Source organism: Paenibacillus campinasensis (genome assembly GCF_002272015.1).
GTDB classification, from domain to species: domain Bacteria; phylum Bacillota; class Bacilli; order Paenibacillales; family Paenibacillaceae; genus Paenibacillus_AQ; species Paenibacillus_AQ campinasensis.
Genome location: NZ_NPBY01000001.1, coordinates 1 through 57,671, shown reverse-complemented (window position 1 = coordinate 57,671; position 57,671 = coordinate 1). Strand labels below are relative to the sequence as shown.

The following is a 57,671-nucleotide window of genomic DNA, read 5'->3' as shown; positions in this document are numbered from 1 at the left end:
TCAAAGGGGTTATCCGCGTTCCGTACACAGATGGTACGGACGGGATAACCCCTTATCTTATATAACGGAACTAACGAACGGTATTCCATGAATAAGTGCGTGAACCTTATTATCGTGGCACTGCGGTAATGCCCTTGGAAGAAGCGCCTGCAATGGCGGTCAGCTCACTCATCTCGTCATGCTCGTGAGCCTCGTCGGCAATGGCGGCGACGGCGGAGGATGGCCTCTTTTTGCTGGCGTAGCGCTCAATCAATACTTCAACCGGCATATACAGCATTTTGGGCTCCATCGCCTGGGTCCCATCCTTCAGGCGCGATTTGCCTTTGGGATGAATGACGCTAAGCAGCAGCTTCAGATAGATTCGAGTCGAGCTGGCGAACCAGCCTGACGGCAGATCCAGAATTTGAAACCCGAATTGCTCCGGCCCCCGGGAAATCATGGTCACACCGTACAATCCTTTGGATCCTTGAAGCTCCGGCCGCTCCAGCACCATATCTGCAAGTGTCGGCAGATCCTTCTGAACTGCACGGATCATCTGAATCGCCAGCTGCATCTCCGATCTCGAACGACTGCCAAGCTCAAACAGCTTTTTGTTGTCAAAATGCAACTCAACAATCTTGTCACCCTTCTCAATCCGGCTGCCATCCTCCAGCGTAACCGGCTGCCCCCGATAAGGGCGAACACGGAAGTGCAGCATCGGGTCGGACGGGGTTACAGTCCGAAGTGTGAACAGGGCATGGAACGCTTTCTCCCACAGGAGCCACGCTGATACCAGCATTCTTTTGGCCGGAGACAGCTTCTTGGCCTTAGCCTTGCCTTCCTTCTCCAACATACGGTCGATACGAATGCTTCTCATCCCCTTCTCCTTCGCCACCTTAAGCACACGTTCCAGCGCAATCAGCATCTGCTCGGGAGCATCCGGGTTAGCCCCCATCGTCGTCCCGCAATCATGCAGCAGCATGACCTCTCCATCACGCAGCTTGCTTAGCATCCGCTGCGTCAGCCGGTCAGCGCCGATCTTGCTGCGCCAGTCGTAGAACATGGATGACCATAGAATAATTCTGCAGCCTGTATTCTTAGCGAAATCAAACAGATTTACGATCCCCCAGGGAGGTCTGTAATAAGTTGTTCGCTCTCCGGTGATCGAGAATATAATATCATCGGTCCGCTGGACTTGCCGGCGAACAGTCACGGGTCTCATCAACCAATTGCTCTTATGAACATAATTATGAATACCGATCAGATGACCTTCCTCATGAATGCGTCGAACGACTTCAGGATGCTGCTCCGCATGGGAACCAACCACAAAAAAGGTAGCCTTCATATCGTAACGCCGCAGCAGATCAAGCAGCTTGGGCGTATAATGAGGATCAGGTCCATCATCAAACGTTAAAGCGAACTCGTTCTCCCCGGACCCCCTGCGGAATACTCGGAAGCCAAAAATCCGGGTTAATATACCGGGAATAAATGCATAAAACGATGAAAGGTAAAATAGCCAAAGCAGTATTGTCTGCATACAAACTCCCCGCTTTTATCTCTATATTTCTGTAACATACTATCATATTTTATCACAGCCCATAAAGAAATAGGCTTTTTTTTAGAAAATCGTGTACAATGATATCATTGATCATTTCTAAAAAAAGGAGCCGATGCCAGACCATGCTTCCCTTATACAAAAAATACTGGAGAACCGCATTTGACATCGCTTTAGTTGTACTAACGGTATACCTGATTATGTTTATTTTTAGTAAACTTTACCAAATTGCGGCGCCTGTATTTCTGTCTTTTCTGGTATTTTTGATTATAGAGCCACTTGCGAAATTTCTGCATCGCCGCGGTTTGCCAAAACCGATTGCTGCAGCCATATCCGTCCTGCTCTTTCTAATGATTATAGCCGGGCTGCTGCTCGGAGCAGGCGCGCTCATTATTTCTCAAATTACACATTTAAACGATAATCTTCCGGCATACACCCGCACGCTGCAAACCCATTTCCAGGAGTGGCTGCTTGTGCTTCAATCCAGGCTGGATGCATTGCCGCCGGATTTGACCGACCGTTTGAACAGCTTCTTCCAGAACATCACGAATTTCGGTGCCAACGTCGCAAAGTCTTTCTTTCTATTTATGGTTGGTTTCATGGGTTCATTCTCCAGTTTTATCGCCAATTTCGGGATCGCGATGATTCTCGCCTTCTTCCTTAGCATTGAAATTACAAGCTGGAGAAAAATTGCCACCGACAAGACACCGAAAACGATCAAAATCGCTTTTCAGTTTCTGAAGGACCACGTATTCAAAGCGATTGGCGCTTACCTGAAGGCCCAACTGAAACTGGTCAGCATTACCTTTGTCATTGTATATGTCGGTCTGCTTATCCTTGGAACCTCAAATGCGCTTTCTGTCGCCCTGTTCAGTGCCGTTTTTGATATTTTGCCACTGCTCGGCGTACCGGTTATTTTTATTCCGTGGATCATTTATCTGTTTATTGTCGGCAATAGCGGCCTTGCGATCGGTCTGATTGTGCTGCTTGCAGTCGTCATGGTTTCCCGTCAGCTGCTCGAACCGAAAATTGCAGGAAATTCCATCGGCATCTCATCTGCGTTCCTTATGCTGTCTTTCATGATTATCTCCTTGTCTATCTTCGGCGTGGCAGGTCTTATCTTGGCCCCGATTCTGCTAATTTTGCTTAAAGAGTTGCTTCAGCAAGGATATTTGCAAAAGTGGATTCATCTGCCCAGCGAAGAGTTTGATGTATCTCCATTCGATATGACTCAACGTGCCGATCCTGAGCCGGAAACAGAAAAGTCCGGAGAAGCCAACAAATCAATCACCTGACCGAACAGCTGCGTAGCCTGATGACTGCTGTCAGGCGAGCGATCTTCCACAAGCACGGCCACCGCATACCGTGGCTGTTCGACAGGGCCGTACCCGATAAACCATTGGTTATTCCGGGCGCGGCCCTTTACTTTAACTTGCGCGGTACCCGATTTTCCTGCCCATCTGGCCTTGTGGTTTAACAGTGATTTTCCTGTCCCCTCACGCACTACATCCTCCATCCACTTACGCAGTATAGCGGATGTTTCCCGGGAAATATTTCCGTTGCCGCCCAGCTTCCCCATAACCACGGGTTTCGCTTCATACAATAGCTGACCATTGGCATAGGTCAGCTTGTCCATCAAACGGGGTCTATGGACCTCGCCTCCATGAAGCAGCGTAACGACCATATTGGCAGCCTGAAGCGGGCTAATCGCCGTATCACGCTGTCCGATGGCCGTTTGTACCCGCTCACCGGCATCTGATCTGTCCGCTGATTTGTCGAATATTGTCCCTTGCTCCTCATGGTCCAGCGGCTTCAACACGCTTAAACCAAGCAGATCTTTAGCTTGCCAGCCCACGGTTTGTCCAAGTCCAAGCGAATTCGCTGCCGCTTCAAGCTGTTCATGCGTCAGCCGTTCGGCCAGTGTGGCGAACACAACATTACATGAATGCGCAAACCCTTCTTCAGCCGTAATCGTCCCATGGCCGCCTTCCTTCCAGCAGGACAGACCGTATTTTCCGTATTCACCGCTGCAATGAAATTTCTCCCGGGGCTTGACGACGCCATGCTCCAGCGCAGCCGCTGCGGTGACCAGCTTAAAGATTGAACCCGGCACCGCAGCCTTAACCGCCCGATTCTCCCATTCCCCCGCTTCCGGATGGATGTCTTCGGGATTATAGAAAGGCCTGGATACCATGGCCAAAATGTCAGCATTGCGGGCATCCAGCACAACAACTGCCCCTTTGCCCATGTTGGCCTTTTCGGTTAAATCCTCAATCGCCTGCTGCATCCCTGCATCGATGGTGCTCTGTACACGCAGAGGATAATAGGGATTACTCGAAGCCTTCACCATCGGTTCCATATCCTGAATAACATGGTTGCCGCCGTTCACCGGGAAATATACAATGGTCGGTTCATCACCGCGTATAATCGGGTCCAGCGCTTTCTCCAGCCCGCTGTTTCCCTTGATCTCGGGATCATCTTTATAGAACAGGTTCTCCTTGCGCTGCCCCGACACATAGCCAAGCCACTGCATGCCGGAAAGCCCGGCAGGATAGCGCTGCTGATAAGGGAGCACTTGAATATATTCCAGCTCCAGCTCATGAATCCGTGCGATCTGTTCACTAGACAAAGCGGTGGGCACAGGCGACGATTGGGCATGCCATAGAATCGGTTCATGACTCTTATGCCATTGGTCAGTCAGCGCATCATAATCGGTATTCAAAATATCGGACAACTGCCGCAGCTTGGGCTGAGCCTCGCTCCACTCTGCCTTATTCATCGGGAACAGAACGGCCGTCCATATCAGATGCCCTGTTAGCGGCTGCCCATAGCGATCCGTAAAATGACCTCGGCCGGAATCCAGCACCACGCCCCGTTCCCTCTGGTACAAGGACGCCTCAATCATCGTATGATTGCTCCCCGGCATACGCTGATGTTTCATGACAAGCTGCACCCAGGCCAGCCTTCCGGCAAGTATGAGAATGAATAAGGTCAGAATCAGCCAGCCGTAGACGACCCGCTGCTTGCGGTCAAGCTTCATCCAACATCCCTCCGCTTGTAAGATTTCTTTTTCAGTATTGCCCGTAGCAGCGCCCCGCAACCTGCCATTCTGAAAGGAGCCTTCCCCGATCAACCCAATAAATGCGAAAAACGCCCTTCCCGCATGGGGGCATGAAGCCCCATGTTGAAAGGACGTTTCGTAGGATGACTAACCTTAACATATCCCGGACCCGCGTTTAGGCGAGTCTTTCTCTCTAGACTTAAACCGTGAAGCGAGACAGCGTTTCTTTCAGCTCTTTCGATACGTTCTCCAGCTTGCTCGACAGGTTCACAAGCTGATTGCTGATGTTCTGCTGCTCGTTCGAGAGCGAAGCCACCTCTTCGGACGTCGCCGAAGACTCCTCAGCCACCGCACTCACATTGCTCATCGCTTCAGACAATACATTCTGAGAATCGTTCAGTTCACCAATGGAGCTTGTAGCGGAATCCAGCCGCTCGATGAACTCGCCCATCTGCTGTCTTACCGACAGGAAGATATCGCTGGTTTCCTTCACCGCATCCATCTGTGCTTTAAAGAGCGGGTTCGCATCCAGCAGCACTTGAACCGTTTCATTCATCTCTGTCATGATGCGGTCTGTAATCTGGCTAACCATGTCAATCGACTGTCTGGACTGCTCTGCCAGCTGACGAATTTCATCGGCAACCACCATGAACCCGCGGCCGGCAGCGCCAGCTCGAGCTGCTTCAATCGTAGCATTAAGCGACAGAATATTCGTTTGCTTCGTAATGTTCTGCATCACATCGAGCACCTTCACAACCGAAGATGTCGTTTCTTTCAGTTCATCAACCTTGCGCATCATCGAACGTGTCATATCTTCCGTCTGATGCGTTTTATCAAGCAGGTCGTTAAGATGCTTCGTACCGAGCTCACTGGAGCTTTCAACATGACGAGCCGATTTGCCCATCTCTTCATTGGCGTTAACAACGACTTTCATCTGCTGGGAAATATGGTTGGTCAGATCGCTGCCGCGCTCTGCTTCCACAGCAAGACTGCTTGCGCCGTTGGCAATCTCTTCGGTGGCCACCGCAATTTCTTTAGCGGAAATAGCTGTTTTCTTGGAGGCGTCGCTAAGCTCAGCCGCCGTACTCAGAACATCCTGCGCCGTATTGTTCGTTTGCTGCACCAGCTTGGTGATCTGCTCCATCATATCGTTAAAGCTGGCCGATAGCTGGCCGATTTCATCCTGGCCTTTGTGATCCGTACGAACGTTCAGGTTTCCTTTGGCCCCTTCCTTCATCAGAAGGTTCAGTTTGCCAAGCGGACGGGCAATCATACGTACCATCCATATGCCGATCAGAATCGCAACCACAACGTCTACCGCAGCTACAATCCAAGTAATGAAAAGGATCGAGGTGGCATCCTTAGTCAGTTCCCTTTCCTGTACAACCCCTACCAGCTTCCAATCGTTCGTGGCGAGCTTGTTGTACACGGCAAGGACCGAACGGTGCTCTTCGTCTCTTGTCGTCAGATTGTCCGTTCTGCTATCCTCAGGAAGCTCTTGCAGGAAGCTCAGATTCGTCTCTGTTCCGTTCAAGCCGATGACAGAGCTTGATACGACCGTTCCCTCCGGACTTACCAGCTGCAGCTGCCCCTGGTCACCAAGGTTGATGCCCGCGAGCTGCTCATTCAGCACACTGACGTCCAGATCAATCATAACGACATACGTGCTGTTCAGATCATTCATGGAGCCGAGTGCACGCGCTACGGTGAAATAAGGCGCTCCGCTGTTCGCCTTTGTCGGAACCCAAGTCAGTTTCTGTGTTCCTTCCTTCAGTTCGATGAACCAAGGCTCTTCGTATACCGACTTAGCATCCGCAGATACCTGCCCTGCCGAGATCATAATTTCCTGATCGGTCGGGATCAGATACATGGCTCTAATGACCGAATCCGACGTAATTTGGTTGGACAGCCTGTCACGAATGCTCCGTTCAACCGTAAATTTGTCGTAATCGCTCAAATTGTCATGCTTGAAAGAATAAAGCAGTTTTTGCAGATCGTTGTCGTAAAAAATTTGCCGCCCCATATTTTCGTACTTATCCAGAATAATATCGATTTTCTCCGACGTCTGGATAATCATCTGCTGGTTGGCGTTGGCTGCGTTCTTCACAATCGTGTTCCGCGCCTGATTATAGGAGAGCCATCCCAAAATCACCACAAATGCTACGATTGCTGTGAAAAACACGAGGAACAAACGAATTCCTACCGACTTAGCCGGGTTAAAGGATGTCTTACCAAACGCGGTAACCGCCGATGATGCAACCGATTTCACGTTATGTATTCCCTTGGATGACCAAGAACTGAAGAGGCCCTTTCCTTCCTTCGGCTTCTTGTCCTTCTTCTCCCTGTTCTTCTTGTCCTTCAGCTTGTCTTGTTTCGGTTTCTTTTCCTGCTGTTCTACATCTGACATTTGCTGTTCACCTGCCACATTCTTTTTATGATATGGTTAGTTGACGTGACACAACTCCCCTTTACTATTTTATTTCGTCAGGTAGGGGCGTTTTTCTTTGGCTTTTCGCAAAAAAATTAATACAACATCCCTATTTTTTTGAATAAAAAAAGAATCCGGGGGGCGTCGGGCGACCCGGATTCATGTCAAACCTAGTTAATATGACCTAGAACCAGTCCATTACGGACCGACTATCCTTTCCGTTTGCGCATCATATCAAAGTTCTTCAAAGGCTGCTCCACCTTCATCCGAACGAGCTGAAGCGGATGACGCGCCGCGTCAAGCGGAGCCCCGCTCTCATCTTCAAGCGAGCCTACCTTCTGTTTAAAGAAGGTGCCTTCCGGACCAAAGAATTCGATTTCGTCTCCCGGCTTGAAATGATTGCGCTGCTGGATGATCGCGGTTCCGGTGCTATCGTCATATTCCATCACCAGTCCTGCAAAATCATACGGCACCGCTTTCTCCTCCGGCTCATAAATATGATCTTCATGGTCCGGGGTATCATAGAAAAATCCGGTGTTCAGCGGACGGTTTGCCGCCTTGTTGATCTCCTCCACCCATTCCGGCTTCAGAACATAGCCTTCCGGATCTGCCATATACGAATCAATCGCCTGGCGGTACACATTGACGACCGTGGCAACATAATGAATCGACTTCATCCGTCCTTCAATTTTGAAACTGTCGATGCCTGCCTCGATCAGATCGGGGATATGTTCAAGCATGCACAGATCCTTCGAACCCATCGTAAACGGATTGTCTTCCGGCTGAAACAGCGGAATTTGGGTTAGGCCCGGCTTGAACGGCGACAGCGCCGGTGGAGCCTGCTCCATCATACTCTCTTCGGACACCCAGCTCTCCTCGCTTCTGCCGTCCTCGAACAGATCGTATTTCCAGCGGCACGATTGGCAGCAGCCGCCACGATTGGAGTCCCGATCGGTAAAATGGTTCGAGAGCACGCAGCGCCCGGAGAAGGAAGAGCACATCGCTCCATGAATGAAAGCCTCGATTTCGATATCGACATGTTCTTTAATCGCCGCAATCTCTTCCAGACTCGTCTCCCGCCCGAGTACGACCCTAGGCAGTCCTTCGTCCTTCCAGAACTTTACCGCTTGCCAGTTCAGCGTGGATTGCTGTGTGCTCAGATGAACCTCAAGCTTCGGAGCGGCACGTTTAGCCACTTCGATGATCGCCGGGTCTGCCGCAATAATCGCAGCAATGCCGACTTCCTCCAGCTTCTTCAAATACGCCTCAATGCCCTCGATATCTTCATTATGGGCATAGATATTGGTTGCTACAAACACCTTCGCCCCGTAACGGTTGGCAAACTCGACGCCTTCTCTCATCTCTTCAAAACTGAAATTGTCCGCATTCGAGCGGAGACCATACTTCTGGCCGCCGATATATACAGCGTCTGCACCGTAGTGCACCGCAAACTTCAACTTCTCCAGGTTGCCGGCAGGCGCAAGCAGCTCCGGTTTAGCCAACCGGTAACGTTTGCCTTTATATTGTGGCTTCGCCATAACTTCCATGCTGTCCACTCCTTAATAAACTTGTTCCTTATAGAAAAAGCCAAACGACAGTTCACGCTCAGGGTCCTGAATGGCGCGAATTTCGTCCATCCACGCCTCCTGAAAGGCGTATGCATTCGGATCGGCCGCATACAGGTCTATCGCATTCCGGTAAATGCGAAGCACCTTCTCGTTGTAGGAGAGCGGCTTGAGCAGCGTCTCTACCTTGAAACTGTCGATACCTGCTGACATCAGCAGATGCAAATCCTCGAGAATGCAGATATCTTCAGAGCTCATAATATGAGTTCCGTTCACATCCTCATAGATCGGATACTTCTCTTCCTGTCTTTCGGCCTCGATCAGAAACAGGCCTCTTTCTTTCCCCAGATTCTCCTCGTCACCTACGGGTCTGCCTTGATGCGCCATGTAGCTCTGGACCAGGCGGCGCTTGGAGTGATAGATATTGGTCATGCCATGAATCTGAACCTGCGCCTCCACTTGCAGCTGCGGCTTCATCTCCGTAATTTCATCCATGTTCAGTTCACGGGCAAGAATGACTCGCGATGCTCCCTTGCTGCCCCAATAGTTGGCTGTCGAATAATTCGTGGCCGTCATCTCGGCATTCCAGTGCAGCTTGATCTGCGGCGCGATCGTCTTCACGGACGTCAGCACCGACGGATCGTTGAACTCTACCCCATCCACGCCGATCGCGCCTAGCGTCTTCACATAATCCGGCAGATCGGCAAGCAGATCATTGGTCATCAGATTGTTCATGCATACATAAATTTTTCGGCCGCTGGCATGGGCCAGCTCCGTAACTTCTCGGATATGATCCGGATTCATGCTGCCGGGAAGTCTCATCCCGAACCGGTCTTCACCGACGACAAGGGCATCTGCGCCTGCTTCGAAATAAACGTTCGCTTCAGCGACAGAACCAGCCGCCGCCAACAGCTCTGGTTTTCTAATCATGAGCGTTTCCTCCTACACCTATTGTGCCGTCTTGTTGCTGATTTCGATGTTTTTCAAATGTTCCTGATAGGTTTTAGCGAATAAGTGCTCCTGCGTCCCATCCTTCTTGGTCACATAAAATAAATACTCGGACTTCTCCGGCATCAATGCGGCCTTGATCGACTCCAGGCTCGGGCTTGCAATCGGCCCAGGCGGAAGCCCCTTGTTGCGATACGTATTATAAGGGCTCTGAACCTCAAGGTCGGCATACAGCAGCCGCTCCTTCGGTTTGTCAAGCAAATACTGAACCGTCGCGTCGATCTCGAGCCTCATATCCTGCTCCAATCGATTATAGATGATGCCAGCCACAAGCGGGCGCTCGTGATCGACCACAACTTCCCTTTCCACCAGGGAGGCGATGGTCATCAGCTCATGCAGCGTGACACCCCGCTCCTTCAGCATATCCTCCCAGCCCGGGATTTCCGCCAGACGCTTGTCCATTTCCGCCAGCATCGTCTTGATGACCGTCTCGGCAGAGGCATTCTTCTTCGGAATCTCGTAGGTTGCGGGGAACAGATAACCTTCCAGCACATGCGTCAGATCCTCGTTATCCGGAATTTCTTCGATGATCGGCACGTCCCAGCCCGCCCGTTGATCGGCCAGCTGAAGAAATTGTTCCTTGTCCACATCCCCGTCGCGTGCAATCGTCTCTGCCATCTGCTTCACCGTGTAGCCTTCCGGTATCGTAAAGCGGATCATCTCCTCCGGCTTGACCTCGCCATTGTTCATCATCGACAAGAGCTGCTCGAAGCTGGTGCCCGGTAAAGCTTCATAAGTGCCGGCCATCAGATTTCTGCCTTCGTCCTTCAGCCTCAGATAACCTTTCAGCAATAATGCATTCTTAATAAGTCCCTTTTCCTCTAATAGATCGGCAATCGCCGCCGTGCCCATCCCCGGACTCACCGTAAACTCAACCGGCGTATCCGAAGCTGGAACAGGCTGAAGACCGTTCCATATATAAAAGGCGCCTCCGCCGCCAATGAGCAGCAGCACCAGAATGACAATACCCAGCTTTTTCAATATTCTCATCCCTTCACAACCAAAAAGGGCGAAGAACTCCGCCCTTTCCAGACTTTCATTTGAAATTATGGGCCTTTCAGCCGATTCTTGCCCTAGTCCTCGTCACCTTCGGGGAATGTCAGCTCATCATAGAGCTCGGACACGTTCTCCCATTCCTCATCATCATCGACGGTGGCAAGCTTCAGGCTGCCGTCAGACTCCTTCACAATACGAAGCACCTCATACTCTTCAGCGCTGCGGTCCGGCTGAACCAATATCGCATAGCCTTGACCGTCCACCTCGAACTCGGCAGCAATATCATAGACTTCAATACGGCCATCCTCATCCTCAAGCTCAACGCTCTCGCCGAATGTTTCTCTCAGCACCTGAGTCCATACGATGTTCTCCACTGAAAAATCTGCCACTTCTTTAGTCGCCTCCGTTCAACTCTTCAACCAGGGTGTTGAAAGTCTCTTCGACAACCGCCCATTCCTCGTCGTCTTCGATCATGTACAGCTTGAGATCGTCCCCATCCTCTTCATAGCGGAACGCATACACCTCATCGGTCTCCTCGTCGGCAGCTTCCCTCGGCACAACCATCAGGTACCTGGCATCCGAGCCGTCCACCTCAAACTTCATGATGACTTCGAACTCTTCCTCGTTGCCCTCGTCATCAGGAATATAAATAATTTCCGGTTCCTCTTCCATGCCAATAAATTCATTCGCCATGTGATATCACCCTCACCTTTACCTTTTAGAATCTAAGTAGTTTTGCAAAATCAAGCTTGCGGCCATTTTATCCACGACCTGTTTGCGCTTCTTACGGCTGACATCGGCTTCAAGCAATGTCCTTTCAGCAGATACAGTTGACAGCCGTTCATCCCAAAGGTGAACGGGTAAACACAGGGCTTCACGAAGCGTGCTCGCGAATTCCATACAGATTTCACCCCGGGGACCAATCGTGCCGTTCATATTTTTAGGCAGACCGACCACGATTTCGCTGACCTCGTGTTCCTTAACGAGCTTAGCGATTCTGTCCAGCTCGCCGCTGTCCTTGCGCCGCTCCAGCACTTCGAGCCCTTGGGCCGTCCAGCCGAACGCATCGCTCAGGGCAACGCCGATTCTGCGATCCCCGTAATCCAAACCCATAACCCTCATGCATGCACTCCTAACGATGATTGGCTAGATAGAACCGGACCAGCTCTTCAATCAATTCATCTCGTTCTTTCTTCCGGATCAAACTTCTGGCGTTGTTGTGCCGAGGTATATACGCAGGGTCCCCGGACAGTAGATACCCGACAATCTGATTGATCGGGTTGTACTCCTTCTCGACCAGCGAATCGTATACCGAGAGGAGTATGTCCTGGGCAGAAGCCTCCTTCTCATCACCTTTTACATTGAACTTGACTGTCTTATCCATGGAGTCCATGTGTGACACCTCGCTTCTTCAAAGAACATGTTAACCATGCTTCGCCCGAATGGATGTAACCAGCTTTGATCTTTCCTTCTATCATAACATAATCCTTCCTCAGTAAGGAAATCCAACCCAAATTTTTAGAGACTTCTCCAAAAAATTCAGGATCGCTTACAGAGGAAGCGCCGCTTGAAACTATACACCCGCAGTGACAAGTTCCTCCGCACGCTTCAGTGCATCCGCAAGCTTCGAGGCATCTTTCCCTCCGGCCTGAGCCATGTCAGGACGTCCGCCGCCACCGCCGCCGCATACAGAAGCAACCTCTTTAACCAGCTTCCCGGCATGGTAGCCTTTCTTCACAAGCTCCTGCGGCACCGCGACTACAAAGTTGACCTTCTCTCCTGCCTTGGCGCCAAGAACCAGAATAACATCCGGCAGCTTGGTCTTCAGCTCGTCTGCAATGGTGCGCAGGGCGTCCATACCGCCTGCCGAAACTTCAGCCGCCAGTAAGGAAGTATCTCCCACTTGCTTCACTTTATCCGTCAATTGTCCAGCTTCAATCGCGCCGAGCTTCGCCTGCAGCGATTCGTTCTCACGCGCCAGCTCCTTCACCTGCTGATGCAGACCTTCAATCCGTTTAGGCACATCGGTCACGCTGCTCTTGAGCAGCCCGGCCGACTGCTTGAGAAGATCAAGCTGCTCCTCCGTATATTCGTAAGCATAACGGCCGGTGACAGCTTCAATACGGCGCACGCCGGAGCCGATGCCGCTCTCGCCGAGCAATTTGAAGATGCCAATCTGGGCCGTATTGTCCACATGGCAGCCGCCGCACAGCTCGATGCTGTAATCACCGACCTGGACGACGCGCACGATGTCGCCGTATTTCTCACCGAACAGCGCCATCGCGCCCATCGCTTTCGCTTCGTCGATCGGCTTGTTGTCAATGACGACCGGCGTCGCCTTCCAGATCTGTTCATTCACACGGCGCTCAATGTCCGCCAGCTCCTCTGGCGTAATGCTGCCGAAGTGAGAGAAGTCGAAGCGCAGTCGCTGCGGCTCCACAAGCGATCCCGCCTGGTTGACATGGTCGCCGAGCACTTCTTTCAGCGCTTTGTGCAGCAGATGTGTCGCCGTGTGGTTCTTCACAACGTCCTGGCGCTGCGAACGGTCAACCTGGGCTTGTACCGTTTCATTGACCTTCAGCTCCCCGGATTCCACCGTAACGACATGGACATGCTGTCCATGCGGAGCCTTGAACAGCTCCTCGACGCGAGCCCGGGCCGAGCCGCTTTCGATCATCCCCTGGTCGCTTACCTGGCCGCCGCTTTCAGCGTAGAACGGTGTCGCATCCAGAATGACCTGTCCCGTCTCGCCTTCGCTGAGGCTGTCCACGAACTGGTCGCCGGCAACGATCGCCAGCACCTTCGCTTGATGGACCATGTCGCTGTACCCAACGAAAGCACTCTTCTCCGTGTAATCCGACAGCACGCCGCCCTGAATGTTCATGCTGCCAGTCTCATGCCGGGCAGAACGGGCACGCTCGCGCTGCTCCTGCATCGCCGCATCGAAGCCTTCGCGGTCCACGGTCAGCCCGTTCTCGGCCGCATAGTCCTCAGTCAGGTCAAACGGGAAGCCGTACGTATCATACAGCTTGAACGCATCGCTGCCGCTGATGACCGTTTTGCCCTGCTTCTTCACCTCGGCCGTAATATCGGCCAGAATATTCAAGCCGTCGGACAACGTCTTGTGAAACTGTTCTTCCTCTGTCCGGACCACTTTTTCGATGTAATCCCGCTTTTCAATAACCTCTTTGTAGTACACGCCCATGATATCCCCGACGATTTCGGTCAGCGAATACATGAACGGTTTATCCAGACCCAGCACCTTTCCGTAGCGAACAGCGCGGCGCAGCAAGCGGCGGATTACATATCCGCGGCCTTCATTGGAAGGAAGCACGCCATCTCCGACAGCGAAGACCACGGTACGGATATGGTCAGCAATCACTTTCAGCGCCACATCGTACTCTTCCTTCTCCTTATACTGTACCCCGGCAAGCTTCGCTGTTGCCTGAATGATCGGCTGGAACAGGTCTGTGTCGAAGTTGGAGTCCACATTTTGCAGAACGGAAGCGAAACGCTCCAGGCCTGCGCCGGTATCGATGTTTTTGTTCGGAAGCGGCGTGTAGCTGCCGTCCTTGTTATGATTGAACTGGGAGAATACGAGATTCCACACCTCAAGGTAGCGCTCGTTCTCCCCGCCAGGGAACAACTCCGATTCCGGTGCGCCCTTGCCGTATTCTTCACCGCGATCGTAGAAGATTTCGGAGCAAGGACCGCAAGGGCCTTCCCCGATATCCCAGAAGTTGTCCTCCAGCTTGATGATGCGATCTTCTGGAAGCCCTACTTTCTCCTTCCACAGTCTGAAGGCTTCTTCATCCTCCGGATACACCGTCACCGACAGGCGATCCGGATCAAAGCCGATCCATTTCTTGTCTGTCAGGAACTCCCACGACCATACAATCGCTTCTTCTTTAAAATAATCACCGATCGAGAAATTCCCCAGCATTTCGAAAAAGGTGTGGTGGCGGCGGGTTTTGCCGACATTCTCGATATCGTTGGTGCGAATGCACTTCTGGGAGTTGGCGATTCTCGGATTATCCGGCTTTACACGCCCGTCAAAATAAGGCTTAAGCGGCGCCATCCCTGCATTAATCCACAGCAGAGACGGATCGTTGTGCGGAACAAGGGAAGCACTTGGTTCAATGTTGTGACCTTTTGAAGCAAAGAATTCCAGCCATTTGGAACGAATCTCACTAGCTTTCATCATCTAATCCTCCAGTTCATAATGTATCGCTTCGGCAATATCGCCGAAAGCGCAAAAACGCCCCTGAATAAATCAGGGACGAATATTCTCGCGGTACCACCCTGGTTATCGGCCGCTGTTCCAGGACATGCCCCCCCGCACGGAAGGGCTGCCTGGCGAACGCAGACGATCGCCTTATTGCTGCTGATAACGGGGGCTCCCGGTGAATTTGACTCACACTCGAAAATTAGCGTTTCGGTCTGGGACACTTTCAGGTTCTCGCAGCCAGACGGTCATTTACGTCAGGAACCTGTTCTCTGGGCAAGGCACACCAGCCTACTTGATTCTCTCATCGTTTTCATCCATATGCGATTTCCTATCGCGGTTAACTTCCATACTTATAACAACTTATAAGATGATTTTGCATTTTTAAGTATATCGACGCCTCTTCTATCTGTCAATGGACCGCCGCACCCCAGCCAACCTGTCAGGCTGACTTTCTCCGTACATAATAGGCAAACACGTGCTGAAGCAGCACCTTGAGCGCCGCCAGCACTGGCACGGCCAGGATGAGGCCGATCGTTCCGGCAAGCTGCCCGCCAACGAGAAGCGCAAAGATGATCAGAATCGGATGCAGATGCAGCTTGCGCCCAACCACCTGCGGGGAGATGACATTGCTCTCCAGCGTTTGACAGATCATGTTGACGATCGCCACCATCAGCACCATTCTCCACGAGATCGTAGACGCCATAATCAAGGCCGGAGCCGCCCCGAGAAACGGGCCGAGATACGGAATGATGTTGAAGATCGCCACAATGCTGGCGAGCAGCAGCGCATACGGCATCCCAATAAGCATGTAGCCGATGTAGGCGAGAATTCCGATGATCAGGCACACCAGAAATTGTCCGCGAATGTAATTGCCAAGCGCCGTATCGATCTCCTTGAGCAGCGTCACAATCGCCCGGCGGTGTCCCCGCGGCAGATAGGCGACCACGGTGCGCTGGAACACGTCGAAATCTTTCAATATATAAAAAATCAAAAACGGAATAATCATCACATTAAACAACACGCTGATCGTATCCCCGATATTGTTAAGAAAGGTCGATATCCCTTGTGCCAGCCTGTTCTCCATCTGAAAAAACCAGCTGTTGACCCCTGTCCGCACCCCCGGCGGAATCAAACGGCTATCCAGGTTCGTCATCAGAGTCTGCGCGTTCATCGAAATTTCAGGCAAATGCTCGCTCAGCTCCTCCAGCTGGCGAATCAGCATCGGGATCATATTGATCAGCACAACGGCCAGCAGCGTCAGAAACACGGCATAAATGAGCAGGACGGCGATGCTGCGCGGCACTTTGCGCTCCGACAGCATGCAGACGATCGGATTCAGCACATAGGATATAATCATGGCGACCGCGAACGGGGCGAGAATCGCCTTCAGGAACCGGTATATGTCCATAAACATCGGCCGCAATAGCCAGACAAAATATAAAGATATCAATCCGATCAGCAGCCAGATCATGAAGCGGAACCACTTGCTCCCCGTCAGCTGTTCCACAGGGCCATCTCTCCTTTTTTCCAGACTTCCCCTGTAGTATGTGTTCAAGACCTCAGAATTAATCGGTCCCGCCCGTCCGCACCATCACAAAAAGGGCCTCCGCAAGCCAAGCAGCTTGATCAGAGACCCTTGAAAGCAAGTAAAACTCGCTATGTAGCGCCCTCGCCCGCGATCAGGAGGACGCGTGAATATGAGGAAACTCCTGAACCTCATCGCCGAAGAACAGATCATCCAGCGAGCTGAGCGTTCCATCCTCTTCTACCTGATAAACAGACATTTTCTCACCGTTTACCGTCAATTCAATAAAGCAGCCCCAGCAATAAAATTGGTGGGAACCGATCTTTCCAATATCCTTGGAATTGCAGTTTGGACACTTCATCCTACTTCACCCTATCCGTTCACAAAATTAATGGCTTTTTCCAGTCGCTGTTCACTCATCGGCGGCACCATCACCGCATGTTCACCGATTACCATGTCCATGGTGCAAGGCAGCCATTTCCGGCCTTCAATAAGATCCGATACAAAACCGTCGGAAATTTCCAATCCTAATATTGTATTGCCCTTTTCCTGCTCAAAATAAACATCGCATATGCGCCCGAGCAGTACGCCGTCCTCTGTCAGGACCTGCATCTCCTTCAGCCTTCGCTTCCCGACATGGTACGTATAAGGGATGTGGCCTGTCCCAAGCTTCTGGACCGCCTCCCGGCTGCGGATCATGACAGCATCTTCACCGTAAGCCGTAATATCCTCCCATGCGATGAATTTCACATAAGAAGAGAACAGCGCCTTGCCTTCCAGCTCCAAACCGGTTATCAGCCATTTACCATCTAGTATAAAATCGTGGATTCTGCCAACTTCCTTGCCGCTCTCCACGTCGAATACAGCCAGTCCTATCATTTCTTGAAGCTTCATATAACGCTCGGACACCTCCTCATCCTATCGTAATTTGGATCTCAAACGCCAGGCGGCTTTATGATCAAAGCCATCACCAGCTGGTCAAAACCTCGTTTGATATCCTCGGATGAAATGGATACATTCATGCCCCCTTCCAAGTCCACGGAGAAATCCTAACCTTTATTTACGCAGCCGATTAAGGATGGTTCCAATTTTTTGGGCAGTATACTCCATTTCTTGAGTAGTATTACCCAAACCGAAACTAAATCGAACCGCCGAACGCAAAACATCATCCGGAAGTTTCATCGCTTGCAGTACATGGGAGATTTCCAGAGATCCTGAAGTGCAGGCCGAGCCGCTGGCTGCGGCAATGCCCTCCATATCGAGGTTCATCAGCATCGTCTCTGTTCCCACGTCGGGAAAGCTGATGTTTAATATATGAGGAAGGTAATGATCAGGGTGTCCGTTAATGACAAAAGCTTCTTCGCCGACCTCCCGGCGCAGCGCTGCAATCAGCGAGCTTCGAAGCTCCTCCAGTCCGGCACGCTTGGCTTCCGCCTGCGATACCGTCAGTTCCACGGCAGCGGCAAAGCCGGCAATGCCCGCCATATTCTCTGTACCCGCGCGGCGCTTCTTCTCCTGAAGCCCTCCGAACAGCCGGGCTTTAAGACCGATTCCGCTCCGTACGACAAGTGCGCCGATGCCCTGCGGGCCGTTAATCTTATGGGAAGAGAAGCTCCACAGGTCAACCGGAAGCTCATGGCAGACGATGGGCACCGCACCCAAAGCTTGGACCGCATCGGTATGGAACAAAATGCCGCGGCTTCGGCATAACTCCCCGATCTCGCGGATCGGCTGAATGGTGCCAACCTCGTTGTTGCCATACATGATAGTCACCAGCACGGTGTTGTCCTGCATAGCCGCTTCCACATCCTCAACCGCCACGCGTCCGTAGGCGTCCACAGGGACATAGGTCACTTGACAGCCTTGGCTCTCCAGCTCCTCGCAGGTATGCAGAACCGCATGATGCTCAATCGCAGAGGTAATGATATGCTTGCCCTTCAGGCCAAGCGATTCCACTACCCCGAATATCGCCAGATTATCGCTTTCGGTTCCACCGGAGGTGAACACAAGCTCTTCCGGCAGGCAACCGAGTCTGGCGGCAATGCTGTCGCGGGCGCCATTCACTATTTTTTTGGCCGAACGGCCGTACTGATGGACGCTGGATGCATTGCCGTACTGTGTGGTTAGTATATGGATCATGCGCTCCGCAACTTCAGGATGAACCGGCGTCGAAGCGGCATGATCCAGATAAATTGAACTCATGACAACCACCCTTATATATAGAACATGTAATTATCCGAAGCCGATTGCTCGTGATAATTAATCAGGTTGTCCAAGGTGGTGGAATCAAGCACCTCAGCGATGCTGTCCCGGATGCGCAGCCACAGGTCCCGCTTGGCCGGATCGTCTTCCTCCGTGAAATCCACCGGCGAGATCGGACCTTCCAGAACGCGAATCACGTCTCCGGCCGTAATGGATTCCGGTTCGCGCGACAGGATGTATCCGCCGTATGCTCCGCGAATGCTCTTGACCAGCCCGGCATTGCGCAGCGGCGCAATCAGCTGCTCCAAATAATGCTCGGATAGCTGATTCTTCTCGGCGATGCTCTTCAGCGAAGTCGGACCCTCACCGAATTTGGCCGCCAGCTCCATCATGATGGTTAAACCGTATCTTCCTTTAGTTGATATCTTCAAAGGTGACACCTCACTTCAAATTTATAACCGTGCCTTATCGTTTGGTTGTTGTTGTACATTAAGCGGGTATTAGCCGAAATCTGACCCTGATGCCGATGCTTGGACCGTTAACCCCAAGTTTTCTCCTTATTCCGATCATTACCCTCAGCTTATGGTAACATATCTAGGGTGCAAATGGGTAATCTTCCGTCGGAAATTACATAAATTGTTCACCGTGGGTGGACAATACGAGACATGTCTAAGCTTGCAAAAGTGTGTTAAAATACGTCCATGGGCACAATTTCATACGAAAATGGTGATGACGATGTCAAAAGACAAACAAAACACGCGTATCGTTGTCGGCATGTCCGGGGGCGTCGATTCCTCCGTAACCGCTCTGCTCCTGAAGCAGCAAGGTTATGAAGTCATCGGCATCTTCATGAAGAACTGGGATGACACTGATGAATTCGGTCATTGTACCGCTGAAGCGGATGCCGAAGATGTCCGCCGGGTATGCGAACAGCTTGATATACCGTACTACACTGTCAATTTTGAAAAGGAATACTACGATAAAGTATTTTCCTATTTTCTTGATGAATATAAGGCCGGACGAACGCCAAATCCCGATGTCATGTGCAACCGGGAGATCAAGTTCGGAGAGTTTCTGAACAAAGCGCTTGATCTGGGTGCTGACTATGTCGCGACCGGCCACTATGCGCGGGTCATTGAGGAGGACGGTCAATATCGCCTTCTCCGGGGCGTGGACAGCAACAAGGACCAAACCTACTTCCTCAATGCGCTGAATCAGGACCAGCTCTCCAAGGCGATGTTCCCGATCGGGCATCTGCCGAAGCCGGAGGTGCGCAGACTGGCCGAAGAGGCGGGCCTGTACACGGCCAAGAAGAAGGACAGCACCGGCGTCTGCTTCATCGGCGAACGGGATTTCAAGGAATTTCTTAGCCACTACCTGCCTGCCCAATCGGGTGATATGGTTGATATCGTATCCGGCGAGATTAAGGGCCGCCATGACGGGCTGATGTATTATACGCTCGGACAGCGCCAAGGTCTTGGCATCGGGGGATCAGGCACGGGAGAGCCTTGGTTTGTAGCCGACAAGGATTTGGAGAAGAACATTCTCTATGTCGTGCAGGGGGATCACCCCAGCCTGTATTCCACAGGTCTGACCGCCTCCGGGATCAGCTGGATAGCCGGGGGAGACGCCATGCCCAAAGACGTCTTCACCTGCACCGCCAAATTCCGTTACCGCCAGCCCGATCAGGAGGTCACCGTCACCCGCCTGGAAGACGGCAACGTCCATGTCGCTTTTGCCAAACCGCAGAAGGCCATTACGCCAGGTCAAGCGGTCGTGTTCTATCAAGGTGACGAATGTCTCGGCGGCGGAACGATTGAATCTGCTGATAAAGTCCCTTATTAACAGGCTCATACGATACAGAAAGACACGCATTGCAGCAGGCATTGAAGCTTGCGCAATGCGTGTCTTTTGTCGTCCCGTTTCATCCTTAACGCTACAATTCAATCTCCACCACCCGTCCCTGCCGGACACTCTCGCGCACATCAACCAAACGCTGATTGCGGCTGCCCCGGAAGGGAAGGGACACATCCTTCTCTGCGGCGATGAATTTTCCATCCACAATAACGTCGCACAGCAGCGCCAGCTGCTTCAGCTCCGGACGCTTCACCAACGCTTCGAACGTAAAGCCGGTGTATGCCCACACATTTTTGTCCGGACAGCGCGCTTTAAACTTGATCAGGAATTCCGCGCACTCCTCGGCAGAGAAGAACGGATCGCCTCCGCACAGCGTAATACCGTCCAGCAGGGAGTTGGTCTTCACGTCGCCGATGATTCGCCCGGCCATTTCCTCCGTAAACCGCTCCCCAGCCTGAAAATCCCAGGACGCCGGATTAAAGCATCCGGGGCAGGCATGCTTGCAGCCGCTGATGAACAGCACCGCCCGCAGCCCTGCGCCCTCATTGATGCTTTCCGGAATATAGCCGCAGATGTTCACAGATGCTTCACCCGGTCCCGGACCTCGGCCTGCTTGGCCGAATTGAAGCGCTCGGTATAATTGCCGGTCAAATACCCGGTCACCCGGCGCAGCCGCTGGAAGTGCACCTCCTGCTCGCCTGCGCCGCATCCTGGGCACGCCGAACCGATAATGCCTTCATAATGGCAGGAAGGACAGCGGTCGAGCGGATGATTGACGGAGAAGTAACCGATATCTTCCTCGAGGGCAAACTGCACGATACGCTTGAAAGCGGCGGTGTTCATTCTCGCATTCCCGTCCAGCTCCACGTAGGAGATGGCCCCGGCGTTGCACAGCTTGTGGAACGGCGCCTCCAGCTTGATTTTCTCAAAGGCCGAAAGCTTGTAATACACCGGAACGTGAAAGGAATTTGTATAGTACTCCTTGTCTGTCACGCCGGGAATGCTCCCGTACTCCGCCTGATCGACCGCCGTGAATTTACCGGACAGACCCTCAGCAGGGGTAGCGAAGAGCGAGATATTCAGATTGTACTTGTCGCTCATCTCATCGCAGAAGCGGCGCATGCGGGAAATCATCTCGAGACCAAGGCGATGGCTGCCTTCGTCCTCCCCGTGGTGCTTGCCTGTCAGCGCCTTGAGGCATTCGGCCAGTCCGATAAAACCAAGCGCAAGCGTGCCATGCTTGATCAGCTCGCGAACCTGATCGTCAGGACCCAGCGAGTCTCCGCCTTCCCATACCCCTTCGCGCATCATGAAATCCGATGCTTTGGCCGGCTGCTTCGCCTGAATCTCAAACCGGTGGACAAGACCTTCCACCGCGATGTTCATATAGCGATCCAATTGACGGAAGAAGCCTTCCAGATCCGGTTCAGTTCGTTTGCCAAATACGATGCCGGATTCCATCCCGAGGCGAACCAGATTAATCGTATTGAAGGACAGGTTGCCTTTGCCGCTGAGCCGGTTGCGTCCGAACCGGTCGGAAATGGTGCGGGTCCTGCAGCCCATCGTGGCAATGATCGTATCCGGATCATCCGGCTGATAATACGGCAGGTTGAAGGAAGCATCCACATTGACAAAATTCGGATACAGCCTCCGGCTGGAGCATTCCACCGCCTTCAGGAACAGATCATAATTCGGCTCCCCTTCGGCCTGGTTCACACCCTGCTTGCACTGGAAAATATGCTGCGGGAATATCGGCGTCTCGCCTCGGCCCAAGCCATCGATCGTTGCATCCAGCAGCGCGCGGGTCACCAGCCTTCCCTCGGTGGAGGTGCACATGCCATAGTTCAGCGAGGTGAACGGAATTTGACCGCCGGCCCGGCTGCTCATCGTGTTCAGATTGTGTATCAGCGACTCCGCTGCCTGCTTCGTCTCATGGACGGTTTCCTCATAGGCATAGGCATAGGTTCGCGGATACGCGGCCTTCAGGGACATATTGTCTATGTAAAGCTCACCATCCTCGAGCAGATGGGCCAGGCTGCCGTCTGCAGACCCTTCATGAGCTTTCCCGCTCGTCTCCCCGAGATAGAGCAGCCCTTTGCGGAAATGTCTGCGAAATGATTTTCCGACATATGGGGCCAGATCCCAGTCGATTTTATTGGCCGAAACCCCGCCAAACTGACTGTTCTGCTGGGACTGAAAAATAATGGCCACAAGCGCCATCGCGGTCATGATGCTCTGCGGCGGGCGCACCGATCCGTTGCCGGTATTAAAGCCTTTAGCCAGCAGACGGTCAAACGGGATAAAGATGCAGTTGGTCGTTCCGAGCGCATATTGATCCAGATCATGCACATACACATAGCCGTCCTTCACCGCCTTGTACAGCTCCGAAGGAAGAACAAAGCGGTTGGCGATCCATTTGGCGTATTCGGAGCCGATGCGGCTCATCTTTCCACTGAAGGATTCCCCGTTCAAATTGGCATTCTCCCGAAGCAGATCAGGATTCGCTGCACCGATCACATCACTGCTGATTTTGTACAGCTCCCCTCTTCTGATCCGCTCCAGATCGCGGGCATCCCGATATTGGCTGTAGGCATCCGCCACTTCCCCATACTGGCTTTCCCTCAGAGCCTGGATGACACAATCCTGAATATATTCCACCGTGAGGCTCTCTGCCTCCGCTACCCGATCCGTCACCTGCTGCCCGATGCGGACCGACACATCGTCTTCAGCGCTGCCTTTGACTGCCCGAAAGGCCTTGTTCACCGCTCTCACGATGCGTGACATATCAAATTCAGTCAAGCTCCCATCCCGCTTCATTACCTGCAACATCTTGATCAATCACTCCCCTGCCGAAATTCAAACAAATCAATATATTGTATGCCAGAACAAGATAACATCAATATGTTGATTTATTCTGTAACAAAAGTCACTGTTTGTTCGAGCAGGATCCGAACGGCTCTGTTTAAGTGCCGGCGAGGCTTGGCCTGACGGCGTTTTTCAAAAAAAATTATGATCCATATCATCCGTAGAGAAGTCCCATACATGGAGAACCCCCCGAGTCCGAATGAGACACGCAAAAAGAAGCTGACCTCCAATCACGATGGTGATCCGAGCCAGCTCCTTTGTTCAGCGGTTATCTATGGATATATTAACTCTCTGCCGGCGGCAGCGGCGTCCGGGTTGGGGCGGCATAACCTGTCTTATATTTCTCGTCGATGGCGGCCCGGATATCGGACAAGTGCATTCCCTCGCTTCTCATCAGTGCGGATTCCACCGCAATGTCCAGGCAGACGCCGCAGCGGGTGCCATGGTCATCCCACTCGACACTGCCGTCCTCCCGGATTTCATGAATGAAGCAGTTCAGATTGCTCTGATGACCGGCGCTATCGCCGCAGCCGCAGTAGCATGGCATGTATTCCAGCACATCGCTGACCTGGGCAGCCAGAGCATAAATCGTCCGCATCTCGCTTACCGCCCCATCCAGGAAGGTTGGAAGTTCCTCGATCGAAGCGGTGACCTCCCGCAAATCCCCGCTCGCATGATGGAGATGGTCATGCTCCCCCGGCGTGTCCCCGGCTGCATGATGCTCCTGCTCAGCCCCGGCGGGCGAGCCGGCCGCAGCGCTATCAGAGTCGGTCGTCTTGCCCGCTTGGCAGCCGCCCAGCACAATCGCTGTGGACAGCAGCAGAATCATATAACGCGACATCTTTCTTGTCATTCCTATTTCCCCCTCCAGCACAATGAATCGTTCATACGAAGCGCAGGACCTGGTTACTCACTCCGGCGAAGGCGCTGGTTATGGGCGATCTTGGCCTCATTCCCCTGCTCCGTAGCCTGATAGAACACCCGATTGTTCAGCTCCTTCGGCAAATAATCCTGTTTCACATAATGCCCGGGATAATCATGCGGGTATTTGTAGCCAACATGCCCCAGCTTCACCGCGCCTTTATAATGCGCATCCCGCAGATGAAGCGGAACCTCCGCCGACTTCACCTCATCCATGGCAGACATCGCTCTGGATATCGCATCCACAACCGCATTCGATTTCGGGCTTTCAACCGCAAACAGAATCGCCTGGGCGATATTCAGCTTTGCCTCCGGCCAGCCGTTGTTCCGGTACGCTTCCAACGCGCTGACCGCCTGCACCATCGCCTGTGGATTGGCAAGGCCGATATCCTCGCTGCTGGCGGCGATCAGGCGGCGAAGAAACACCATCGGGTCCATCCCGAGCTTCTCAACCGCATACAGAAACCAGAACAGCGCCGCATCGCTGGAGCCGCGGATGCTCTTATGAAAAGCGGACAATACATCGTACTGCGTAGACTCATCCGCCCGCACGGTCGGTCTGCGAATCGATTCCTCCGCCACCTCCAGCGTAATGTGGATGCTGCCGTCCTGCCCCGGGGGCGTGGTGAGCGCGGCCAGCTCCAGTGCATTCAGCGCGCGGCGAATATCGCCGTTAGCCATGGAAGCAATATGATCCAGCGCCGCATCATCCACCTGAAGATCCATAAAGCCCAGCCCTCTGTCCTCGTTCGCCAGCGCTCTTCGCATAGCGATCATGGCATGATCCCTGTTCAGCGGCTCCAGCTGAAACAAGGTTGAGCGGCTCATCAAGGCCCCGTTCACATAGTGAAACGGGTTCTCCGTAGTCGCGCCGATAAAAATAATCGTCCCGTTCTCCACCGCCGGCAGCAGCGCATCCTGTCTGGAGCTGTTGAAGCGATGGACCTCATCGAGGAACAGAATCGTTTTCGTTCCGTACAAACTTTTGTTGCTCTGGGCCTGCTCAATCACTTCCCTGACATCCTTCACAGACGCCTCAACGGCATTCAGCCGCACAAAAGCGCCCTTCGTCTGTGTAGAGATAATGTGAGCGAGCGTTGTTTTTCCACATCCAGGCGGGCCATAGAGAAGAATCGAGGAGACTTGATCAGCTTCAATGGCTCTTCTCAGCAGTTTGCCCGGGCCTATAATGTGCTCCTGCCCGATATATTCATCCAGCGTTTGCGGACGCATACGGTCAGCCAGCAGCCGTCCGTTCCGGTCCTCTTCGCGACTTAAACTGAACAAATCCATGCCGTTTAACACTTCCTTGTCTGAATTCAAGCTTGTCCATCCATGCCGATATGTGAACATGCGTTTCTATTTATCAGCCTATATCATAACATATTCACCGAGGCCGCGCCCATCATCCGTGGATGATTGCGATTCAGCATCATAGCTGCTGGATGAAGGTGAACAAACCCGGGGGACACAAAGAAAAAACCGAAACCACAGCCCTTGGGACCATGGTTTCGGAGGTGGTGACATTCTGCCGGTCAGAACAGGCTGCGCATATCCGTCCACGCGGCCCGCCTTCCACGGCTCCTCGTATAGCTGGCAGCTCTTTCATGAACGGGCAGCCCGCTGATTGTCTAATAGTGAGCTGCCGCTTGCCTTAAGCCGGCGGCCAGCCTTTGGCCACAATCTCGGACGGCTCAGCATCCACATAGCGCGGCACATGCGTTCCGTGCAGCAGCCACAGCTCATGCAGCGCACGCGTGCAGCCAACATACATCAGTTTGGCGTCCCACGCTTTGTCCGCATAATGATTCGTATCGGCATCGGCCATCACGACGGCGTCAAACTCGAAGCCTTTGGAGAGATAGACGGGAAGGATGGACAAGCCCCCTTGATACGTCTGTTCGCTGCCATCGATCAGGTTCAGCTCCGGCCACTCCGGATTCAGCGCGGCATGAAGCGCCTTAGCCTCCTGCAGCGTCCGGGTCAGGACAGCGACAGTCCGGTACTCCTTCTCCAGCAGCGCTCGCATCGCCTGCTTGATATCCTCTTCCCGCATGGCCGGATCGCTGTATGGAATGAGCCTCACCGCATCTCCGCTGCGGAATACCGGCACGGCCAATAGATCGCTGCGCACCCCATTTTCCAGCACGCGGTTGGCAAATTCAATAATCTCCATCGTGGACCTGTAGCTCCGTGTCAGCGCGTAATACGCCGTGTTCTCCTCCGAGAACAGCGAGCTCATCTCCTCCCAGGCATGCACGCCGCGGTAAGCATGAATTCCTTGGGACAGATCACCGAGGATCGTAAAGGAATGGCCTCTGACGTACATGTCCAGCACCGCTACCTGAAACGGGGAGAAATCCTGGGCTTCGTCAATGACGATGTGATCAAAGCGCTGGTCGCTTGCAATATCGTTCAGCAGGCAGTGAAAATACAACAGCCCCGGCAGATCCTCTTCCCGTACGACATTCTGCTTCAAATCACTGCGTGTCGCTGATTTGACGCTGTCCGGAATCGCAGAGGTCAGCTCTTCTGGCCATAGGCCGGAGGATTTGACCGCCCCGAACAGCATTTTGTACAACGCCAGCGGTTCAAACTTCGGCCATTTGCCGGCATAGGATTTTTCACGCTGGGCTGCTTTTTTCTTCCGTTCCTTCATCACGGCCGCCGACGGCGATTTCTTGAGCTCCATCTCGACCCAGCGATGAATTCTGGTCAGCACCCGCTCCTTCCGCTTCGCAAGCGGATAAGGGCGATATTCCTTGAAGTACCATTCCGCAATCGTCTCCCGCGGCAGCACCGCTCCGTCCCAAGGAGAGAAATCATCGCCAGGCAGCGCACCGGCCTCAAGCGTTTCCACACAGGTCTGGATGAGCTTCATCAGCTCGAGGGAGCCTTTGTAGCGGCCGCTTGTATGCCCGTCAACATCGGGCGTCCCAAGACGAGGATCGCCTTCGAACCATTGTGCCATCGTCTCCAGCCGATCCTGTGATGTTACGTGGATGTCGAGCTGTTCGGCCGCCCAATCGGCAAAGGTGCGCTGCTGAATATCCCCGACGCCCAGCTCAGGAAGCACGTCCGAAATATAGTCCAGAAACATAAGGTTCGGCGCGAAGATGATCATTTTATCCGCCGATACCTGCTCCTTGTACTGGTACAGCAAATAGGCGAGCCGATGCAGCGCTACCGTCGTCTTTCCGCTTCCTGCAACCCCCTGGATAATGAGCGCCGTATTTCTGGCAGCGCGGATAATCTGATCCTGCTCAGCCTGAATGGTAGAAACGATATCGCGCAGGCGGTGATCCTTGTTCTCCCCGAGACGATACACCAGAAATTCGTCTGACACAGCAGGACCGCCGCTTTCCCGATCATAGGTGTCCGATACCCGCTCCAAAATCTGCTTTCGGATGACCACATTGCGCTTTAAATAAACCAGCCCTTCAATGATCCCCTCCGGCGCTTCGAAGGAAGCCGGCTCCGTTCCACCGGTAAAGGAATAGAACAAGCTGGCCACCGGGGCCCGCCAATCGATAACGAGCGGGTATTCCCCGGCCTCTTCCTTATCCAGGCCAACCTTGCCGATGTACAGCCGCTTGCGCTCCCCGACTCCGTTCTCTTGGAAATCCAATCGCCCAAAATAGGGCTCCGGCAAGCTTTTGGCCAGCGCTTGACGCTTCTCCTCTCGCCCTGCCTCCAGCACCTGCTCCGTAAAATCATGGCCGGTATACACCGGAATGCCTCGCAGCCGTTCGAGCTGACGGTCAATTTCGACAATCACCTCTTGTAGCCGTTGCTGCTCTTCTTGATAGGCACTTTGAAAAGCACTCATACTTTCAGTTACCTCCTAAGAAACGATTTTTCTGCATCCGGTTGTTATTTCCAGGCCGTGACACAAAAAGGAGTTCTATTGTAGCATAACCGCGCAGGTTATACTACTGTCTTCTTTCTGTCCTTGACGTAAAAAAAAGAGTGCCCCGGCAGCAGACAGATAATCTGCTCATCGGGACACCCTTTCCTATAGCCTCTCTCGGCTGTCGCTATCGAATTATACGGAGATTCCGCCTTTTTCAAGCAGATCCCGCACGGTCACGCTGACCATGATCAAACCGGCAACCGGCGGCACAAACGCGTTGCTGGCCGGCGGCTGCTTCGCCTTGCGAATATTCGGCGCGTTCTCCGGCACAATTTTGTCTGTGACGTCCTTGCGGGGCTTCATCGGCTCCTCCATCGAGAACACAACCTTGACCCCTTTTTTAATGCCATCCTTGCGCAGCTTCGTGCGAACGATGCGGGCGATCGGGTCCATCGACGTCTTCGAAATGTCGGCAACCTGGAACTTGGTCGGGTCCATCTTGTTCGCCGCGCCCATGCTGGAGATGATCGGAATGCCGCGCTTCAGACATTCCTTGATCAGATGAACCTTGTAGATGATCGTGTCGGAGGCGTCAATGACATAGTCCAGCTCGTACTTAAACAGCTCTTCATAAGTCTCCTCCGTGTAAAACATGTTGAGGGCGATCGCTTCGCATTCCGGATTGATCAGCTTGCACCGCTCCACCATCAGATCCGCCTTCTTCTGTCCGACCGTCGTGGTCAGCGCATGAATCTGGCGATTGATGTTGGTAATGTCTACGACATCTTTATCAATCAGAATGATACGTCCTACGCCGGTACGGGCGAGAGCCTCCACCGCAATGGAGCCCACGCCGCCGATGCCAAGCACGGCTACCGTGCTGTTCTTCATTATGTCAAGGCCTTCGGGACCGATCGCCAGTTCCGTCCGGGAAAATTGATGCAGCATGCTAGGATGCCAACCTCCTTTTGCAAATACGGTATTACTTCGACTCTACAGGCTTCTTCGCCAGCTTGATATGAAGCTGCTCCAGCTGAGCTGTGTCCACCTCGGAAGGCGCGTTCATCAAAAGATCTGTTGCGCTTGCCGTTTTCGGGAAGGCAATCGTCTCACGCAGGTTGTTTCGACCAGCCAGCAGCATCACCAGACGGTCGAAGCCAAAGGCAATTCCTCCGTGCGGCGGAGTGCCGTACTCAAACGCATCGAGAAGGAAGCCGAATTTCTCGTGCGCCTCCTCCGGGGACAAGCCCAGTGCCGCAAACATTTTCTCCTGAATGTCGCGTTTGTATATCCGCATGGAACCGCCGCCCACTTCATAGCCGTTCAATACGAGGTCATACGCCTGAGCACGTACGGCCAGCGGATCGGAGTCGAGCAATTCCAGATCCTCGTCTCTCGGACGGGTGAACGGATGATGCTCGGCAACATAGCGCTTCTGCTCCTCATCATAGCTGAGCAGCGGGAAGTCCAGCACCCATGCAAACTTGTATTCATTATCGTTGATCAGGCCAAGCTGACGCCCGATTTTCAGACGGAGCGCTCCAAGCACATCAGCCACCACTTTTTTCGTGTCGGCAGAGAACAGCAGCAGGTCGCCTTCCTCGGCGCCGGTACGTTCCTTGATCGCTTCGATCTCTTGCTCTGTAAAGAACTTCACGATCGGGCCTCTGAACTCGCCTTCCTTCACTTGAATCCAGGCCAGTCCTTTCGCCCCGTATCTGGCGGCATATGGCCCGAGATCGTCAATTTCCTTACGTGTCCAAGTGCCGCAGCCCTTGGCGTTCAGACATTTCACCTCGCCGCCTTTTTCGATGACGGAAGAGAACACCTTCACACCGCTGCCAGCTACGATGTCGTTCATCTCAATCAGTTCCAGGCCGAAGCGAAGGTCCGGCTTGTCTGAACCGTACTTGCCCATCGCATCCGCATAGCTGATACGCTGGAACGGGGTGGACAGCTCGACGCCGATCGTTTCCTTGAACAATTTCACCATCAGCTGCTCCATCATGTTCAGCAGGTCATCGCGCTCCATGAAGGAAGTCTCGATGTCCACCTGTGTGAACTCCGGCTGACGGTCTGCGCGCAGATCCTCGTCACGGAAGCAGCGGGCGATCTGGTAATACCGCTCCAGTCCGCTGACCATCAGCAGCTGCTTGTAGATTTGCGGCGATTGCGGCAACGCGAAGAATTCGCCCGGATGCACCCGGCTCGGCACGAGATAGTCGCGTGCGCCCTCCGGCGTGCTTTTCGTCAGAATTGGCGTTTCCACATCCACAAACCCTTCGCCGTCGAGGTAGTCGCGGAACACCTTGGCTGCCTTCGAACGCAGCATGAGTGTCTTCTGCATTTCCGGACGGCGAAGATCCAGATAGCGATACTTCAGACGAAGCTGCTCGTCAACCTCAACGCCGTCCTCGATGAAGAACGGAGGGGTCTTCGCAGCGTTCAGCACCTCGATCTCCGTCACCTGCACCTCAATTTCACCTGTAGGCAAGTTCGGATTGTACGTTTCAGGATCACGCTTGACCACCTTGCCTGTCACCGCGATCACATATTCGCTCCGCACCTTGTCGGCTACGGCCAGCGCCTCGCCGGAAAAGTCCGGATTAAATACAACCTGCATAATGCCGCTGCGGTCGCGCAAGTCGATAAACAATACGCCGCCCAGATCCCGGCGGGTTTGCACCCAGCCGCTTAGTGTTACGATTTCTCCGATGTTTGCGGTTGTCAGAAGCCCGCATTGATGCGTCCTTTTCATCTGCTCATCATTCCCCTTTAGTGGATTCAATTGCTTATATTGTGAAGCCGTGCTGCCTTACAGCAAGCAGCGGCATTACATAAACTCGCGGTACAGCTCCTCAAGCTTCACCGTACGCTGCTCCCCGGTCTCCATCGATTTGACCGCGATCTCGCCCCGGGCCAGCTCATCGTCACCCAGGATGGCGGTGTAGCGGGCCTGAAGACGGTCTGCCGACTTCATCTGCGCCTTCATTTTGCGCCCGAGGTAATCCCGCTCGGCCGAAATGCCGCGGCTGCGGAGATCGTAGATGATTTTGACAATTTCACGCTCCGCCGCTTCACCAAGGGCCACCAGATATACATCCAGCGGCTGCATGCCGGACAGATCCACCTGCTGGTGTTCCAGAATAAGCTGGATACGCTCCAGACCGATGCCAAAGCCGATCCCCGGCTGGTCCGGTCCGCCAATCTCGCCTACGAGCCCGTTAAATCGGCCGCCGCCGCCAACCGTATCGATTGCGCCGATGCCCTGTGCCTTGAACTCAAACGCGGTATGCGTATAATAATCGAGGCCGCGCACAAGCCGCGGGTTAATCTCATATTCGATGCCCATCGCATCCAGATACGATTTCACGTTCTCAAAATGTACGCTGCATTCCTCATCCAGGCTATCGAGAATGGACGGCGCGCCTCCGAACTTGTCCTGATCCTTCTTGCAGTCCAGGACGCGGAGCGGATTGCGGTCCATGCGGGACTGGCAATCGGCGCAGAGACTCTCCTTCATCGGCGTCAGGAATGCCAATAGCTGCTCCCGGTATGCTGCACGCACCGCCGGTGTGCCGACCGAGTTGATCTCGGCCTTGACGCCCTGAAGTCCCAGCTCCTTATAGAACGAGTAGCCAAGCGCGATCACTTCCGCATCGATTGCCGGATCGCTCGATCCAAACACCTCGATCCCAAATTGATGGAACTGGCGGTAACGTCCTGCCTGCGGGCGCTCGTACCGGAACATCGGCCCGATATAATACAGCTTCGTTACATCCGGCTCGCCATACAGCTTGTTCTGCACATACGCCCGAACGACACCGGCCGTTCCTTCCGGACGGAGGGTCATGCTGCGATCCCCTTTATCCTTGAAGGTGTACATTTCCTTCTCGACAATATCCGTGGTCTCACCGACACCGCGCTCAAACAATTCCGTCTGCTCGAAGATCGGAGTGCGGATCTCATGATAGTTGTAGCGCCGGCACAGCTCGCGCGCCTTCTGTTCAATGAATTGCCATTTCTCGACGGTTCCCGGCAGAATATCCTGGGTTCCCGTCGGCTTTTCAAATCGTTGATTCGCCATCGTTCTTCCCTCCATGGGACCTGGATCTGTACACTACAAATCGGCCCCGATTCTCTGAAAATTAAAAAATCTCCCGCCCTGTCGTCTGATCGAAGACAACAGGGACGAGAGATTGTGTAGACATATCACCCGTGGTACCACCCACATTCCGGCCAGAGAACAACAGGCTTCCTATCGCTGCTGTGTTCCAGTCCGCTTAACCGGTTAACGCCCGGCTGTCGCATAACGGCTACTGTCTATCCCACCGGCCTTCCGGTGCTTGCTTCGCCGCCTGTTCTCGGGGAGGTCATTCGTCCATTCATCAAGAGAATCCTTACAGCCTATGGGGATTCCTCTCTGGTCTTGTGGGGATGGAGTACTTGTTCCCGTCATCAAATCAGATATTACTAACTATAGTTTATCCCAAACATTATATTTTTAGATTCTAATCAACCGATCGAATAAAGTCAAGAAGCTGATTCATAAAATGTCGATAAAAAGAAAAAAACCTACAAACCGCGTCTGTAGGTTCAAAATATAGTATATAAAAAGGGGGTCATGCTGTTATTATAGACAGCTTATATTAACAGAACATTGAACGAACATTACAGTTATGTTACAAGAGTGAAAACGGTTTCTCTTGGCCGAATCACCCTGTTAATCGTCCAGCCGCTCGACATACGCGTGATTTTCGCGCAGCTTTTGGACAATTTCCTCGTAGTCTTCATCCTGAACCTTGGCCGACAACACATACCGAAGTTCGTCGTTGTCGTTGCCCATCAAGTCATCCACAGCATCTGCGGTGGCTGGCTCTTGATCCGTCGTCGCTCCGGTTGGCGACGTATCCCGCAGCGGGGCGACACCCATGACAGGTCCGCCGCCAAACACCCCGGTCGTTGCCGATGAACCCCCGCCTCCGGTATTCGTCGTCCACGGCACCAGCGGAACGAGCAGGTTCGTCCGGCTGGAGATCCCTTCCTGCAGGGCACCTACCTCAAGCTGCTCGGTGTTGTAAGCCAGCAGACTTGTTCTTGCCCCTTCGGCATCATCCTCTGTTCTGAAATAGGCTTGAATCAGCTTAGACATGTTCATTCCTCCTTTCATCCGGTAAAAGGATGTGTAATTACCTTCTCATACGCCCTGCTTAAGCGGTGACTTTTTTCAGTGCGTTCAGCAGTTCGCGGACAAAAGCCGGCTCATCCTTCGGGGTGCGGGAAGTGATCAGATTGCGGTCAACCACCACTTCCTCATCCTTGAACTGGCCGCCGGCATTCACCACATCGTCCTTCAGCGGCGGATAAGATGTCAGCGTACGCCCCTTCAACAGATCCGCGCTGATCAGAATTTGCGGTCCGTGACAGATTGCAGCAATCGGCTTGCCTGCACGGTCTGCTTCCTTCACAAATTGAAGGATATTCGGGTCCAGGCGAAGATTCTCCGGAGAGGAACCGCCAGGAATCACCACCGCATCATAATCATTCATGTTGGCATCAGCGATCGCTTTATCTGACGTGTACGTTGCCTTGCCCTGCTTCCCTTTCAGCTCTGTCCCCTGCTTCAGTCCGATAATATCCGCTTCATGTCCTGCATCTTTGACAGCCTCGTAAGGGGTTGTCATTTCGGAGTCTTCAAACTCATTGGCGAGTAGAAATGCAATTTTGCCCATCTGCTAACTCCTCCTTCGACTAGTGATGTTCACATGATGTTATTACCCCATCCGAAATCATTACTAACAGCTGTTTGCAAATCCCGGCCATCATGAAGTGCGGGAGAATTTCTGGTTCCTTGCATTTCAGCTATGCCGTTCAGCTTCGTGGAAGCGATTGGCGGGGACTGCCCTTCTGCATGATATCCCTGTCCGGACTGACCGGTCCAGATGTCAGCCGCGCGAGGCTTGACGTTTCCCTCATGCCGCCAGACCATCCGCCGGCTGCCAGGCTTTGCCACATCGTAAACTTGGGAGATTGCCGCATGAATGCCAGCTCCTTCGAAAGATTGGAGAACCATCAATTGCGCTTTCTTCAGGATGCCCTATTGTTGTCGTCTCCATGCGGAGGATTGCGCTTAAGCCCTGCTGTCGATGATAAGCGTTACCGGCCCCCAGTTGGTTAGCGATACGTCCATCATTGCCCCGAACACCCCGGTCTCCACAACGAGGCCTTTCTCTCTCAGCTCCCGGTTGAATGCTTCATACAGCAGCTTGGCATGATCCGGTCTGGCCGCCGCCATGAAATTCGGCCGCTTTCCTTTGCGGCAATCGCCGTACAAGGTGAACTGGGAGACCGACAGCACAGCCCCTCCCACATCAAGAACGCTATCGTTCATCTTCCCGTCGGCATCTTCAAAAATCCGCAGGCCTGCCACCTTATCCGCCACATATTTTGCATCCTTCTCCTCATCCTCATGCGTGACGCCTACGAGCACCATCAACCCTTCTCCAATGCTGCCTACCGTCTCATGACCTACGGTCACCTTCGCATTCTTGCATCTTTGAACAACGACTCTCATCTCATACCTACTCCTTTGCACAAAAATATAGCGGCCTGCCTTCCCACTTAAGGAACGCAAACCGCATGGCTGTTTACTGCATAATCCGATGGACGGTGTACACATCCTTCACACGTTTGATCCGCTCCACTACCGCGTGGAGATGATCGGTGTTCCGGATCAGGATCGTCATATGAATCATCGCCATCTTGTTTTTGTCCGAGCGGCCCGTCACCGCCGAAATATTCGTCTTGCTCTCAGATACAGCCTGAAGCACCTCGTTGAGCAGCCCGTTCCGGTCGTGACCGGTAACCTCGATGTCGACACTGTAATTCGCTTCAACTGAGGATTCCCACTCTACCTCAATGACGCGCGCTGCATCCTCCCCTTCGATGACCGAAGGAAGATTCGTACAGTCCGAGCGGTGGACCGATACGCCCCGTCCGCGGGTAACATAGCCGACAATATCATCGCCTGGGACCGGGTTGCAGCAGCGGGCAAAACGGACGAGCAAGTTATCAATGCCTTTGACCCGCACACCGTTGGTCGGACGGCTGCGTTTCTCCGCAGGCTTGATCTCCTTCATCTCCGACGTCAGCTCAAGCTGGCTGGCTTCCTCCTGCTCTTTGCGAAGCTTCTCGGTGATTTTCGTACAGATCTGGGCGGCGGTAATGCCGCCAAAGCCAACGGCGGACAGCATGTCTTCAATATCGTTAAAGGCAAACTTCTTGGCTGCCTCCAGCAATTTGTCGTCTGTCATCCATTCCGAAACTTCAAGGCCGAGTCGCTTGAGCTCACGCTCCAGCATTTCACGCCCCTTCTCCACATTCTCTTCCCGCTTTTCCTTCTTGAACCACTGCTTGATCTTGCTGCGGGCATGCGAGGATTGCGCAATCTTCAGCCAGTCCTGGCTGGGGCCGTAAGAATGCTTGGAGGTCAAGATTTCCACGATATCGCCGGTCTTCAGCTGATGATCCAGCGGCACGATTCTGCCGTTGACCTTCGCTCCAATCGTGCGATTGCCAACCTCGGTATGAATCCGGTAGGCAAAATCGAGCGGTACCGAGCCAGCCGGCAATTCAATGACTTCCCCCTTCGGCGTAAACACAAATACGAGATCCGAGAAAAAGTCCATTTTAAGCGATTCAACGAATTCGGAGGCATCCTTCGTTTCATGCTGAAGCTCCAAAATTTCGCGGAAGAACGTCATCTTGTTGTCGAAATTTCCGGCGGCGGTTCCTTCTTTGTAAGCCCAGTGGGCCGCAATCCCGAACTCCGCCGTGCGGTGCATTTCCCATGTCCGAATCTGCACTTCGGTCGGCTCCCCATTCGGACCGACGACGGTCGTATGAAGCGACTGATACATATTGGTTTTGGGCATGGCAATATAATCCTTGAACCGCCCGGGCATCGGCTTCCACAAGGTGTGAATGATTCCGAGTGTGGCATAACAATCCTTGATGTTGTCGACAATAATCCGGATTGCAAGCAAATCATAGATTTCGTTGAACTGTTTGTTCTTTACGGTCATTTTTTTGAACACGCTGTAGATATGCTTGGGTCTGCCGGACAGGTCTGCGGAAATCCCCATTTCGTCCAGCTTCTCTTGAATACAGACAATGACGTTATCAATGTACTGCTCACGCTCCGCCCGCTTCTTGTGCATCAGATTAGCAATCCGATAATACTGCTGCGGGTTCAGATAGCGAAGCGCAATGTCCTCCATTTCCCATTTGATCGCGGATATACCGAGACGATGGGCAATCGGACAGAAAATTTCCAGCGTTTCATAGGAGATTCGGCGCTGGCTTTCCTCCGACTGATACTTTAGGGTTCTCATATTGTGCAGCCGGTCAGCCAGCTTGATTACGATGACGCGGATGTCCCGGGCCATCGCAATGAACATCTTGCGGTAGTTCTCATTCTGCTGCTCTTCCTTCGACCTGAACCGGATGCGTTCAAGCTTGGTCAGACCATCCACCAGCATGGCGCAGGTCTCACCGAAGCGCTCGCGAATTTCTTCGAGAGAAACCGTCGTATCCTCCACAACATCGTGGAGCAGAGCAGCTATGATCGACAACGTGTCCATCTGCATGTTGACCACGATGTCTGCAACCGCAAGCGGATGAAGAATATAAGGTTCTCCCGACTTTCGCACTTGCCCGTGATGGGCCTGCTCCGCAAATTCGTACGCTTCCTGGATGCGGAGAAGATCGGGTTCTTTTATATAGGCGCCGGCCTTTTCGAGTAATCGCTCTATGCCCATTTTCGAGTCCTTCTCTTCCCTTTCTATATAAAATGGAACCCGCCCTTTGTCTAAACGTGCAGGTTCCCTTATCAATTTGGTTTTCCTATCATTATGACGCTTAACCCTGTTTACGTCAACCGTACGCATACTGGGAGGTTCTGTTGATTTACCCTTATTCTCTCGAACTAAATTTGCAGGATCAAGCCGATCTTTTCGGTTTTTGTAAAATCCTCTCTTGAAAAAACGAACAATAGTATTTAATCTAGTAAAGATCGTACGCGAACGGTCTATATTTAAAGTCCTATAAGAGGAGTGGAATAACTTGCAACGCGAAATTCAGGTAGATGAAAAGCTTCCGTTTGGCCCGGGCTTTCTGCTGAGTCTTCAGCATCTGTTCGCCATGTTCGGAAGCACTGTGCTCGTTCCGAACATTTTCGGTGTAGATCCCGGCATGATTCTGTTGATGAACGGGATTGGCACCCTTCTTTATATTTTTCTGTGTAAAGGAAAAATACCCGCTTATCTCGGATCCAGCTTCGCCTTTATCGCTCCGGTAGGCCTCGTGCTTGTCGATGATCCGGGTGCGAACTACGGAAAGGCGCTTGGCGCCTTTATCATAACCGGACTGATCTTCTGTGCCGTCGCCTTAATCGTCAAATATGCCGGCACCCGCTGGATCGATTTTGTGTTTCCGCCAGCCGTCATGGGCGCGATCATCGCCATGATTGGACTCGAATTGGTGCCGGTAGCGGCTGATATGGCCGGTTTCCTGCCTCCGTCAGATCCCGTGCAAGCCGAAACATGGGCCATGAACCCGAAGACGGTGACGATCGCGCTTGTCACACTTGGCGTCACTGTGCTCGGTGCGGTATTATTCCGCGGATTCCCGAAAATCATCCACATCCTGATCGGCATCGTGGCTGGTTATGGCCTTTCTTTTGCTCTCGGGGAAGTGGAAGTTGAGAAAATAACAAGTGCTAGCTTCCTGTCGTTCCCGACAGTGACAACTCCGGTATTTGATATAGCAGCGATTCTGACCATCATTCCGGTTTCCATCGTGGTCATCGTCGAACATATCGGACACCTGCTCGTCACAAGCAACATCGTTGGCAAGGATCTGTCCAAAAATCCGGGACTGCACCGCTCGCTGCTTGGCAACGGGATTTCGACGGTGCTGTCCGGCTTTGTTGGCTCAACGCCCAACACCACGTATGGTGAGAACATCGGAGTGATGGCGTTGACCAAGGTCTACGCGATTCGCGTGATCGCTGGCGCAGCCGTCATTGCGATCCTGCTGTCGTTCTCGGGAACGTTCTCTGCGATCGTGGCTAACATTCCCCGTCCGGTGATGGGCGGCGTGTCCCTCCTGCTGTTTGGCGTCATCGCCGCATCGGGTCTGCGGATCTTCGTCGAGCAGAAGGTGGACTTCTCCAAAGCCAGCAACATGATCCTGGCTACGATCGTCCTTGTAGTCGGCATCAGCGGAGTTACGTTAAAGTTTGGCAATGTCGAGCTTAAAGGAATGGCTTTATCCACCATCGTTGGTGTTGCGCTGGCTCTGCTCTTTAAAGTATTCGAAATTACCGGCCTTTCCAACGAGAAGAATAACGAACAGCCGATTGTTGAGATAATACCGGATTAAGCTGTACACCGCAGGCTTCATCCGCGAAAGCCTGCATATGCAAAAGCGCGAGCTGAGGGAGCAATTGCCCCTTCACTCGCGCTTTTTTATGTTGCTGCATGGATTCATGAATGATTGATTCATGAATTAATTCAGTTGAAATTAGTGATCGTACTTCATCAGCGTGAATACGTCCACTCCCGGCATTTTATCCCGGCCCTTCAAATCTTCAAGCTCGATCAGGAATGCAGCGCCAACCACATTGCCGCCAAGCTTGCGGATCAGGTTCACCGAGGTGGAAATCGTTCCGCCTGTAGCCAGCAGATCGTCGGCAATCAGAACGTTTTGCCCTTCTTTAACCGCGTCGACATGCATAGCAAGCTTATCTTTGCCGTACTCCAAATCATAATCCGCTTCGATTGTTTCATACGGCAGCTTTCCACTTTTGCGAATCGGTGTGAATCCAACGCCAAGCGCATAAGCGAGCGGCGCTCCAACAACAAAACCACGAGCTTCCGGTCCAGCGATCACGTCGATTTTCAGATCACCTACCATCGTCTTCAGTTCCTCGATCGCCTTCCGGTACGCCTCCCCGTTCATCAACAGCGTCGTAATGTCCTTGAAGCTGATCCCCGGCTGCGGGAAATCCGGGATAACACGAATGTACTCTTTAAAATCCAAACTAATCTCCTCCTGTACAATTAACGGCTAAGAAACACCTTTAGAGCGGGACATCATCCAGTGGGTTAATTGCTTCGTATCGGCGTGCAGCAGATGCTGCTCCATCTCTGCAAGCTCGCTCAGCTCCCGGAAATGACGGGAGGCATCCAGCGGCTTCTTCTCGGGCTTCGGGATAAACGTGACCAGCCCTTTGGAGCGCTCGATAAACACAAGCTCCTCAAAAACATCCAGCACCTTCGCAAGCATTCGGGAAGACAGCGCCGTCTTCTGGCGAAGTCTTGCAATGACTTCATTCTCGGAAACCGGGGATGCGGCCATTCCAGCCAGCAGGATATACAGCTGTTTGAACTGATCCCGGCTTGGAATGAGCAGCTTCTCCCTTGGCATCCGGGTCGGATGAACCAAAAATATATTCGGAACGGACTGGAAGACGGTCAGCAGCGTTTGAAGCTGTTCCGCCGTCTCCGGTACATCCAATACGAACAATACGGAAATGTCATCAGCGCCGTGTTCTTCGGCAGCGTCATTATCCGGCAAAACGCCAGCATTTCTATCATATACCCAAAGGCACATCTCATACAATTGGCTTTTTATTTCCGGATGCGATTCCCTCGTGTACACGATGGCGCTCCGGTGAGCCGGACAGCGTAGATGCGGCTCCAGCTCCGTTCTCCAGCGTTTTATTTCCTCGACAGGCTGCTGTATCCCCCGATAATCAAATACTTGCCGATACGGCGCGCTGATGTCCTGCAGCATAAGCTGTGTCTTGCGGCTGCCGTTCCATTCGTTAATGGATAGCTCTCCCAGCACATCGACCTTGGTCCCCTCCGGCAAAATATCGGCGAGATGCCCCATCCCGAAGGAGATGGCGTCCAGGTGCTCCTGATTTTGCTGAAGCCGCAGCTTCAGATGCTTGCCTTCCTTGCCGATCTTCTTCGCTTCCTTCACCATCGCTTCCCGGATGATGATCTTCGGCACGGCATTGGCCATCCCGAACGGCCCAAGCTGATCCAACTGCTCGATCACTTCAATCGTCACATCCGAGATGGTGCATTCCGCATCCGCTTCGCATACCGGCACGAAATGCTCTTCCCGAAGCACCTGGCCTGCAAAATCATGCAGCCCTTGCTCAAAGGCAGCAAGCTGATCGCGATGAAGACTCATGCCTGCAGCCGAAGGGTGGCCGCCAAAATGGTCCATCGAATCCCTGCAGGCACATAACGCTTCGTATATATCAAGTCCAGGGATGGAGCGGGCAGATCCTTTGCAATTGCCTGTCTCTGGATCAATGCCAAGCACGACGACAGGCCGGTAAAATCTCTCCAATATTTTGGAGGCGACGATGCCCACAACACCAACATTCCAGCCTTCACCGGCGACGACTATAACAGGAGGAAGTTCTCCTGCTCCATATCGTTCCCCAATCATGCCAAGCGCTTCCTGAACGATCAGCTCAACTACCTGCTGCCGCTCCTTGTTCAGTCCGTCCAGTTCCCAGGCCAGCCGGTCTGCGTCCTCCGGGCTCTCCGTCGTCAGCAGCGTCACCGCTCTTCCTGCATGGTCGAGCCGCCCGCTGGCATTGATGCGTGGAGCCATCGAAAATGCGATGTTGACGGCATTGACTTTATCGACCTCCACCCCGCCCACTTCAAGCAGGCTGCGGATGCCGACAAACCGGGTCTGTCTCATTGAATCAATGCCATGCTTGACCAGTATGCGATTCTCCCCGATCAGCGGCATCAGGTCGGCAATGGTTCCAATCGCAACAATTTCCAGCCACTCCTTGGGCGGGTCCCCCAGCAATGCCTGGGCCAGCTTATAGGCAACACCCACACCAGCAAGTCCTTTGAACGGATATGGACAGGTCGGAATTTTCGGATTGATCAGCGCATAAGCCTCCGGCAATTGCTCAGGCGGCTCATGATGATCGGTGACGATAACATCAATACCAAGCTGATTCGCATACGCGATCTGGTCCACGGCACTGATGCCTGTGTCCACGGTAATAATCAGGCTCACTCCCTGCTGATGAGCCCAGTCCAGCGCATGATTATGTAGCCCGTATCCTTCATTGGAACGATGAGGAATATAAATATCGTATGAAGCCCCTAGATGGCGCATCAAATGGACCATCAAGGATGTGCTCGACACGCCGTCGGCATCATAATCCCCGTAGATCAGTATGTGCTCTTGATCCTCCAGCGCTTTTCGAATGCGCGGAACCGCCTCAGCCATCCCCTGCATCAGGTACGGATCATGACTATGTTCAAGAGAGCCATTCAGAAATTGGCGCCCCTCCTCGGAATCACGAATCCCCCGCCCAGCCATTAATGCTGCTACAAACGGAGACACCGACAACTCCTTGGCCAGCATACTCGCGGTCTGCATTTCCGGCCGCTGCACCTGCCACTTATATTTGGAAAACAACAATTTAGACTCACCTTCCTTCCTGCCTTCTCCCAGCGGTCTGAATGGATCTGATGTCACTGCGGCAATGTTGGCAGATCATTATCCATCAGATCAAAATTGGTTTTGTAGGGATAGCCAGGGTCGTAAGGAACGACGATCACTTTCGTTTCGGTTACCCGGGTAAAACGATGCATCAACAGCTTGCGGATTCGCTCCGCAATTTCGTTGGCCTCAAATACGGTAATTCGAGGATTAACGCTGATTTTTACATCAATGCTGATCTGCTTGATTTGTCCGAACTCCTGTACCTTCAGATCTTCCACGGTAATGACTCCGTGTACGCGCTGAATGGTGTCCATGAACTCGTCTTCAAATTCATGCCGGGCTTCCTTGACCAAAGTTCCGTAAACCGAACGAACAATCAGTATATAGCCTTTTCGTACAACAAGCAATGCAACGATGATTGCCGCAATGGAATCCATGTACAGCAGACCAGACCACTCAAAATAGCCTCCAGCCATTGACAAGGACACCCCGATAATGACCGTTAATGAGGAATAAAGACCGTACCGATGGTCTTCGGACAGCGTGACCCACGTGCGGTCATTATGTTTTTTGAACTGATGATATTGAAAAAGGAAAAATGCCTCGTTCACCGCCAGGGAGATCACGCCCGCAATTAAAACCCACCGGTCCGGCGCGGCCGGATTGCCCGTGGAGATCTCCTGCACCGCCAGAACAACCAGCTGCAAGCCCCCCATGATCAGGAACACCGCAATTAGTATCGGAATAATAAACTCCGTTCGTTCCGCAGACTTCCTGTTTCTCCAGCGGCCTTTACGGCTCGGACGTTCAAGGTTCGTCCATCGGTCCGCAAGCAGCGACATCGCAGTAGCTGCCGAGTGCATAGCATCTGCAATCAGCGCCTTGCTGCCCATCAGAAACCCGACGGCCCCTTTGACGATGGCAAGTGCCAAATCGCTGAAAATCCCGGTCCAGACAACCTTCTCAGTCGTATTTATATGTTCTTGACTCAATTGTGGCCCCTCACTTTCGCGTCGTCACCATTCATCAACATACATGCTAACTTAAGACAACCCCACAAAAAAGAGGTTTAGCTTCGAGTTCATTCAGGTACTTTGCGGGGACCCCGGGAATGAACCTCCATATTGATCCTTATAATGTTTAGAAAGCCGCGTCGCCAGCGACGCGGCTTTCCCGGGTATAAGTTCATTTCTTCAAACTACAGCAACATCCGTCGCTTAAACCTCGATTTTGTCCTTGTTCGGCTTCGGAGCCTTTGGTTTGTTGCTTACATTACGTCCTTTCAGTGTCAGCCACAGCGGGCTGGCAATGAAGATCGAAGAGTAAGCCCCGAATGCCAGACCGATACAAATCGCCAGCGAGAACATTCGGATCGACTCGCCACCAAGCAGAAGCATGAAGAAGGCGGCGATGAACACGGACAAAGCCGTAAAGATAGAGCGCCATAGCGTCTGGGCCAAACTTTTGTTCACCAGATCTTTCAGATCAGCGTATCGCTTGATTTTGGCAAATCTCAAATTCTCACGAATCCGGTCAAAGATAACGATCGTATCGTTGATCGAATAACCGATAATGGTAAGCACCGCAATGATGAAGGTCAACGATACCTCAAGGCCGAGAATGGAGAAGATACTGATCACGACAAATGCATCATGCAGCAGCGCAACGATGGCTGCAATCGCAAACCGCCATTCAAAACGAATGCTGACATAGATGATAATCCCGATGCTGGACAGCAGCACGGCATAGATCGCATTGCGGCCAAGCTCCTTCGCCATCTCGGGATCTACCGTGTTGATCTCAAAGGTAGCTTCCGGGTCCAATTTCTCGACACCAGCTTTAAGCTGCAGATCCTGTTCCTCGGCCAACACTTCGCTAAAGCGGACATTTACCCGGTCGTTGCCCGGGGTAATGCTTGCCCCTTCGGAGATACCGACTTCTTCAAGAACAGACTGAATCTGCTCGGTCGTCACCGGCTGCGAGAATGCCATGTCCACGTTCGAGCCGGAACGGAAATCGACGCCATAGTTAAGTCCGCGCGTCAACAGAAACAGAAGACCAACAATCGTGATGACGATGGAAATGATATAGAAAATTCTGCTTTTGCCTACGAAGTCATATTGTTTAAAGCTCACGAATGTCACGCTCCTTTACGCCGTAGTGGCTCGGTTTGCTAGCCCAACCGATATTCACAAGCAGGTTGAGCAAGAAGCGGGAGAAATATACGTTCGTGGCAATACTTACGATAATCTCCAGAATCAATACAAGCGCAAATCCTTTGACCGCACCGGTACCGAACGCGAACATAACCGACGCTACTAGAATTGTGGTCAGGTTAGAGTCCATAATCGCACGCAGTGACGACTTGCCTCCGGCCTTAACTGCAGAGGATACCCTTTTGCCGGTCTTGATCTCTTCCCGGATGCGTTCATAGGTAATGATATTAGCGTCAACCGCCATCCCGATCCCGAGTATAAGTGCCGCAATCCCCGGAAGCGTTAAGGTGAAGTCTGCCAATACAAAGATAAGAATCAGCAGCCAGGTGTGCAGAATCAGCGCGAAGCTGGCCAGCAATCCTGGTACCCGGTAGCGGAGAATCATAAATAGTAGGATAGCGATCGATGCAATGATGCCGGCCTGCAGTGTTTTGTTAAGCGACTGCATGCCGAGCGTAGCCCCGACACTCTGGGAATACTTCTCTTCAAGCTTGAGCGGCAGCGCACCAAGATTGATTGTGTCCCGAATCTCCTTCGCTTCATCAAGCGAATAGGAGCCGGTGATCTGTGCACTACCATCAGTCAGAATTGCGTTAACCGTAGGTGCGGACAGCATCGTGTCGTCCATAAAGATCGCAAGCTCCCTGCCGAGAAGCCGCCCCGTAATTTCAGCAAATTTCGCTTTGTCCTTCACTTTAATATCGATTACAGGCTGGTTCAATTGGTTATAGGAAATGGAAGCACCGTTCTCAACAAAATCATCACCACGAAGCTCGATTTTGCAGAACTCTTGTCCTTCTTCACAACCATCGTTACTTCTAAACGTGAGGTTCGCAGGTTCTTTCATCGTCTTCCGAACCTCGGCCTCATCGGTTACGCCGGCAACCTTAAGCCGAATCCGGTTCGATCCTTCCGGCGTGACTTCCGGTTCGGTCGTTCCTAACGCGTCTGCACGCTTCTGCAGGCTTTTTGCTGTTTCTTGAAGCGCTTCAGGTGTCACCTGTTGTCCTTCCATCAGCGGCTGCGCTTCATAGAGGATTTCAAATCCGCCTTTCAGATCCAATCCCAGGCGGACATCTTTCAGCAAGCCCGGAGTTGTAACGGCCATTAAAATAGTGATACCGAGTACGGTAGCGATGAAACTGATGATTCTTTTCATGCCGTTCCTATTTCCCCCTTTTTACTCAATATTCCTATTATAGCTATGTCATATAACCCAGTCAATTTATCAAAATTTGTCGCTGTATCGCAATATCCCTGTTGACCGCAAGGGAAAAGGGACCTCTTCCACTATCCGAAAGGAGATCCCTTATATGCTGATATTGTCATATAATTCATAAGAGCCGTCGCCTTCAATGATAGAATATCATTCACTAGCTTGTGTAAAGAGGGGAGTCCATCCTTCTCATACTTGCTGCTGACACAGTTCCATATATCTACTGTTGTCACATATTCGTAACCGATTAGCCGAAATTCCTCGACCTTGCTTTGACATATCATATCAATGGTACGCATCAATTCTTCGCTGTTCATGTCCACCGGTTCCATCCCTATTACCTCCTCCCTGTTGCCTACCTAGAATACTTTCGACTGAAAACGCCACACTCCTTCTTTTCGCAGCGTGCTTTCACAAAAAAGTAAAGTCATTAGAATGGACAGGTTAGGCATATCCATAAGAGTAACCAAAGTGGACAGTCCTTGTAAAGGCAACCGTTCTGGAAGTTTTTGCGCCAGAGGCCACGCCGTATTTAAATAACCAGGGAGTGGGATGGACAGTGACGAAGCAATCTTTTATTAAAGGGACCCTTATCTTGCTGGCCGCCGGAATCTTGAACCGTCTGCTGGGCTTCATTCCCCGCATCGCCCTGCCTCGGATCATCGGTCCGGAAGGGGTCGGCATTTATCAACTGGGATACCCCTTCTTTATTGTACTGGTCACGATCATTACGGGTGGAATTCCTTTGGCTATCGCCAAGATGGTCGCAGAAGCTGAAGGGGCAGGCAAGCCGGATGCCTCCAAGCAAATTTTGCGCGTCAGCCTGACTTTGACGGTTACGACCGGCGCTTTATTCATGGGGCTCAGCCTGGCGCTGGCACCATGGGTAACGACGGTGCTGCTTCCGGACGAGCGTGTATTCCAAACCTTTGTGAGCATGACCCCCATGATGATCATCATCGCCGTGTCGGCTGTGTATCGGGGTTACTTCCAGGGCAAACAGAATATGATTCCTTCTGCCAGCTCCTCGGTCATTGAAACGATTGTGAGAATAATTTGCATGCTATGGTTTGCCCATCTGCTTATGCCCAAAGGGATTGCTTACGGTGCAGCCGGGGCGATGCTCGGAACCGCTGTCGGCGAACTGATTGGCATGATCGCGATTTTGCTTCAATACTTCGGTGATGATCGCAAGCGATCCAAGCTGTCCCCTCAACAGCACGCGGTTCAGCCTGCCGACGCCAAGCCTGAAGCAAGCGAGCCGGGTAGACACATCCTCAGGCGTATGCTGGGCATCGCTCTTCCGGTGACCGGCGGCAGAATGATCGGCTCCTTCTCCTATCTGCTGGAGACGATTCTGACGAACAGAAGCCTCGCCCTGGCCGGCATCGCTACCGGTATCGCAACCGCACAATACGGCGCACTGCAAGGAATGGCCATCCCGCTCCTGCTTCTACCCGGAGCGATGGCCATGTCGCTGGCCACTTCGCTCGTTCCTTCCTTATCGGAAGCTGCGGCACGCGACGACCGGGCGACGATTCATAAACGGATGAATCAGGCGCTCAGGCTAGCGCTCGTCACCGGCGCTCCATTCGCTACCATTATGTACGTGCTGGCAGAACCGCTATGTTTGCTGTTATATAACAATAAAGAGGTTGGCACCATGCTGAAGCTGATGGCTCCGTTCGCCCTGTTCATCTACGTACAGGCTCCCTTGCAGGCAGCCTTGCAGGCACTGGACCGGCCGGGTAGGGCCTTGATCAATACGTTGACGGGCGCTGTCATCAAGATGGGTCTGATCGTCTATCTGGCGTCGAATCCGGCCTTCGGCATTCGTGGAGCGATCATCGCCATTATCGTGAACAGTATAGCCGTTACGATTCTGCACGGCATCAGCGTATCCCGGTTAATCGGGTTCCGTTTCCGCTTTCTGGATTACATCAAAACAGCTGCCGTCATGCTGATCATGGGTTCAGGCGTACTGTATGCTTATCGTCATCTCCCCTTTGCCAATATGAACTGGCTCCAGTTTCTCCTGGCCACGGCATGTGGAATTTTGATGTATCTTTTGTTGATTTTCATCACACGCTTGGTCACCTTGCGTGATCTGGAGCGCATGCCGCTGATTGGCACCTGGCTGAATGACCGAAAATCCCGTTAATTCGTTTTCTTGCGGTCAATATAAAATTGCCCTTTATGGTCAACGGAGCACAGGAACACGTCCTCAAACTTGTCGGCGCCCCCCTCCCTGATTCGATCTTTCAACCAGGAGCGCGACTTCTTAAGAATCTTCAAGTTCTCATCCTGCACTTCACCATCCAGAATTAACGGAATGGGGAGTCCCTGTGTGGACATCAAGTCATAAGGGATTTCAATGGGTTCTTCTGTATTGATCACCGACGAAGACCCGCTCGGTTCGCTGTCGCCGGAATGGGAACTGTCCTTGGAGCCTGATTCAGAATCGGAACTTGAATTGGTGTTAGAGCCAGCGCGGGAACTTGTGTCTGAGCTGGCGCTCGAGCGGGAGGTCTTGTCCTTATCCACGGAGTCCTTGCGGATGACGGTCAATTGTCCCGATGTTTCCAGTATGGCAAAATCCACGTCTGCCAGGCTGTCGATATCCTTTCCTCGCAACTGCAGCATCAAATCGTCCAGATTGTATCGCAGTCTGGCCATTTCCCGGCGGTGCAGCTGACCATTGGAGACGATAATGCTCGGCCTTCCGTCCACAAATGTTCTCAGCTTGCGACTTTTCAGACTGAAATAGGCCAGACCTACCTGAATCGTCACGAGCACGGCGATAGGAGCCAGACCATGCCAGATCGGTTTATTCACATCATCCAGGACAAACACCGCAATTTCGGCAATCATGATGGAGATAACCAGATCAAAAATCGACAGTTTACCGATTTCCCGTTTTCCCATAATCCGCATCGTAACAAAAATAACGGCATACATCAGAATCGTTCGCAAAATCAGATTAAGCATATAAGGCATTGGTTTTCCTCCTGGTCGATCTACTCATCCGTTGTACGGACCCGCTGTCAATTCAAGAGATCCTGGGAGTTTGTATCCTGGAGCAGATACGTATTTTTTCATGTGCAGAGCCTGTTTTGTTTGTACTATCTGTACAGGCTTGGCCATACAATGTGTAGTAATCAAGATTCGTTAAGGGGGCTGATTCATGGAACCGATCCGTCGCATTTTCACGATCAGGATCACCAATCCGATTCTGTCAGGGCTGCTTCATTCCTACTTGTGGATGCTGCTTGGCGCGCTTGTGCTATCCCTCCTGCTATGGGGCAGCGGACTTGCAGAGGATGATCTGTCTTTTTACACCTTTGTTGTACATGCCGTGGCTGCTTTTATCGGTGGCTGTGTCAGCGGCAAGCGTGCGGGCAGCAGAGGCTGGTATTATGGATGCCTTACAGGCCTCATGTATGGAATTCTGCTGCTGATCATAGGCTTCCTCGCCCTCAATAGCTCCATTTCCCTGGGCGATCTGACATTGCTGCTTTCGGTTTTTGTTGCCGGAACGATCGGCGGAATGTTTGGTGTTAATTTAAGTAAATAATTTGTTAATATTCTTTCCGAAACCTGTGATAGACTATTCTGGTGTTTTCGGGAAGAAAGGAAATGATGTATTGCTGTATCAATCTATGACTGCCATTGCGTTACTCACATCCATCAATGTTGTACTTCTGCTCTGGATGGGTACACAGCGAAATCCGGTTTACGTGTTTCTGGGCATTGCACGCGAGTTGTTCTCTTCCATGCGATATTTGCTCCTGCTTGCAGCACTGGTCTCGATTTTCCTGTTGAACTATTTGGAACAGCAGCTGGAGGCTTTGTTGGTAGCCAGCAGGCTGGACTTTACTCCTTGGGTATTTCAGCTTGAAGGGGCGTTTGTTCAGTCGGTTCAGCATCTCTTTCATGCTCCCTGGCTGACGCCAGTGCTGGTCTACTTTTACATCACCGTATTTCAGGCGCTTATTATCGGTTCTTTCGGTGTGTATCTGTTCCAGCGAAATCATCAGTTCGCTTATGCCACAGGCTATGCTGTTTTAATCAATTATGTGGTGGCGATGCCATTCTATCTGTTTTTCCCTGTTCACGAGACATGGAACTTCGAGCCTGCTGGGGTTTCCTTTTTCATGCTGGAAGCATTCCCTGATTTTGAAGCCGTATACCGGCCTTTGTCTGGACTCGACAACTGCTTTCCAAGCCTACATACCTCCTTGTCCATTACGATGGCGGTACTGGCTGCTCGGTCGGGAAATAAGATTTGGATGCTGATCACCAGCATCAGCGCAGCGATTATTGTGTTCAGTATTTTCTATTTGGGCATTCACTGGCTGACAGACATGATCGCGGGAACAATGCTTGGGGTGATGGCTGCATCGCTTGGTGTCTACTTCGGGGAACTGACCATGCGGAAAACAGCGGCTGCTCCAGCTATGAATTTCTAGTATGTTACTTGGATGCGGGCATTATGCACACGTAAACAAACAAAGACCGATTCCATATAGGAACCGGTCTTTGTTTTGTTATAAACCGCCACATAATGTGCAGCGCAGATTATGTATCAGAGCCGACACTATGGCTGATCGAGTTGCGGTCAAACGTCAGCTTTGTGACATCGTTTACTTTCAATACCACAATATCATCGGTAATTTCCACAATCGTACCGTGAAGGCCTCCAATCGTCACGACCTTGTCCCCTTTTTTCAGGGCACTCAGCATCGCCGTACGAGCCTTCTGTTTCTTCTGCTGTGGACGAATAAGCAGAAAATAAAACACAACAAACATCAAGACGAACGGAAGGATCATCCCAAGGATGCTTCCACCCGGTGCTGCCTCTCCTGCAAGTTCAAACATATCTTTCCCTCCTTTCATAACCCCCTAGTGCATACCATGCACCATTAAAAACCTTTTTCATTATCATGCAGGCCGTACTTATCAAAAAACTCATCGCGGAAATCAAGCAGACGGTCCTCCATAATGCTTTGACGCACATTGCGCATCAAATTCAGCAAGAAATGCAGATTATGGTAGGTGGTCAGCCGAAGCCCAAACATCTCGTCGCTCTTAATCAGATGACGGAGATAAGCGCGCGAGTAGTGACGGCAGGTATAGCAGTCACACTCCGGATCCAACGGTCCAAAGTCCCTGGCATATTGAGCATTGCGAACGACAAGACGGCCTTGACTTGTCATCGTTGTCCCATTGCGTGCGATTCGGGTTGGAAGCACACAGTCGAACATATCCACACCTCGAATGGAGCCCTCAATCAACGCATCCGGTGATCCGACCCCCATCAAGTAACGAGGCTTGTTGTCCGGTAGCAGGGGTACCGTGTAATCCAGCACTTCATACATGATCTGCTTGGATTCTCCCACACTAAGTCCACCAATAGCATAACCCGGAAAATCCATGGAAGTCAAATCGCGCGCGCTTTGGCGGCGCAGGTCTTCATACATGCCGCCCTGAACGATAGCGAACAGAGCCTGATCCTCTGGACGGGCATGGCTTTTCAAGCATCGTTCCGCCCAGCGCGACGTCCGTTCTGTCGATTGCTTCACATAATCATATTCCGCCGGATATGGCGGGCACTCATCAAAAGCCATCATAATATCCGAGCCAAGCGCATTCTGAATGTCCATGGCGACCTCAGGCGAGATAAACAGCTTGTCCCCATTCAGATGGGAGCGGAAATGCACGCCTTCTTCGGAGATTTTACGCATCTCAGCCAGGCTGAATACCTGGAAGCCTCCGCTGTCGGTGAGAATCGGACGATCCCAGTTCATAAATTGATGAAGCCCGCCGGCCTCTTTTACAATGTCATGTCCCGGGCGGAGAAACAGATGATACGTGTTGCTCAATATAATCTGAGCATCCATCGATTTCAGTTCCTCAGGACTCATGGATTTTACTGTAGCAAGCGTTCCGACCGGCATAAATGTCGGCGTTTCGATAATTCCGTGCGGGGTATGCACCCGTCCGAGTCTGGCGCCGGATTGCTTGCAGGTCTTGATGTGTTCATAAGTAACAGCTGGTGCCATTGTGATATTCAACCTCCGAATTAGTAAATAAACATCGCGTCGCCGAAGCTGAAGAAGCGGTATTCCCGCTCTATGGCCTCCTTGTACGCCTTCATAATATGCTCCCGTCCGGCCAAAGCGCTGACCAGCATCACCAGTGTTGATTTCGGAAGATGAAAATTCGTAATCAGCGCGTCAACGACAGTAAAGGTATACCCCGGATAGATAAAGATATCCGTCCAGCCGCTGCTTTCTTTAAGCGGGCCGCCGGCACATTGATTCCCGACCGTCTCCAGCGTTCTGCAGGAGGTCGTACCTACAGCAACAATTCGTCCACCGCGCTTCTTCGTTTCATTCAGCAAATCCGCCGTTTCCTGGGACATCATATAGTATTCTTCATGCATGACGTGGTCTTCGACCCGATCAACGGACATTGGCCGAAACGTCCCGAGTCCAACATGCAGCGTGATGAATGCAATATCCACGCCTTTACCACGAATCTGCTCCAGCAGCTCCTCCGTGAAGTGGAGGCCGGCCGTTGGGGCAGCCGCAGAGCCTTCATGACGGGCATATACGGTCTGATAACGGTCGCGGTCTTCAAGCCGTTCCTTGATGTAAGGAGGAAGCGGCATCTGACCCAGCTCATCCAGGATCTGCTGAAAAATTCCCTCATAGGCAAAAGACAGCGTCCGTGCGCCCATATCGCCTTCTTGCTCGATCACAGCCTTCAGCTTTCCACCGCCAAAGGAGATGACACTCCCTTGGCGCAGCTTTTTCCCCGGCTTCACCAAAGCTTCCCAGCGATCTCCCTCCAGATTCTTCAGGAGGAGCACCTCCGCTTTCGCACCGGTGTCCTCCTTCTCTCCAAATAGCCGGGCTGGTATCACCTTGGTATCATTCAATACGAGGGTGTCACCCGGGTTCAAATCATTCAGAATATCAGCAAACACCTGATGTTCAATCCGGCCTGTCGCTTTGTTCAGCGTCAGCAGCCGGGACGCGCTGCGGTCAGGCAGCGGTGTCTGCGCAATTAAATGTTCAGGTAGATCAAAATCATACAAGTCCACGTTCATTCGAAGTCATTCCTTTGAAATAGTTACGTTGCGGTAATAGTGTTGCAGTATCTGCTTATAATCATACCCTTGGTCAGCCATCCCCTTGGCGCCCCATTGGGATAAACCTAGACCGTGCCCATTGCCTCTGCCAATAAACTTAAAGCGCTGGGTATTGTCAACGATGCGGGCCTTTCCTTCGCCATTCAGCACCGTCGTCCCTGCTCCTCTGACTGGCCCCGTCCCGCTGGCGGAGATAACCGAAACAGTCTGACCGGCAGAAACGGTCGTGGCCGCGCCATTTGCGCCCAATACAGTATAGCTTCCTGTCGGCTCAATATCAAACATCGTGCTTGGCAAGCCGTTCAGTGCCGAGCGATATAGATCCGGATATCTAACTTCCAGCAGCTGGCCGTTGGCTCTGACCTTTAACACCCGGCCGGAAGGGCCACGCTCGACAACCTCAAGAGATGTGATGCTGGCCGGAAGCGAACCGGTCACCCTTCCATTCAAGGAAGATACCAACTGCTCCGAAGTAAAGGGACCTCGAATCCATTCATAACTGTTAGACTCCGCCACAAGCTCCAGCACGACAGCGGTGTCTCCCGGATTCAACCGGGCAACAGGCTCAGCACTCGATTGAATCAAGGGCAGTGGGCGAACATTCGTATTATTCGCGGTTACCGTCATGTAAGGAAGCCCGGCTAGCGTAGTGTTGCCGGTCAGCTTAACGTTATCTTCCCGCACATATCCGGTGATCCCGCTCGGAAGCACGACATGGTACCAGGAATGCAGCTCAGCCTGCGCTGAAGCATCTCCCGGACTTTCTACCGCACCGAATGTAGGATTGGCATTCCCCCATACTTCCAGCGGATCGGCACTCATGCCGCCGCTGTTGGAGGAGAATACGGCTTCCACCAGTCTCCCATTGCTCAGCAGCACTTCGCCCGCAGTGGCGTCAACCGCCTGAATGATCGACGGATACTCATAGGAGGTTCCATAATAGGCCTGGCTTAGGGTAGTATCTACCACATTCGCAACTTGAAACTTGTTCCCTTGGAATAGCGCATAGCTCCGGGCAGCGACGGCCTGGGCCTTTAGAGCCTCTGCTCCCCATGACGAAGGCACCTCTGCGCCGACGACAGAGTATAGATACTCCTGCAGCGGAAGCTCGTTTACCAGGTACAGTTGACCGTTATGGCTGCCAATCTCGACGGCCCCCCGGTAAGTGCGTTCAGAGCGTTCCTTCACCTGCGTGCGTGACCCTGCGTTGCCTTGTATCCACAGCTGGCCGTCTCCGGCGAGGGTGTAGTGTTCAACCAGTTGAAGACTGTCCAGATTAAGCGAAGCATCCTGTCTCAGGATCAGTCCATGCGTTCCGGCACGTACGGCCTGCAAAGCTGCAGAAGACGCTCTGCCTGCTTCGCTCTGAACAGCAGCCAAGTCCGCCTGGTTCGCAGCTTCACCAACCCATACCTCATAAGCCTTCCCGGCTCCCACCGGCACAATCACTGTGAAGGCTTCGAGTCCCGCATCTCGATATGCAAGACGGACAGCATCCGCCTCGGCTGCAGAACTGAACTGGCCTGCCGTCAAATGAAGTCCACCCTTCACCATCGGATTTTGCCCGTTCAAATACGCGGCCGCCGTCTGTGCCACCCTTGAAGCGGCATCTCTTGCTGCCTGCTCGCTGGCGTACATACCAGTATAGAGCTGATACACCCGCCCTGCGCTTGTGCTGTCTACATAGAGCAGCGGCTTATCATTCGTTCCCTGCAGCTTCTTGGCTGCCTCCGAAGCCACTCGCCAATCCGCCGTCTCCAGCACCTTGACTCTAAATCCGTCAATGCTGAAGCGCGCCTGTCTTCCCGCAGGCAGAAGCGCCAGTTCTTGTCCGCCTGAAGCTTTGATAGAAGCCGTCATGGCTGTCTCCGGCACTAAAGTCACAGCATTCGTTGTTGAGCGATAAGTGCTGCCAAGATCCAAAAACATCGCCACTCGAATGGAATCCGTTCCGGCCGCATCAGCTGCCGGGCTCTGCCATACCCCTCCTACCAGGGTTAAGGCCAGCAATCCTTTAACGCACCATCCCAGTGCTTGTTTCCAATTTCGTTTCATTTATTTCTCCTCCTGACCCTATATCCGTGTACGTATGATGACGTTCGTGTTACGCATAACAATCGAATTCAGCAGGGACGTAAAAGATGCATTATCGCCGATCCTCCGGCATTGGCACACCTAAGTGCTGGTAAGCTTGAGGAGTCACTACGCGGCCGCGCGGCGTCCGCTGAAGAAACCCGATCTGGAGCAGGTACGGCTCATATACGTCCTCAATCGTCTGGCTTTCCTCACCAATGGTTGCCGCAATCGTATCTAGACCGACCGGTCCCCCGCGAAAGCTGTGAATCATGGCGTTCAGCATTTTATGGTCAATCAGATCGAGCCCCCTCGGGTCCACCTGGAGCATCTTGAGCGATTCCTGTGCAATATCCGGCGTGATCATGCCGTCGCCTCGCACCTGGGCATAATCGCGCACCCTCTTCAGCAATCGGTTGGCGATACGCGGAGTTCCCCGGGATCTTAAAGCAATCTCGGTTGCAGCATCGCCCAGAATCTCAATGCCCAGAATGTCCGCGCCCCGGGAAACAATATAACTGAGCTCATCGACCGAATAAAATTCAAGCCGGCTGACAACGCCAAAGCGGTCCCTCAATGGAGCAGAAAGCAGCCCCGCTCTTGTTGTCGCCCCGATCAATGTAAATGGCGGAAGGTCAAGACGCACGGAACGGGCGCTCGGGCCTTTGCCAATCATAATATCCAGCGCAAAATCCTCCATCGCGGGATACATAACCTCCTCCACCGTGCGGTGAAGGCGGTGAATCTCATCGATAAACAGCACGTCTCCCTCCTGCAGATTCGTCAGCAGGGCAGCGAGATCGCCTGGCCGCTCAATGGCCGGTCCGGACGTGGTGCGCAGACTAACGCCCAGTTCGTTGGCGATGATGTTAGCCAGCGTCGTTTTCCCGAGACCAGGCGGTCCGTAGAGCAGCACATGATCGAGTGCCTCCTTGCGCATTTTGGCCGCTTCAATATAAATTTTGAGGTTCTCCTTGACCTGGTTCTGTCCAATGTATTCAGCCAAATAACGGGGACGAAGGCTAAGCTCCACCGCTTGGTCCTCCATCATTAAATTGGCGGTAATAATTCGATCATCCATCTGTTAAGCTCCTTCCTGCCGGGCCAGTTAGCCGGCATACAACAGCTGAAGCGCCCGCTTCATCAGCACGTCCACAGAGTCGTTCATGCCTGCGGAGTCCTTGATGGATAGCCACACCTTGTCCAGCTCTCCGTCCGTATAGCCCAGCGCCTTCAGACCTTCACGGGCCTCCATCCAGGCTGAGCTGTCTTCAGGCTGCATTTCCTGTGGCGCAAACAGACCCGTTGTAAATGCCGCATTTCCGAAACCCTCCAGCTTGTCCTTCAAATCCAAAATCATGCGCTGCGCCGTTTTCTTACCAATCCCCGGCAGCTTAACAAGAAATGATATATTTTCTTGATAAATAGCAGATACCACATGATCCGGTGAACCGCCGCCCAATATGCCGAGCGCTACGCGCGGACCGATGCCGGATACCTCGATCAGCTTTCGAAACAGCTTCTGCTCTTCCCGTGTTGGAAACCCGAACAGCAAGATGGCGTCCTCACGAACATGCTGATGGGTGTAGACCGTTACAGTCCCTTCGGTTTTGGCAAAAGCATAAGGATTCGGACAAAACACCTGATAACCGATCCCCTGCACATCAACCACAATATATTCACTTTCCAAATAGGCCACCTGGCCTCGCAAGTAATCCATCATTTTCGCAATACCTCATTTAACTTGGAATTGAGCGTGTAGGAATGGGCATGGCAGATCGCAACAGCAAGCGCGTCCGCCACATCATCCGGCTTTGGAACACTTTGCAGCTTCAGGAACATCCGCACCATCTCCTGCACCTGCTTCTTCTCGGCTTTACCATAGCCTACAATCGCCTGCTTGACCTGCATCGGGGTATACTCGGCCACAGGCAATCCCTTCTGGACAGCAGCAAGAATGAGGACGCCCCGAGCCTGAGATACTGCCATGGCCGTCGTGACATTGCGGTTAAAAAACAGCTTCTCAAACGCCACCGCCTCAGGTTCATACTTCTCAATCAACTGGAGCATCCCTTCATAGATGAGCTGCAACCGCTCCTCTTCCGGCGTGTGCGCCTCCGTCTGAATACTTCCATACTGTACCGGCGTCACTTTGCTCCCGACTTTATCTACAAGACCGAAACCGACAATAGCCAGCCCCGGATCAATGCCTAATATACGCAAACCAACCTCTCCTCTGAAGCGAACATATGTATTCGTCCTCCCATTATAACAAAAGATTGGCTGTTCGTTGAGGAAAAACTTTTAACGATCGGCAAACAGCGCACATTCCCCGAACGCACAAAAAAAGCCCGGGAACATTCCCGGGCTTTGCGAAACCCATCCGCGCTATGGTGCAGGGCTCATCACATTTTCGGCCTGATCGCGCGCATAATCGCTGAAGGTGGACAGCACGCTGTTATACTCATCAATGTCTTGAATACGGATGCCTTCCTCAAGCTGCTTGATGACCCCTTTCGGAAGCGAGGACTCCATCGAACCGATATCCAATTGAAAAAAGGTGCGGAGCACCTTCTCCTCCTCTGGCGGCCCGTCAAACAGCGTTAGATTCCCATTGGCATCGACACTCATGTAAGCCTGCCTTTTGCATTCCGGCGAGAGGTCCGAAATGCTGCGCTCCAGCCACACTTCGCCATCATCATTGATCCGCCCCTGCCATTGCGGATTTTTATTTAACAGTTCGTAAATGCTGTCCGCATTCAAACGGCCTAGTTTTTGCTCTTCCACACCGCAAACGTATGTGGTCTTCAGATGTACCTGACGTTTCACTTTAGATTCATTAAGCTGCTGCATAAATTCCCGTTGCTTTTCGTCAAGCTCTGCCTTATGCTGTTGTTCTTCCTCACTTTGCAGAACATGTAAAGTTTCGATTGCAAGCGGACCTTCCGCACGAAATTCCGTGAGTAGATTGGTCATCTGCTCTTGAAGATTCTGCCCAGACCATGCCGCCACACCGAAGAGCAAGAGGATCAGACATGTCCAGATCGCTCTTCTCCAGCGTCTCCAACGTTTTCTAAACAGCTTTTTAATACGAAAAACACTCAAGGTTATCCCCTTCTATCCGATGTTTTTCATATTGTGGCCTGGCAGTTCTTAAAATATTCAGCAGATTCCACCTTTCAGTCCATTGCAGCAAAAAAAGAAAACCGTTTCCCAATGAACTTGGGCAAACGGCTTTCGATGAATCGGGACGACACGATTTGAACATGCGACCCCCTGGTCCCAAACCAGGTGCTCTACCAAGCTGAGCTACGTCCCGATAAAATAGATGAGAGAATGCTAGATTCCAGAAGTCACGAAATTCATTATAAGCACATAATAGGGTGAAGTCAATCATTCGCAACTTAAAA

At 52.5% G+C, this 57,671-nt stretch carries 50 protein-coding genes and 1 tRNA gene; 6 read left to right on the top strand and 45 right to left on the bottom strand.

Going from position 1 to position 57,671, the window contains the following annotated elements; genetic code table 11:
• Positions 1-109: 109 nt before the first annotated feature.
• The gene (locus tag CHH67_RS00255) at positions 110-1,516 is read right to left on the bottom strand and encodes a polysaccharide deacetylase family protein (RefSeq protein WP_095262972.1); all 1,407 of its coding nucleotides are present in this window, start codon (positions 1,514-1,516) and stop codon (positions 110-112) included.
• A gap of 143 nt (positions 1,517-1,659) precedes the next feature.
• Between CHH67_RS00255 and ytvI the strand changes: the two genes are divergently transcribed.
• Positions 1,660-2,829: a sporulation integral membrane protein YtvI gene (gene ytvI, locus CHH67_RS00250; RefSeq protein ID WP_095262971.1), complete on the top strand. Its 1,170-nt coding sequence runs from the start codon at positions 1,660-1,662 to the stop codon at positions 2,827-2,829.
• On the opposite strand, the gene CHH67_RS00245 is transcribed toward ytvI, so the two are convergent.
• The 15 genes from CHH67_RS00245 to cymR form a co-directional block, all read right to left on the bottom strand.
• A complete protein-coding gene (locus tag CHH67_RS00245; RefSeq protein WP_095262970.1) occupies positions 2,766-4,574 on the bottom strand; it encodes a peptidoglycan D,D-transpeptidase FtsI family protein in 1,809 nt (602 codons plus the stop codon). The two genes, ytvI and CHH67_RS00245, sit on opposite strands and share 64 nt — an antisense overlap.
• 220 nt (positions 4,575-4,794) lie before the next feature.
• Positions 4,795-7,002: a methyl-accepting chemotaxis protein gene (locus CHH67_RS00240; RefSeq protein WP_095262969.1), complete on the bottom strand. Its 2,208-nt coding sequence runs from the start codon at positions 7,000-7,002 to the stop codon at positions 4,795-4,797.
• A 230-nt stretch (positions 7,003-7,232) separates the two neighbouring features.
• A complete protein-coding gene (locus CHH67_RS00235) occupies positions 7,233-8,570 on the bottom strand; it encodes a peptidase U32 family protein (RefSeq protein ID WP_095262968.1) in 1,338 nt (445 codons plus the stop codon).
• 12 nt (positions 8,571-8,582) lie between these two features.
• Positions 8,583-9,518, bottom strand: coding sequence for a peptidase U32 family protein (locus CHH67_RS00230; protein ID WP_095262967.1), 936 nt, complete (start codon positions 9,516-9,518; stop codon positions 8,583-8,585).
• 18 nt (positions 9,519-9,536) lie between these two features.
• Positions 9,537-10,586, bottom strand: a complete 1,050-nt coding sequence (gene mltG / locus CHH67_RS00225; RefSeq protein WP_179292046.1) for an endolytic transglycosylase MltG — start codon at positions 10,584-10,586, stop codon at positions 9,537-9,539.
• An 83-nt stretch (positions 10,587-10,669) separates the two neighbouring features.
• Positions 10,670-10,981: a DUF1292 domain-containing protein gene (locus CHH67_RS00220; RefSeq protein ID WP_095262965.1), complete on the bottom strand. Its 312-nt coding sequence runs from the start codon at positions 10,979-10,981 to the stop codon at positions 10,670-10,672.
• Between the two features lie 4 nt (positions 10,982-10,985).
• Positions 10,986-11,285: a DUF1292 domain-containing protein gene (locus CHH67_RS00215; RefSeq protein WP_095262964.1), complete on the bottom strand. Its 300-nt coding sequence runs from the start codon at positions 11,283-11,285 to the stop codon at positions 10,986-10,988.
• A gap of 18 nt (positions 11,286-11,303) precedes the next feature.
• Positions 11,304-11,714: a Holliday junction resolvase RuvX gene (ruvX, locus tag CHH67_RS00210; protein WP_095262963.1), complete on the bottom strand. Its 411-nt coding sequence runs from the start codon at positions 11,712-11,714 to the stop codon at positions 11,304-11,306.
• Positions 11,715-11,724: 10 nt separating this feature from the next.
• Positions 11,725-11,985 (bottom strand): IreB family regulatory phosphoprotein, encoded by a 261-nt coding sequence (locus tag CHH67_RS00205; protein WP_095262962.1) that lies wholly within the window; start codon positions 11,983-11,985, stop codon positions 11,725-11,727.
• A 180-nt stretch (positions 11,986-12,165) separates the two neighbouring features.
• A complete protein-coding gene (gene alaS, locus CHH67_RS00200; RefSeq protein ID WP_095262961.1) occupies positions 12,166-14,793 on the bottom strand; it encodes an alanine--tRNA ligase in 2,628 nt (875 codons plus the stop codon).
• A gap of 466 nt (positions 14,794-15,259) precedes the next feature.
• On the bottom strand, positions 15,260-16,327 hold the full coding sequence (locus tag CHH67_RS00195; protein ID WP_095262960.1) for an AI-2E family transporter: 1,068 nt from the start codon (positions 16,325-16,327) through the stop codon (positions 15,260-15,262).
• A 172-nt stretch (positions 16,328-16,499) separates the two neighbouring features.
• Positions 16,500-16,706, bottom strand: coding sequence for a hypothetical protein (locus CHH67_RS00190; protein ID WP_095262959.1), 207 nt, complete (start codon positions 16,704-16,706; stop codon positions 16,500-16,502).
• An 11-nt stretch (positions 16,707-16,717) separates the two neighbouring features.
• Positions 16,718-17,239, bottom strand: a complete 522-nt coding sequence (locus tag CHH67_RS00185; RefSeq protein WP_095262958.1) for a PRC-barrel domain-containing protein — start codon at positions 17,237-17,239, stop codon at positions 16,718-16,720.
• Between the two features lie 162 nt (positions 17,240-17,401).
• On the bottom strand, positions 17,402-18,547 hold the full coding sequence (locus CHH67_RS00180; protein ID WP_095262957.1) for a cysteine desulfurase family protein: 1,146 nt from the start codon (positions 18,545-18,547) through the stop codon (positions 17,402-17,404).
• Between the two features lie 11 nt (positions 18,548-18,558).
• Entirely contained in the window at positions 18,559-18,978 is a 420-nt protein-coding gene (cymR, locus tag CHH67_RS00175; protein ID WP_095262956.1) for a cysteine metabolism transcriptional regulator CymR, read from the bottom strand.
• Positions 18,979-19,276: 298 nt separating this feature from the next.
• Here cymR and mnmA point away from each other — a divergent pair, with 298 nt between their 5' ends.
• Complete coding sequence (mnmA, locus tag CHH67_RS00170; protein WP_095262955.1) at positions 19,277-20,392, top strand: tRNA 2-thiouridine(34) synthase MnmA; 1,116 nt, start codon at positions 19,277-19,279, stop codon at positions 20,390-20,392.
• Positions 20,393-20,483: 91 nt separating this feature from the next.
• On the opposite strand, the gene nrdG is transcribed toward mnmA, so the two are convergent.
• The 13 genes from nrdG to CHH67_RS00105 all read right to left on the bottom strand — a co-directional run bounded on the left by nrdG (position 20,484) and on the right by CHH67_RS00105 (position 36,862).
• Positions 20,484-20,984, bottom strand: a complete 501-nt coding sequence (gene nrdG, locus CHH67_RS00165; RefSeq protein ID WP_095262954.1) for an anaerobic ribonucleoside-triphosphate reductase activating protein — start codon at positions 20,982-20,984, stop codon at positions 20,484-20,486.
• Positions 20,981-23,188, bottom strand: coding sequence for an anaerobic ribonucleoside triphosphate reductase (locus CHH67_RS00160; protein ID WP_244908041.1), 2,208 nt, complete (start codon positions 23,186-23,188; stop codon positions 20,981-20,983). The genes nrdG and CHH67_RS00160 overlap by 4 nt, the downstream gene beginning before the upstream one ends.
• Before the next feature lie 364 nt (positions 23,189-23,552).
• Positions 23,553-24,122, bottom strand: coding sequence for a PCYCGC domain-containing protein (locus CHH67_RS00155; protein WP_230875536.1), 570 nt, complete (start codon positions 24,120-24,122; stop codon positions 23,553-23,555).
• Between the two features lie 53 nt (positions 24,123-24,175).
• Entirely contained in the window at positions 24,176-25,483 is a 1,308-nt protein-coding gene (locus CHH67_RS00150) for a replication-associated recombination protein A (protein WP_095262953.1), read from the bottom strand.
• Between the two features lie 361 nt (positions 25,484-25,844).
• A complete protein-coding gene (locus tag CHH67_RS00145) occupies positions 25,845-28,019 on the bottom strand; it encodes a HelD family protein (protein ID WP_095262952.1) in 2,175 nt (724 codons plus the stop codon).
• Positions 28,020-28,235: 216 nt separating this feature from the next.
• Entirely contained in the window at positions 28,236-28,991 is a 756-nt protein-coding gene (locus CHH67_RS00140) for a tRNA threonylcarbamoyladenosine dehydratase (protein ID WP_095262951.1), read from the bottom strand.
• A gap of 34 nt (positions 28,992-29,025) precedes the next feature.
• Entirely contained in the window at positions 29,026-30,801 is a 1,776-nt protein-coding gene (gene aspS / locus CHH67_RS00135) for an aspartate--tRNA ligase (protein ID WP_095262950.1), read from the bottom strand.
• A gap of 75 nt (positions 30,802-30,876) precedes the next feature.
• Entirely contained in the window at positions 30,877-32,130 is a 1,254-nt protein-coding gene (gene hisS / locus CHH67_RS00130; protein ID WP_095262949.1) for a histidine--tRNA ligase, read from the bottom strand.
• Positions 32,131-32,766: 636 nt separating this feature from the next.
• Complete coding sequence (locus CHH67_RS00125; protein ID WP_095262948.1) at positions 32,767-33,195, bottom strand: hypothetical protein; 429 nt, start codon at positions 33,193-33,195, stop codon at positions 32,767-32,769.
• Positions 33,196-33,253: 58 nt separating this feature from the next.
• Positions 33,254-33,775: a type 1 glutamine amidotransferase domain-containing protein gene (locus CHH67_RS00120; RefSeq protein WP_095262947.1), complete on the bottom strand. Its 522-nt coding sequence runs from the start codon at positions 33,773-33,775 to the stop codon at positions 33,254-33,256.
• Between the two features lie 139 nt (positions 33,776-33,914).
• Positions 33,915-34,082: a hypothetical protein gene (locus CHH67_RS26055; RefSeq protein ID WP_155617237.1), complete on the bottom strand. Its 168-nt coding sequence runs from the start codon at positions 34,080-34,082 to the stop codon at positions 33,915-33,917.
• Positions 34,083-34,173: 91 nt separating this feature from the next.
• A complete protein-coding gene (dtd, locus tag CHH67_RS00110; RefSeq protein WP_095262945.1) occupies positions 34,174-34,617 on the bottom strand; it encodes a D-aminoacyl-tRNA deacylase in 444 nt (147 codons plus the stop codon).
• Between the two features lie 73 nt (positions 34,618-34,690).
• Complete coding sequence (locus tag CHH67_RS00105; RefSeq protein ID WP_095262944.1) at positions 34,691-36,862, bottom strand: RelA/SpoT family protein; 2,172 nt, start codon at positions 36,860-36,862, stop codon at positions 34,691-34,693.
• A gap of 304 nt (positions 36,863-37,166) precedes the next feature.
• Here CHH67_RS00105 and uraA point away from each other — a divergent pair, with 304 nt between their 5' ends.
• Positions 37,167-38,486, top strand: a complete 1,320-nt coding sequence (gene uraA / locus CHH67_RS00100; RefSeq protein WP_095262943.1) for a uracil permease — start codon at positions 37,167-37,169, stop codon at positions 38,484-38,486.
• Between the two features lie 141 nt (positions 38,487-38,627).
• Here uraA and CHH67_RS00095 read toward each other — a convergent pair whose 3' ends face one another.
• The 6 genes from CHH67_RS00095 to CHH67_RS00070 all read right to left on the bottom strand — a co-directional run bounded on the left by CHH67_RS00095 (position 38,628) and on the right by CHH67_RS00070 (position 45,364).
• The gene (locus CHH67_RS00095) at positions 38,628-39,146 is read right to left on the bottom strand and encodes an adenine phosphoribosyltransferase (protein WP_095262942.1); all 519 of its coding nucleotides are present in this window, start codon (positions 39,144-39,146) and stop codon (positions 38,628-38,630) included.
• A 27-nt stretch (positions 39,147-39,173) separates the two neighbouring features.
• Positions 39,174-41,576 (bottom strand): single-stranded-DNA-specific exonuclease RecJ, encoded by a 2,403-nt coding sequence (gene recJ / locus CHH67_RS00090; protein ID WP_095262941.1) that lies wholly within the window; start codon positions 41,574-41,576, stop codon positions 39,174-39,176.
• A 53-nt stretch (positions 41,577-41,629) separates the two neighbouring features.
• Positions 41,630-42,592, bottom strand: coding sequence for a cation diffusion facilitator family transporter (locus CHH67_RS00085; RefSeq protein ID WP_095262940.1), 963 nt, complete (start codon positions 42,590-42,592; stop codon positions 41,630-41,632).
• A 225-nt stretch (positions 42,593-42,817) separates the two neighbouring features.
• Positions 42,818-43,735, bottom strand: coding sequence for a protein translocase subunit SecF (gene secF / locus CHH67_RS00080; protein ID WP_095262939.1), 918 nt, complete (start codon positions 43,733-43,735; stop codon positions 42,818-42,820).
• On the bottom strand, positions 43,725-44,975 hold the full coding sequence (secD, locus tag CHH67_RS00075; RefSeq protein ID WP_095262938.1) for a protein translocase subunit SecD: 1,251 nt from the start codon (positions 44,973-44,975) through the stop codon (positions 43,725-43,727). The genes secF and secD overlap by 11 nt, the downstream gene beginning before the upstream one ends.
• Positions 44,976-45,106: 131 nt before the next feature.
• The gene (locus CHH67_RS00070) at positions 45,107-45,364 is read right to left on the bottom strand and encodes a post-transcriptional regulator (protein ID WP_095262937.1); all 258 of its coding nucleotides are present in this window, start codon (positions 45,362-45,364) and stop codon (positions 45,107-45,109) included.
• A 227-nt stretch (positions 45,365-45,591) separates the two neighbouring features.
• Here CHH67_RS00070 and spoVB point away from each other — a divergent pair, with 227 nt between their 5' ends.
• Positions 45,592-47,193: a stage V sporulation protein B gene (gene spoVB, locus CHH67_RS00065; RefSeq protein ID WP_095262936.1), complete on the top strand. Its 1,602-nt coding sequence runs from the start codon at positions 45,592-45,594 to the stop codon at positions 47,191-47,193.
• On the opposite strand, the gene CHH67_RS00060 is transcribed toward spoVB, so the two are convergent.
• Entirely contained in the window at positions 47,190-48,029 is an 840-nt protein-coding gene (locus tag CHH67_RS00060; protein WP_095262935.1) for a DUF421 domain-containing protein, read from the bottom strand. The two genes, spoVB and CHH67_RS00060, sit on opposite strands and share 4 nt — an antisense overlap.
• A 187-nt stretch (positions 48,030-48,216) precedes the next feature.
• Here CHH67_RS00060 and CHH67_RS00055 point away from each other — a divergent pair, with 187 nt between their 5' ends.
• A complete protein-coding gene (locus tag CHH67_RS00055; RefSeq protein ID WP_095262934.1) occupies positions 48,217-48,606 on the top strand; it encodes a TIGR04086 family membrane protein in 390 nt (129 codons plus the stop codon).
• Between the two features lie 70 nt (positions 48,607-48,676).
• Positions 48,677-49,501: a phosphatase PAP2 family protein gene (locus CHH67_RS00050; protein WP_230875535.1), complete on the top strand. Its 825-nt coding sequence runs from the start codon at positions 48,677-48,679 to the stop codon at positions 49,499-49,501.
• A gap of 109 nt (positions 49,502-49,610) precedes the next feature.
• Here the strand turns inward: CHH67_RS00050 and yajC are convergent, their stop codons facing one another.
• The 9 genes from yajC to CHH67_RS00005 form a co-directional block, all read right to left on the bottom strand.
• A complete protein-coding gene (gene yajC / locus CHH67_RS00045) occupies positions 49,611-49,910 on the bottom strand; it encodes a preprotein translocase subunit YajC (RefSeq protein WP_095262933.1) in 300 nt (99 codons plus the stop codon).
• A 44-nt stretch (positions 49,911-49,954) separates the two neighbouring features.
• Complete coding sequence (gene tgt / locus CHH67_RS00040) at positions 49,955-51,094, bottom strand: tRNA guanosine(34) transglycosylase Tgt (RefSeq protein WP_095262932.1); 1,140 nt, start codon at positions 51,092-51,094, stop codon at positions 49,955-49,957.
• 20 nt (positions 51,095-51,114) lie between these two features.
• Positions 51,115-52,146 (bottom strand): tRNA preQ1(34) S-adenosylmethionine ribosyltransferase-isomerase QueA, encoded by a 1,032-nt coding sequence (gene queA, locus CHH67_RS00035; RefSeq protein ID WP_095262931.1) that lies wholly within the window; start codon positions 52,144-52,146, stop codon positions 51,115-51,117.
• 6 nt (positions 52,147-52,152) lie between these two features.
• Positions 52,153-54,243, bottom strand: coding sequence for a SpoIID/LytB domain-containing protein (locus CHH67_RS00030; RefSeq protein ID WP_095262930.1), 2,091 nt, complete (start codon positions 54,241-54,243; stop codon positions 52,153-52,155).
• A gap of 91 nt (positions 54,244-54,334) precedes the next feature.
• On the bottom strand, positions 54,335-55,342 hold the full coding sequence (gene ruvB / locus CHH67_RS00025) for a Holliday junction branch migration DNA helicase RuvB (RefSeq protein ID WP_095262929.1): 1,008 nt from the start codon (positions 55,340-55,342) through the stop codon (positions 54,335-54,337).
• A 27-nt stretch (positions 55,343-55,369) separates the two neighbouring features.
• The gene (gene ruvA, locus CHH67_RS00020; protein ID WP_095262928.1) at positions 55,370-55,984 is read right to left on the bottom strand and encodes a Holliday junction branch migration protein RuvA; all 615 of its coding nucleotides are present in this window, start codon (positions 55,982-55,984) and stop codon (positions 55,370-55,372) included.
• Positions 55,981-56,484: a crossover junction endodeoxyribonuclease RuvC gene (gene ruvC, locus CHH67_RS00015; RefSeq protein WP_095262927.1), complete on the bottom strand. Its 504-nt coding sequence runs from the start codon at positions 56,482-56,484 to the stop codon at positions 55,981-55,983. Before ruvC ends, ruvA begins: the two co-directional genes overlap by 4 nt.
• Before the next feature lie 165 nt (positions 56,485-56,649).
• Positions 56,650-57,366: a BofC C-terminal domain-containing protein gene (locus CHH67_RS00010; protein ID WP_095262926.1), complete on the bottom strand. Its 717-nt coding sequence runs from the start codon at positions 57,364-57,366 to the stop codon at positions 56,650-56,652.
• 140 nt (positions 57,367-57,506) lie between these two features.
• Positions 57,507-57,580 (bottom strand) — tRNA-Pro (locus CHH67_RS00005).
• Positions 57,581-57,671: the final 91 nt, after the last annotated feature.

Coding starts and splice junctions, on each gene's coding strand:
- CHH67_RS00255 (WP_095262972.1), bottom strand. CDS start 1,516: ATGCAGACAATACTGCTTTGGCTATTTTACCTTTCATCGTTTTATGCA.
- ytvI (WP_095262971.1), top strand. CDS start 1,660: ATGCTTCCCTTATACAAAAAATACTGGAGAACCGCATTTGACATCGCT.
- CHH67_RS00245 (WP_095262970.1), bottom strand. CDS start 4,574: ATGAAGCTTGACCGCAAGCAGCGGGTCGTCTACGGCTGGCTGATTCTG.
- CHH67_RS00240 (WP_095262969.1), bottom strand. CDS start 7,002: ATGTCAGATGTAGAACAGCAGGAAAAGAAACCGAAACAAGACAAGCTG.
- CHH67_RS00235 (WP_095262968.1), bottom strand. CDS start 8,570: ATGGAAGTTATGGCGAAGCCACAATATAAAGGCAAACGTTACCGGTTG.
- CHH67_RS00230 (WP_095262967.1), bottom strand. CDS start 9,518: ATGATTAGAAAACCAGAGCTGTTGGCGGCGGCTGGTTCTGTCGCTGAA.
- mltG (WP_179292046.1), bottom strand. CDS start 10,586: ATGAGAATATTGAAAAAGCTGGGTATTGTCATTCTGGTGCTGCTGCTC.
- CHH67_RS00215 (WP_095262964.1), bottom strand. CDS start 11,285: ATGGCGAATGAATTTATTGGCATGGAAGAGGAACCGGAAATTATTTAT.
- ruvX (WP_095262963.1), bottom strand. CDS start 11,714: ATGAGGGTTATGGGTTTGGATTACGGGGATCGCAGAATCGGCGTTGCC.
- CHH67_RS00205 (WP_095262962.1), bottom strand. CDS start 11,985: ATGGACTCCATGGATAAGACAGTCAAGTTCAATGTAAAAGGTGATGAG.
- alaS (WP_095262961.1), bottom strand. CDS start 14,793: ATGAAAGCTAGTGAGATTCGTTCCAAATGGCTGGAATTCTTTGCTTCA.
- CHH67_RS00190 (WP_095262959.1), bottom strand. CDS start 16,706: ATGAAGTGTCCAAACTGCAATTCCAAGGATATTGGAAAGATCGGTTCC.
- CHH67_RS00185 (WP_095262958.1), bottom strand. CDS start 17,239: ATGAAGCTTCAAGAAATGATAGGACTGGCTGTATTCGACGTGGAGAGC.
- CHH67_RS00180 (WP_095262957.1), bottom strand. CDS start 18,547: ATGAGTTCAATTTATCTGGATCATGCCGCTTCGACGCCGGTTCATCCT.
- mnmA (WP_095262955.1), top strand. CDS start 19,277: ATGACGATGTCAAAAGACAAACAAAACACGCGTATCGTTGTCGGCATG.
- CHH67_RS00160 (WP_244908041.1), bottom strand. CDS start 23,188: ATGTCACGCATCGTGAGAGCGGTGAACAAGGCCTTTCGGGCAGTCAAA.
- CHH67_RS00155 (WP_230875536.1), bottom strand. CDS start 24,122: ATGACAAGAAAGATGTCGCGTTATATGATTCTGCTGCTGTCCACAGCG.
- CHH67_RS00150 (WP_095262953.1), bottom strand. CDS start 25,483: ATGGATTTGTTCAGTTTAAGTCGCGAAGAGGACCGGAACGGACGGCTG.
- CHH67_RS00145 (WP_095262952.1), bottom strand. CDS start 28,019: ATGAGTGCTTTTCAAAGTGCCTATCAAGAAGAGCAGCAACGGCTACAA.
- CHH67_RS00140 (WP_095262951.1), bottom strand. CDS start 28,991: ATGCTGCATCAATTTTCCCGGACGGAACTGGCGATCGGTCCCGAAGGC.
- aspS (WP_095262950.1), bottom strand. CDS start 30,801: ATGAAAAGGACGCATCAATGCGGGCTTCTGACAACCGCAAACATCGGA.
- hisS (WP_095262949.1), bottom strand. CDS start 32,130: ATGGCGAATCAACGATTTGAAAAGCCGACGGGAACCCAGGATATTCTG.
- CHH67_RS00125 (WP_095262948.1), bottom strand. CDS start 33,195: ATGTCTAAGCTGATTCAAGCCTATTTCAGAACAGAGGATGATGCCGAA.
- CHH67_RS00120 (WP_095262947.1), bottom strand. CDS start 33,775: ATGGGCAAAATTGCATTTCTACTCGCCAATGAGTTTGAAGACTCCGAA.
- CHH67_RS26055 (WP_155617237.1), bottom strand. CDS start 34,082: ATGCGGCAATCTCCCAAGTTTACGATGTGGCAAAGCCTGGCAGCCGGC.
- dtd (WP_095262945.1), bottom strand. CDS start 34,617: ATGAGAGTCGTTGTTCAAAGATGCAAGAATGCGAAGGTGACCGTAGGT.
- CHH67_RS00105 (WP_095262944.1), bottom strand. CDS start 36,862: ATGGGCATAGAGCGATTACTCGAAAAGGCCGGCGCCTATATAAAAGAA.
- secD (WP_095262938.1), bottom strand. CDS start 44,975: ATGAAAAGAATCATCAGTTTCATCGCTACCGTACTCGGTATCACTATT.
- CHH67_RS00070 (WP_095262937.1), bottom strand. CDS start 45,364: ATGGAACCGGTGGACATGAACAGCGAAGAATTGATGCGTACCATTGAT.
- CHH67_RS00060 (WP_095262935.1), bottom strand. CDS start 48,029: ATGCCTTATATGCTTAATCTGATTTTGCGAACGATTCTGATGTATGCC.
- CHH67_RS00055 (WP_095262934.1), top strand. CDS start 48,217: ATGGAACCGATCCGTCGCATTTTCACGATCAGGATCACCAATCCGATT.
- yajC (WP_095262933.1), bottom strand. CDS start 49,910: ATGTTTGAACTTGCAGGAGAGGCAGCACCGGGTGGAAGCATCCTTGGG.
- tgt (WP_095262932.1), bottom strand. CDS start 51,094: ATGGCACCAGCTGTTACTTATGAACACATCAAGACCTGCAAGCAATCC.
- queA (WP_095262931.1), bottom strand. CDS start 52,146: ATGAACGTGGACTTGTATGATTTTGATCTACCTGAACATTTAATTGCG.
- CHH67_RS00030 (WP_095262930.1), bottom strand. CDS start 54,243: ATGAAACGAAATTGGAAACAAGCACTGGGATGGTGCGTTAAAGGATTG.
- ruvB (WP_095262929.1), bottom strand. CDS start 55,342: ATGGATGATCGAATTATTACCGCCAATTTAATGATGGAGGACCAAGCG.
- ruvA (WP_095262928.1), bottom strand. CDS start 55,984: ATGATGGATTACTTGCGAGGCCAGGTGGCCTATTTGGAAAGTGAATAT.